General features: G+C 65.9%; 62 protein-coding genes and 1 tRNA gene (1 of these 63 cut by a window edge). 47 read left to right on the forward strand and 16 right to left on the reverse strand.

Features of this window, described 5'->3' with window-relative positions:
- The first annotated feature begins 69 nt into the window (after positions 1-69).
- The 6 genes from L0963_RS16140 to trhO all read left to right on the forward strand — a co-directional run bounded on the left by L0963_RS16140 (position 70) and on the right by trhO (position 7379).
- Positions 70-2163, forward strand: a complete 2094-nt coding sequence (locus tag L0963_RS16140) for a malate synthase G (protein ID WP_062900882.1) — start codon at positions 70-72, stop codon at positions 2161-2163.
- Positions 2164-2246: 83 nt separating this feature from the next.
- The gene (locus tag L0963_RS16145) at positions 2247-3068 is read left to right on the forward strand and encodes a hypothetical protein (RefSeq protein ID WP_062900881.1); all 822 of its coding nucleotides are present in this window, start codon (positions 2247-2249) and stop codon (positions 3066-3068) included.
- 147 nt (positions 3069-3215) lie between these two features.
- Entirely contained in the window at positions 3216-3569 is a 354-nt protein-coding gene (locus L0963_RS16150) for a Rap1a/Tai family immunity protein (protein WP_234180515.1), read from the forward strand.
- A 14-nt stretch (positions 3570-3583) separates the two neighbouring features.
- Positions 3584-4498 carry a CDF family Co(II)/Ni(II) efflux transporter DmeF gene (gene dmeF, locus L0963_RS16155; protein WP_234180517.1) on the forward strand — a complete coding sequence of 305 codons (915 nt, stop codon included), beginning with the start codon at positions 3584-3586 and terminating at the stop codon, positions 4496-4498.
- A 95-nt stretch (positions 4499-4593) separates the two neighbouring features.
- Complete coding sequence (locus L0963_RS16160; RefSeq protein ID WP_234180518.1) at positions 4594-6606, forward strand: GMC family oxidoreductase N-terminal domain-containing protein; 2013 nt, start codon at positions 4594-4596, stop codon at positions 6604-6606.
- 44 nt (positions 6607-6650) lie between these two features.
- Positions 6651-7379 (forward strand): oxygen-dependent tRNA uridine(34) hydroxylase TrhO, encoded by a 729-nt coding sequence (trhO, locus tag L0963_RS16165; RefSeq protein WP_326490195.1) that lies wholly within the window; start codon positions 6651-6653, stop codon positions 7377-7379.
- Positions 7380-7416: 37 nt separating this feature from the next.
- Here trhO and L0963_RS16170 read toward each other — a convergent pair whose 3' ends face one another.
- Positions 7417-8664: an aspartate kinase gene (locus L0963_RS16170; RefSeq protein WP_003038658.1), complete on the reverse strand. Its 1248-nt coding sequence runs from the start codon at positions 8662-8664 to the stop codon at positions 7417-7419.
- A gap of 222 nt (positions 8665-8886) precedes the next feature.
- On the opposite strand from L0963_RS16170, the gene ubiG reads away from it, so the two are divergent.
- Together ubiG and L0963_RS16180 are read left to right on the forward strand one after the other, a co-directional pair.
- Entirely contained in the window at positions 8887-9612 is a 726-nt protein-coding gene (gene ubiG / locus L0963_RS16175; protein WP_062900878.1) for a bifunctional 2-polyprenyl-6-hydroxyphenol methylase/3-demethylubiquinol 3-O-methyltransferase UbiG, read from the forward strand.
- 215 nt (positions 9613-9827) lie between these two features.
- On the forward strand, positions 9828-10340 hold the full coding sequence (locus tag L0963_RS16180) for a GNAT family N-acetyltransferase (RefSeq protein ID WP_062900877.1): 513 nt from the start codon (positions 9828-9830) through the stop codon (positions 10338-10340).
- Positions 10341-10370: 30 nt separating this feature from the next.
- Here the strand turns inward: L0963_RS16180 and L0963_RS16185 are convergent, their stop codons facing one another.
- The 5 genes from L0963_RS16185 to L0963_RS16205 all read right to left on the reverse strand — a co-directional run bounded on the left by L0963_RS16185 (position 10371) and on the right by L0963_RS16205 (position 13619).
- Positions 10371-10676, reverse strand: coding sequence for a hypothetical protein (locus tag L0963_RS16185; protein WP_062900876.1), 306 nt, complete (start codon positions 10674-10676; stop codon positions 10371-10373).
- A gap of 43 nt (positions 10677-10719) precedes the next feature.
- A complete protein-coding gene (locus L0963_RS16190; RefSeq protein WP_234180520.1) occupies positions 10720-11415 on the reverse strand; it encodes an esterase/lipase family protein in 696 nt (231 codons plus the stop codon).
- Positions 11416-11474: 59 nt separating this feature from the next.
- Complete coding sequence (locus tag L0963_RS16195) at positions 11475-12647, reverse strand: PQQ-dependent sugar dehydrogenase (protein ID WP_234180522.1); 1173 nt, start codon at positions 12645-12647, stop codon at positions 11475-11477.
- Between the two features lie 79 nt (positions 12648-12726).
- A complete protein-coding gene (locus tag L0963_RS16200) occupies positions 12727-13362 on the reverse strand; it encodes a sigma-70 family RNA polymerase sigma factor (protein WP_062900873.1) in 636 nt (211 codons plus the stop codon).
- Positions 13362-13619, reverse strand: a complete 258-nt coding sequence (locus tag L0963_RS16205; RefSeq protein WP_058812440.1) for a NepR family anti-sigma factor — start codon at positions 13617-13619, stop codon at positions 13362-13364. Before L0963_RS16205 ends, L0963_RS16200 begins: the two co-directional genes overlap by 1 nt.
- A gap of 165 nt (positions 13620-13784) precedes the next feature.
- Here L0963_RS16205 and L0963_RS16210 point away from each other — a divergent pair, with 165 nt between their 5' ends.
- On the forward strand, positions 13785-14201 hold the full coding sequence (locus tag L0963_RS16210; protein ID WP_003038631.1) for a BLUF domain-containing protein: 417 nt from the start codon (positions 13785-13787) through the stop codon (positions 14199-14201).
- Positions 14202-14297: 96 nt separating this feature from the next.
- Positions 14298-14912, forward strand: a complete 615-nt coding sequence (locus L0963_RS16215) for a sigma-70 family RNA polymerase sigma factor (RefSeq protein WP_412072836.1) — start codon at positions 14298-14300, stop codon at positions 14910-14912.
- Positions 14913-14967: 55 nt separating this feature from the next.
- Here the strand turns inward: L0963_RS16215 and L0963_RS16220 are convergent, their stop codons facing one another.
- Together L0963_RS16220 and L0963_RS16225 are read right to left on the reverse strand one after the other, a co-directional pair.
- Entirely contained in the window at positions 14968-15489 is a 522-nt protein-coding gene (locus L0963_RS16220) for a GNAT family N-acetyltransferase (protein WP_082819813.1), read from the reverse strand.
- Between the two features lie 160 nt (positions 15490-15649).
- The gene (locus L0963_RS16225; RefSeq protein WP_003052571.1) at positions 15650-16444 is read right to left on the reverse strand and encodes a response regulator; all 795 of its coding nucleotides are present in this window, start codon (positions 16442-16444) and stop codon (positions 15650-15652) included.
- Between the two features lie 335 nt (positions 16445-16779).
- Here L0963_RS16225 and L0963_RS16230 point away from each other — a divergent pair, with 335 nt between their 5' ends.
- From L0963_RS16230 to fghA, 14 genes are all read left to right on the forward strand, one after another.
- Positions 16780-18231, forward strand: coding sequence for a GAF domain-containing protein (locus tag L0963_RS16230; RefSeq protein ID WP_062902990.1), 1452 nt, complete (start codon positions 16780-16782; stop codon positions 18229-18231).
- A gap of 51 nt (positions 18232-18282) precedes the next feature.
- Complete coding sequence (locus tag L0963_RS16235) at positions 18283-19533, forward strand: putative DNA modification/repair radical SAM protein (RefSeq protein WP_062900870.1); 1251 nt, start codon at positions 18283-18285, stop codon at positions 19531-19533.
- The gene (locus tag L0963_RS16240; protein WP_062900869.1) at positions 19530-20960 is read left to right on the forward strand and encodes a UdgX family uracil-DNA binding protein; all 1431 of its coding nucleotides are present in this window, start codon (positions 19530-19532) and stop codon (positions 20958-20960) included. The genes L0963_RS16235 and L0963_RS16240 overlap by 4 nt, the downstream gene beginning before the upstream one ends.
- Positions 20960-21970, forward strand: a complete 1011-nt coding sequence (locus L0963_RS16245; RefSeq protein ID WP_062900868.1) for a ligase-associated DNA damage response exonuclease — start codon at positions 20960-20962, stop codon at positions 21968-21970. The genes L0963_RS16240 and L0963_RS16245 overlap by 1 nt, the downstream gene beginning before the upstream one ends.
- Entirely contained in the window at positions 21967-23550 is a 1584-nt protein-coding gene (locus L0963_RS16250) for a cisplatin damage response ATP-dependent DNA ligase (protein WP_062900867.1), read from the forward strand. Before L0963_RS16245 ends, L0963_RS16250 begins: the two co-directional genes overlap by 4 nt.
- A gap of 88 nt (positions 23551-23638) precedes the next feature.
- The gene (locus L0963_RS16255) at positions 23639-24253 is read left to right on the forward strand and encodes a superoxide dismutase (protein ID WP_234180524.1); all 615 of its coding nucleotides are present in this window, start codon (positions 23639-23641) and stop codon (positions 24251-24253) included.
- 171 nt (positions 24254-24424) lie between these two features.
- Complete coding sequence (locus L0963_RS16260) at positions 24425-25804, forward strand: L-serine ammonia-lyase (protein WP_234180527.1); 1380 nt, start codon at positions 24425-24427, stop codon at positions 25802-25804.
- A gap of 81 nt (positions 25805-25885) precedes the next feature.
- Positions 25886-26275 (forward strand): hypothetical protein, encoded by a 390-nt coding sequence (locus tag L0963_RS16265; RefSeq protein ID WP_234180529.1) that lies wholly within the window; start codon positions 25886-25888, stop codon positions 26273-26275.
- 106 nt (positions 26276-26381) lie between these two features.
- On the forward strand, positions 26382-27494 hold the full coding sequence (locus L0963_RS16270) for an S-(hydroxymethyl)glutathione dehydrogenase/class III alcohol dehydrogenase (protein WP_062900863.1): 1113 nt from the start codon (positions 26382-26384) through the stop codon (positions 27492-27494).
- A gap of 18 nt (positions 27495-27512) precedes the next feature.
- Positions 27513-27899 (forward strand): VOC family protein, encoded by a 387-nt coding sequence (locus tag L0963_RS16275; RefSeq protein ID WP_003052594.1) that lies wholly within the window; start codon positions 27513-27515, stop codon positions 27897-27899.
- A 1-nt stretch (position 27900) separates the two neighbouring features.
- On the forward strand, positions 27901-28773 hold the full coding sequence (gene purU / locus L0963_RS16280; RefSeq protein ID WP_062900861.1) for a formyltetrahydrofolate deformylase: 873 nt from the start codon (positions 27901-27903) through the stop codon (positions 28771-28773).
- Positions 28774-28828: 55 nt separating this feature from the next.
- A complete protein-coding gene (locus tag L0963_RS16285; RefSeq protein ID WP_003052600.1) occupies positions 28829-29209 on the forward strand; it encodes a VOC family protein in 381 nt (126 codons plus the stop codon).
- Between the two features lie 14 nt (positions 29210-29223).
- On the forward strand, positions 29224-29727 hold the full coding sequence (locus tag L0963_RS16290) for a prolyl-tRNA synthetase associated domain-containing protein (RefSeq protein WP_062900860.1): 504 nt from the start codon (positions 29224-29226) through the stop codon (positions 29725-29727).
- The gene (gene fghA / locus L0963_RS16295) at positions 29724-30572 is read left to right on the forward strand and encodes an S-formylglutathione hydrolase (RefSeq protein ID WP_234180530.1); all 849 of its coding nucleotides are present in this window, start codon (positions 29724-29726) and stop codon (positions 30570-30572) included. Before L0963_RS16290 ends, fghA begins: the two co-directional genes overlap by 4 nt.
- Before the next feature lie 31 nt (positions 30573-30603).
- Here fghA and L0963_RS16300 read toward each other — a convergent pair whose 3' ends face one another.
- The 5 genes from L0963_RS16300 to L0963_RS16320 all read right to left on the reverse strand — a co-directional run bounded on the left by L0963_RS16300 (position 30604) and on the right by L0963_RS16320 (position 35458).
- Positions 30604-31581: a quinone oxidoreductase family protein gene (locus tag L0963_RS16300; protein WP_234180532.1), complete on the reverse strand. Its 978-nt coding sequence runs from the start codon at positions 31579-31581 to the stop codon at positions 30604-30606.
- A gap of 64 nt (positions 31582-31645) precedes the next feature.
- Positions 31646-33475: a DEAD/DEAH box helicase gene (locus tag L0963_RS16305; protein WP_003052614.1), complete on the reverse strand. Its 1830-nt coding sequence runs from the start codon at positions 33473-33475 to the stop codon at positions 31646-31648.
- Positions 33476-33623: 148 nt separating this feature from the next.
- Positions 33624-34796, reverse strand: a complete 1173-nt coding sequence (locus tag L0963_RS16310; RefSeq protein WP_234180533.1) for an NAD(P)/FAD-dependent oxidoreductase — start codon at positions 34794-34796, stop codon at positions 33624-33626.
- A gap of 9 nt (positions 34797-34805) precedes the next feature.
- Entirely contained in the window at positions 34806-34985 is a 180-nt protein-coding gene (locus tag L0963_RS16315; protein WP_003052619.1) for a hypothetical protein, read from the reverse strand.
- On the reverse strand, positions 34982-35458 hold the full coding sequence (locus tag L0963_RS16320) for a GreA/GreB family elongation factor (RefSeq protein WP_062900855.1): 477 nt from the start codon (positions 35456-35458) through the stop codon (positions 34982-34984). The genes L0963_RS16315 and L0963_RS16320 overlap by 4 nt, the downstream gene beginning before the upstream one ends.
- A gap of 150 nt (positions 35459-35608) precedes the next feature.
- Between L0963_RS16320 and L0963_RS16325 the strand changes: the two genes are divergently transcribed.
- Genes L0963_RS16325 through L0963_RS16365 form a run of 9 tightly spaced genes read left to right on the forward strand, consistent with a single transcriptional unit; the run spans position 35609 to position 41044 of the window.
- The gene (locus L0963_RS16325; RefSeq protein ID WP_234180534.1) at positions 35609-35905 is read left to right on the forward strand and encodes a BufA1 family periplasmic bufferin-type metallophore; all 297 of its coding nucleotides are present in this window, start codon (positions 35609-35611) and stop codon (positions 35903-35905) included.
- A 9-nt stretch (positions 35906-35914) separates the two neighbouring features.
- Positions 35915-36790 (forward strand): MNIO family bufferin maturase, encoded by an 876-nt coding sequence (gene bufB, locus L0963_RS16330; RefSeq protein ID WP_260833921.1) that lies wholly within the window; start codon positions 35915-35917, stop codon positions 36788-36790.
- The gene (locus tag L0963_RS16335; RefSeq protein WP_234180537.1) at positions 36783-37499 is read left to right on the forward strand and encodes an HvfC/BufC N-terminal domain-containing protein; all 717 of its coding nucleotides are present in this window, start codon (positions 36783-36785) and stop codon (positions 37497-37499) included. The genes bufB and L0963_RS16335 overlap by 8 nt, the downstream gene beginning before the upstream one ends.
- Position 37500: 1 nt before the next feature.
- Complete coding sequence (locus tag L0963_RS16340) at positions 37501-37959, forward strand: DoxX family protein (protein ID WP_234180540.1); 459 nt, start codon at positions 37501-37503, stop codon at positions 37957-37959.
- On the forward strand, positions 37956-38477 hold the full coding sequence (locus L0963_RS16345) for a sigma-70 family RNA polymerase sigma factor (protein WP_003052645.1): 522 nt from the start codon (positions 37956-37958) through the stop codon (positions 38475-38477). The genes L0963_RS16340 and L0963_RS16345 overlap by 4 nt, the downstream gene beginning before the upstream one ends.
- Position 38478: 1 nt before the next feature.
- Positions 38479-39129, forward strand: a complete 651-nt coding sequence (locus tag L0963_RS16350; RefSeq protein WP_058812418.1) for an NrsF family protein — start codon at positions 38479-38481, stop codon at positions 39127-39129.
- A gap of 58 nt (positions 39130-39187) precedes the next feature.
- On the forward strand, positions 39188-39946 hold the full coding sequence (locus L0963_RS16355; RefSeq protein ID WP_234180542.1) for a head GIN domain-containing protein: 759 nt from the start codon (positions 39188-39190) through the stop codon (positions 39944-39946).
- Positions 39947-39989: 43 nt separating this feature from the next.
- Entirely contained in the window at positions 39990-40700 is a 711-nt protein-coding gene (locus L0963_RS16360) for a head GIN domain-containing protein (RefSeq protein ID WP_234180544.1), read from the forward strand.
- Between the two features lie 32 nt (positions 40701-40732).
- Positions 40733-41044 carry a YdeI/OmpD-associated family protein gene (locus L0963_RS16365; protein ID WP_234180546.1) on the forward strand — a complete coding sequence of 104 codons (312 nt, stop codon included), beginning with the start codon at positions 40733-40735 and terminating at the stop codon, positions 41042-41044.
- Between the two features lie 14 nt (positions 41045-41058).
- Here the strand turns inward: L0963_RS16365 and L0963_RS16370 are convergent, their stop codons facing one another.
- A complete protein-coding gene (locus L0963_RS16370; RefSeq protein ID WP_234180547.1) occupies positions 41059-41907 on the reverse strand; it encodes a class I SAM-dependent methyltransferase in 849 nt (282 codons plus the stop codon).
- Between L0963_RS16370 and L0963_RS16375 the strand changes: the two genes are divergently transcribed.
- The 6 genes from L0963_RS16375 to L0963_RS16400 all read left to right on the forward strand — a co-directional run bounded on the left by L0963_RS16375 (position 41906) and on the right by L0963_RS16400 (position 44639).
- Positions 41906-42736 (forward strand): ComF family protein, encoded by an 831-nt coding sequence (locus L0963_RS16375; RefSeq protein ID WP_234180549.1) that lies wholly within the window; start codon positions 41906-41908, stop codon positions 42734-42736. The two genes, L0963_RS16370 and L0963_RS16375, sit on opposite strands and share 2 nt — an antisense overlap.
- Positions 42737-42788: 52 nt before the next feature.
- Positions 42789-43049, forward strand: a complete 261-nt coding sequence (grxC, locus tag L0963_RS16380; protein WP_062767121.1) for a glutaredoxin 3 — start codon at positions 42789-42791, stop codon at positions 43047-43049.
- 3 nt (positions 43050-43052) lie between these two features.
- Positions 43053-43520, forward strand: coding sequence for a DUF1178 family protein (locus L0963_RS16385; RefSeq protein ID WP_234180551.1), 468 nt, complete (start codon positions 43053-43055; stop codon positions 43518-43520).
- A gap of 48 nt (positions 43521-43568) precedes the next feature.
- Positions 43569-43645: transfer RNA gene (locus L0963_RS16390), tRNA-Arg, on the forward strand.
- Between the two features lie 75 nt (positions 43646-43720).
- Entirely contained in the window at positions 43721-43936 is a 216-nt protein-coding gene (locus L0963_RS16395; RefSeq protein ID WP_234180553.1) for a hypothetical protein, read from the forward strand.
- Positions 43937-43955: 19 nt separating this feature from the next.
- Entirely contained in the window at positions 43956-44639 is a 684-nt protein-coding gene (locus tag L0963_RS16400) for a fumarylacetoacetate hydrolase family protein (RefSeq protein WP_234180555.1), read from the forward strand.
- Positions 44640-44673: 34 nt separating this feature from the next.
- On the opposite strand, the gene L0963_RS16405 is transcribed toward L0963_RS16400, so the two are convergent.
- Positions 44674-45480 (reverse strand): SDR family oxidoreductase, encoded by an 807-nt coding sequence (locus L0963_RS16405; RefSeq protein ID WP_234180557.1) that lies wholly within the window; start codon positions 45478-45480, stop codon positions 44674-44676.
- 147 nt (positions 45481-45627) lie between these two features.
- Here L0963_RS16405 and L0963_RS16410 point away from each other — a divergent pair, with 147 nt between their 5' ends.
- The 7 genes from L0963_RS16410 to L0963_RS16440 all read left to right on the forward strand — a co-directional run bounded on the left by L0963_RS16410 (position 45628) and on the right by L0963_RS16440 (position 53367).
- A complete protein-coding gene (locus L0963_RS16410; RefSeq protein WP_234180559.1) occupies positions 45628-46011 on the forward strand; it encodes a hypothetical protein in 384 nt (127 codons plus the stop codon).
- Between the two features lie 116 nt (positions 46012-46127).
- Positions 46128-46388, forward strand: coding sequence for a hypothetical protein (locus L0963_RS16415; protein ID WP_234180561.1), 261 nt, complete (start codon positions 46128-46130; stop codon positions 46386-46388).
- Positions 46389-46494: 106 nt separating this feature from the next.
- Entirely contained in the window at positions 46495-49230 is a 2736-nt protein-coding gene (secA, locus tag L0963_RS16420; RefSeq protein WP_003052744.1) for a preprotein translocase subunit SecA, read from the forward strand.
- Between the two features lie 222 nt (positions 49231-49452).
- A complete protein-coding gene (locus L0963_RS16425) occupies positions 49453-50850 on the forward strand; it encodes a circularly permuted type 2 ATP-grasp protein (RefSeq protein ID WP_234180563.1) in 1398 nt (465 codons plus the stop codon).
- Positions 50851-50855: 5 nt separating this feature from the next.
- On the forward strand, positions 50856-51797 hold the full coding sequence (locus L0963_RS16430) for an alpha-E domain-containing protein (protein WP_058813208.1): 942 nt from the start codon (positions 50856-50858) through the stop codon (positions 51795-51797).
- Between the two features lie 2 nt (positions 51798-51799).
- A complete protein-coding gene (locus L0963_RS16435; RefSeq protein WP_234180630.1) occupies positions 51800-52603 on the forward strand; it encodes a transglutaminase family protein in 804 nt (267 codons plus the stop codon).
- Between the two features lie 32 nt (positions 52604-52635).
- Positions 52636-53367: a proteasome-type protease gene (locus tag L0963_RS16440; protein ID WP_003052754.1), complete on the forward strand. Its 732-nt coding sequence runs from the start codon at positions 52636-52638 to the stop codon at positions 53365-53367.
- 31 nt (positions 53368-53398) lie between these two features.
- Here the strand turns inward: L0963_RS16440 and acs are convergent, their stop codons facing one another.
- Entirely contained in the window at positions 53399-55363 is a 1965-nt protein-coding gene (gene acs, locus L0963_RS16445; protein WP_234180565.1) for an acetate--CoA ligase, read from the reverse strand.
- Positions 55364-55542: 179 nt separating this feature from the next.
- On the opposite strand from acs, the gene amaB reads away from it, so the two are divergent.
- Positions 55543-55678, forward strand: the start of a protein-coding gene (amaB, locus tag L0963_RS16450; protein WP_234180567.1) for an L-piperidine-6-carboxylate dehydrogenase. 1349 nt of this gene lie beyond the right edge of the window; only the first 136 of its 1485 coding nucleotides appear in the window; it begins with the start codon at positions 55543-55545; its stop codon lies off the right edge, out of view.

The following is a 55678-nucleotide window of genomic DNA, read 5'->3' on the forward strand; positions in this document are numbered from 1 at the left end:
CGCCATAGGGCGGCGGCCCTTTCCTCCCCGGGTCCATCCGCGCAATCGCGCTGACCAAAGGGTGCTTGAATGATTGATTTCCTCGACCGCAGCGGCCTGTCCGTCGATTCGCGTCTCGTCTCCTTCCTCGAGGAAAAGGCGATTCCGGGAACCGGCGTCGATACCGCCAAATTCTGGTCGGATTTAGCAACGTTGCTCGGCACCTTCGCGCCCGAAAATGCCGCGCTGCTCGCGAAGCGTGAGGATTTGCAGGCACAGATCGACGCTTGGCATCGGGCTCGCGAGGGGCAGGCGCATGACGCCGCAGCCTATCAGGATTTTCTGCGCGAAATCGGCTATCTCGTCCCCGAACCCGCGCCGTTCGCGGTCGGCACTGTCAATGTCGATCCCGAAATCGCGACGATGGCGGGGCCGCAGCTCGTCGTGCCGGCGCTCAATGCGCGCTTCGCATTGAACGCCGCCAACGCGCGCTGGGGCAGCCTTTACGATGCGCTGTACGGCACCGACGCGCTCGATGCGCCGCCGGCCAAGCCCGGCGGCTACGACCCTGAACGCGGCGCGGCGGTGATCGCGCGGGCAAAGGCGTTTCTCGACGAAGCCGCGCCCCTGGCGTCGGGAAGCTGGGCCGACTGGCAGGGCGGCGATCCGGTGCTGGGCGATCCGTCGCAGCTTGTCGGGCGCCGGCCGGGCGGGCTGCTGCTCCGCCACAACGGGCTGCACATCGAACTCGTGATCGATTCGAAGAGTCCGATCGGCGGCGGCGACCCCGCCGGCATCGCCGACGTCGTGCTCGAGGCCGCGCTGACGACGATCATCGATCTTGAAGACAGCGTCGCGGCGGTCGATGGCGAGGACAAGACGCTGGGCTACACCAACTGGCTCGGCCTGATGCGCGGCGACCTCACCGAAAGCTTCGACAAGGGCGGCAAGACGATGACGCGCCGCATGGCGGACGACCGCGAATGGACCGCGCCCGACGGCACGCCCTTCACGCTGCACGGGCGCAGCGTGATGTTCGTGCGCAATGTCGGCCATCTGATGACGACGCCGATGATCCGTCTCCCCGATGGATCGGAAGCGCCCGAGGGGCTGTGCGACGCGGTCATCACGAGCCTGTGCTCGCTGCACGATCTGAAGGGGCTCGGCAGCCGGACCAACAGCCGGGCGGGCAGCATCTATATCGTCAAGCCCAAGCAGCATGGGCCAGAGGAATGCGGCTTCACCGACCGGCTGTTCGACGCGGTCGAGGATATGCTCGGCCTCGCGCGTCACACGATCAAGGTCGGCGTGATGGACGAGGAGCGCCGCACCAGCGCGAACCTTGCCGCCTGCATCGCGGCGGTGAAGGACCGGATCGTCTTCATCAACACCGGCTTCCTCGACCGCACCGGCGACGAGATCCATACCAGCATGCGCGCGGGGCCGATGATCCCGAAGGGCGAGATGAAGGCCTCGGACTGGATCGCCGCTTATGAGGACCGCAACGTCCGCATCGGGCTGGCCTGTGGGCTTTCGGGCAAGGCGCAGATCGGCAAGGGCATGTGGGCGATGCCCGACCTGATGCGCGGCATGCTCGACGCGAAGATCGGCCATCCGAAATCGGGCGCGAACACCGCCTGGGTGCCGTCGCCGACCGCCGCGACGCTGCATGCGCTGCATTATCATATGGTCGACGTGTTCGCGCGGCAGAAGGACATTGCGGGCGAGGCCGTGCCGTCGCTCGACCGGCTGCTGGCGATCCCGGTCGCGACCGGGCGCAACTGGAGCGAGGCCGAGGTCGCGCGCGAACTCGACAATAATTGCCAAGGCATTCTGGGCTATGTCGTGCGCTGGATCGACCAGGGCGTCGGCTGTTCGAAGGTGCCCGACATCGACGACGTCGGCCTGATGGAAGACCGCGCGACCTTGCGCATTTCGAGCCAGGCGCTCGCCAACTGGCTGCTCCACGGTGTCTGCACCGCCGAACAGGTCGATGCGGCGCTCGCGCGGATGGCGGCGAAGGTCGATGCGCAGAATGCGGGTGATCCGCTGTACGAAAAGCTGACGCCAGAGGGCATCGCCTATCAGGCCGCGCGGGCGCTGATCTTCGAAGGCGTGACGCAGCCGTCGGGCTATACCGAGCCGCTGCTGCACAAATACCGGCTGGCGAAAAAGGCTGCGTAACGGCAGCGCCGCACCGAAAAGCCGCAGCGGTTGAATTGCCTGGCGAGTCCCCTATGCTTGGCGTGGGTCGAGAAGGGGGAATCATGTTTCGATCCATTCTGTCGCTGTGCGCAGCGGCGGGTCTGGCGTCCGCAGCGACGTCGGCCGAGAGCGTGCCGGTCGCCAAGCGCAGTGTTCAAGCGCTCGAAGGCGAATGTTCGGGCGGCGCGGTGCCGAGCTGCGAAGAACTGTATTGGCGGTACTATTTCGGGCGCGTGGTTGCCGCCGATCCGGTGAAGGCGGCGTCCTATCATCTGCGAATGTGCGATCTGGGCGATGCCGCGCAATGCGGGCGCTATGCAGGCAAGGTGTGGCTGAGCAAGCCGGGCTATCCGAAAAATGATACCGCGACGGTCGCTCGTTATGCGAAACGCGGCTGTATGGGCGGCGACAGCATGAGTTGCGGCCTTGCCTACACGATGTCGAAGAAACCCAATTCCTATGGCGCGGCGGAACGCGCGACCGTCTATCGCAAGCTGTGCCAAGTCGGAAAGCCGGCGGATTGTTCGCTTGCCGCCGATTTCGAGGGCGAGGCGGGGAACAATGCGTTCGCGATGGAATTGGCGCGCAAGGCCTGCGGCCGGGGCGATTCGCGCGCCTGCATCAATGCCGATGTCTATGCCGTGCGGTTGGGCAACAGCCAGCGCCGCTCGGCTGCGGCCGCCAGGCCGACGCCGCCCGTTGCGAACCGGCAGGCACCGCCGAGCGATGCCGGCATGTATCAGCCGAGCAGCGGACGGCGAAGCAACGCACGCGACACCAGCCGTTCGGGCACTGATTCCTGTACCAAGAGCAATGGTACCGCGGGCAAGCGTTATTGGTACTATGGCTTCGACAACCAGAGGAAATACGGCCCCTGTCTCTGATTCACGGGCAGCGCCGGCGCGGTTGCTGCTGCGCAACGAAAAAAGGCGCCGCCTGAGATTGGCAACCCCCGATCCGCGGGTTAAGTAGCCCGCGGGTCGCGATTTTTTCGGGGGAAAATTGCCATGCGTCATTCCGTTTTTTCTGCCTTGCTGGCGTCCGCAGCACTGGCACTAGCAGGGCCGGCTACCGCCGCGCCCGACAGCACGCCGTCGAGCGGCGTGTTCAAGACCGGGCAGGAGGTCCACGATCTGTGCGTGTCGAAGGATGACGCCGATGTGTCCGCGTGCGACTATTTCATCATGGCAGTTCACGACGCGATCAAATTGTACGGCGACACGAAGATGGCCGACAGCAATCTGTGCCCGCCTGAAGGCGTGACCGCCCTCGAACTGCGCAACACTGTTCTCGCGTACTGGAACGGCCGGACGACCAGCCTCAAATATTCGGCGGTCAGTTCGATCCGCAATGCGTTGTTCCAGAAATATGCTTGCAGCGAATAGGAGCCGCCGCGACCGTGGGTGAGGGCGAACACCGGCACGATTTCCTGGGCGCGTCGCATGACGCCAATGCCCGGCGCACGCTGTGGGTGGTGTTGCTGACCGCGGTGATGATGGTCGGCGAGATCGTCGCCGGTTATCTGACCGGATCGATGGCGCTGCTCGCCGATGGCTTTCACATGGCGACGCACGCGGGCGCGCTGGGGTTGGCGGCGATCGCCTATCGCTATGCGCGGACGCACCGGCACGACCCGCGCTTCAGCTTCGGGACGGGCAAGGTCGGCGATCTGACGGGCTTTGCCTCGGCGCTGATCCTCGGCATCTTCGCGCTGGGCATCGCGGTCGAATCGACGATGCGGCTGATCGATCCAGTGGCGGTCGATTTTTCGGCCGCCGCGCTCGTCGCGGTGATCGGGCTGATCGTCAATATCGTCAGCGCGCTGCTTCTGATGGGCGGGCATCACCATCATCACGATCATCATCATGGCCATGACGACCATGCGCACGGCCATCATGCGCACCATGGCGCCGACAATAATCTGAAGTCGGCCTATTTCCATGTGCTCGCCGATGCGCTGACCTCGGTACTGGCGATTGCGGCGCTGCTGGCCGGGCGCTATCTGGGGCTGGGGTGGATGGACCCGATGATGGGGATCGTCGGCGCGCTGGTGATCGCGCGCTGGTCCTGGTCGCTGATGCGCGATACCGCCGAGGTGCTGCTCGATACGACCGATGCGACGATTGCGGCCACGCTGCGCAGCCGGATCGACACAGCCGCGGGCGTGCGGCTGACCGACCTGCACGTCTGGCGCGTCGGCCCCGATGCCTGCGCGGCGATCGTCGAGGTCGAAGGGGCGATGAGCGCGGCGGACCTGCGCGCGCGGCTGGCCGATATCCGCCAGCTCGCCCATCTGACCGTGGCGGTGCGCTGACGGGGGTGTGGCAGGGTTAATGCGGCGGCAATTCGGCGCTTGCCATCGCCGGGTTTTGGCGGATGATCCGGGGCGGCTGAAGCGGGGGACGGGCGATGTCGGCACCTTTCAATTTCGGGCAACTCAAATTTCTGAAGGCGCTGACCGAGGCGCTGTTCCACGGCGCGCCGATGGTCATCTCCGCCGATCAGGTGGTGGCGAACATTACCGAATTGTTCGCGAAGGTCGGCGGCACCAAGCTCGACGAAATTCGCCTGTCGCTGACCGCGACCGAACTGGTGCTCGGCCCGCTGTTCGCGGCGGTCGATGTCGAGACGCGCGCCCACCGCATCCGCAACCGGCTGCAGAACAGTCAGATCGACCTGTTTCAGGACATGGCCCGGCTGCGCGGTATCGTTTACGCCTGCTATTACGGGCATTGGCAGCCGGGGGTCGAGGCAGGCGACCAGCAGGCGAACGCCGCCAATCCGGTGCACCAGCAGATCGGCTTCACGCTGCCCAAATTCCGCGTGCGCGGCCCCGCCGACATGGCGATCACTCGCGTCGAGGGGCGCGAGATCGATCCCGCGCATATATTGGATGCGGATACGCTGGGCGACGAATATGACGTCGTCGTCGTCGGATCGGGCGCAGGCGGCGGGGTCGCTGCGCACAATGTCGCCGCGCGCGGCTACAAGGTGCTGATCGTCGAGGCGGGGCCCTTCTATCCCTCGCCGCGCATCACGCACCACGAACTCGACATGGTGGCGCAGCTTTACAAGCATGGCGCGCTGCAAACCTCGACCAACCGCGACTTCATCGTCTTTCAGGGGCGCTGCGTCGGCGGATCGTCGACGATCAACAACGGCATCTGCCTGCGCGTCAACGAGGCGGGGCGGACACACCCCGATGCGGTTGATGTGCTGGCCCGATGGGCGAGCATCGGCGCGCCGATTGATGCCGACGCCTTTCACGCGAGCTATGACGCGATCCGCGACCGGCTGCATATCGGGACAATCGAGGCGCGCGCCGGGCGGCATAATGGCCCCCATCTGATAAACGGCTGGCACGCCTATGCCGCCGGATCGTCGGACCCCAATGAACAGCGCGCGGTCGCCGACTGGTTCGCGAAGAATTTCGGGCCGCCGCACACGCCGGAAGCCTGCGCCTATTGCGGCTATTGCAATTCGGGCTGCGCCTATGGCCGGCGGCTCGGCATGGCGCAGACCTATCTGCCCGATGCGTGCCGCGACCATGGCGCGCGCATCGTGCCGGAAACGAAGGTCGACCGGATCGTCTGGCAGACGAGCATCGACGGACGGCGCGAGGCCGAGGGGGTGAAGCTGATCCTGCCCGACGGCAGCCGCCGCACGGTGCGCGCGCGGGTCGGCGTCGTCGTCGCGGCGGGCACCATCGCCTCGTCGAAGCTGCTCGACCGCAGCGACATCGACGGCACCGGGCATAATGTGTCGCTCAACATCGCCTCGCCGGTCGTGGCGCTGATGCCCGAGGGCGTCGGCTGCAATGCCTGGGACGAGGACCAGATGTCGAGCTACGTCGATTGCGGCGATTTCCTGCTCGAAAGCCATTTCCAGCCGCCGATGGCGATGGCGTCGCTGATGCCGGGCTGGTTCACCGACCATAGCGAGCGGATGCGCAACTATGGCCGCGCCCATTCGGCGGGCATCCTGTTCCCCGCCGACCGGCGCGGACGGGTCAAGGACGGCAAGCTGAAATTCGAGCTCGACCGCGATACCGACCTGCCGCTGCTGCGCCGCGCGATGGCGACGCTGACCAAGGTGCATTTCGCCGCCGGAGCGATCGAATGCTATCCGGCGCTGACCAAGGGGCAGCGGCTGACCCCCGACATGGACATCGACGGCTTCTTCGAAACGGCGATCCGCGAATCGGACGATGTGACGCTGTCGAGCAGCCACCCGCACGGTGGCAATGCGATCAACGTCGATCCCGACGCAGGCGTGGTCGATCCCGATTGCCGCGTCCACGGCACGACCAATGTCATCGTCACCGACGCCAGCGTCTTTCCGACCTGCATCCGCGTCAATGCGCAGTGGACGACGATGGCGATGGCGCATTACGCGACCGCGCGGCACGATCCGTTCGGTTAAGGTCTCCTCGCAATGACGGCGGCTTTTGTTTATGGGGCGCGCCGATGACCTTCACTGTTGCCGCTCTCTATCGTTTCGCGCCGTTCGACGACCCCGCCGCGCTGCGCGCGCCCTTACTTGATCTCTGCGCGGCCCAGGGGGTGAAGGGCACGCTGCTGCTCGCGCGGGAAGGGGTGAACGGGACGATCGCGGGGAGCGCCGAAGGTATCGCTGCAGTCATCGCGCATATCCGCGCGCTGCCCGGCTGCGCCGAGCTCGACGTCAAATATTCATCCGCCGCAGCCATGCCCTTTCAGCGGCTGAAGGTGCGGCTGAAAAAGGAAATCGTGACGATGAAGGTGCCGGGGGTCGACCCGGCGCGCGAGGTGGGTGCCTATGTCGCGCCGGCCGACTGGAATGCGGTGATCGACGATCCCGACACGATCGTCATCGACACGCGCAACGATTTCGAGGTCGGCTATAGCAGCTTCGCGGGCGCGGTGAACCCGCAGACGAAAAGCTTCGGCGATTTTCCCGGCTGGTGGCGCGACCATGCCGCCGATTTCGCCGGGAAGCGCGTCGCGATGTTCTGCACCGGCGGCATTCGCTGCGAAAAATCGACCGCCTTCCTGAAAAGCGAAGGCGTCGCCGATGTCGTTCACCTGAAAGGCGGCATCCTCGCCTATCTGGAGCAGATACCGGAGGCCGACAGCCGCTGGCAGGGCAGCTGTTTCGTCTTCGACGAACGCGTCAGCGTCGGCCACGGCTTGGTCGAGGTCGGCGACAAGGACTGACCGGCCCGGCCGCCGAAGCCTCCCCTGCGGGCCGCAATCAGTCGGCGTCGAGGCCGTAGGCGGTGTGGAGCACGCGCACCGCGAGTTCGGTTTCATCCTCGTCGATCAGCACGCTGACCTTGATCTCGCTGGTCGAGATCGCCTGGATGTTGATGCCGCGATCGGCGAGCGCGCGGAACATCGTGCTGGCGACGCCCGCGTGGCTCTTCATGCCGACGCCGACGACGCTGATCTTTGCGACCTTGTCGTCCGACAGGATGCGGTTGAAGCCGATCTTGTCCTTCGCGGCTTCGAGCAGGTCGATCGACCGCAAGAGGTCGGCGGCGGGAACGGTGAAGGTCACGTCGGTCTCGCCCTTGTCGCGGCCGACGTTCTGGATGATCATGTCGACGTTGATCCCCGCGGCGGCGAGCGGGCCGAAGATGTTGGCGACGCCGCCCGGACGGTCGGGGACGCGCGTCACGATGATCTTCGCTTCATTCTTGTCGTGGGCGATGCCGGTGATCAGCTGCCGTTCCATCTGATGTTCCTCTATTTCCTCGTCGCTGACGATCATCGTGCCTCTTTTGGGTGCCTCGTCGCCCTCGACGAAGCTGGAAAGCACCTGCACGCGCACGCCCATCTTCATCGCGAGGCCGACCGAGCGCGTCTGGAGCACCTTGGCGCCGACGCTCGCGAGTTCGAGCATTTCTTCATAGGTGACATAATCGAGCTTCCGGGCGCGCGCGACGATGCGCGGGTCGGTGGTATAGACGCCGTCGACATCGGTGTAGATGTCACAGCGATCGGCCTCGACCGCCGCGGCGACCGCGACAGCGCTGGTGTCCGATCCGCCGCGCCCCAGGGTCGAGATGCGACCATCGTCCATCATCCCCTGAAAGCCCGGGATCACCGCGACTTCGCCGCGGCCCATCGCGGCGAGCAGCGCGCCCGTTTCGATATCGAGGATGCGGGCGCGGGCATGCGCCTCTTCGGTGCGGATGGGGAGCTGCCAGCCGAGCCAGCTGCGCGCGGGAACGCCCATCGCCTGCAGCGTGAGCGCGAGCAGACCCGACGTGATCTGTTCGCCCGCCGCTACCACGACATCATATTCCGCCGGGTCGTAACGCGGGTTCGCCTCGCGGCAGAAATTGACGAGCCGGTCGGTCTCGCCAGCCATCGCCGAGACGACGACGGCCACCTCGTTGCCCTGTGCCACTTCGCGCGCGACCAGTTTCGCGACGGTGCGAATCCGCTCGGTGCCCGCCATCGACGTGCCTCCGAATTTCATCACGATCCGTGCCATCTCGTCCCGCCTTTTCGCAAACTGGTTTCGGCCGCAACTTCCAAGGATTTCCGCGGCGACCGCGCTGTTAGGGAAGGGGGAGCGCGATGGCAAGGCCGACAGATTATACCATCAGGATATTTTTTCTTGTCCGTTCGCAACAGGAGCGCCGGTATCCGCCGAACGATTATTCTATCCCGATAAGTCTTGTGCCGCGCCGGACGGGGTGCCAAATCGCGCTCTATGAGCGCTACGACAATCAATCCGCACGAAGCCGCCCATTTCGGCGCGCTCGCCGCCGACTGGTGGGATCCGCACGGCTCGTCCGCCATGCTGCACAAGCTCAACCCGGTGCGCCTGTCCTATATTCGCGACCGGATCGACGCGCATTGGCTGACCGACAGCCGCGATCTGAAGCCGCTCGCCGGCAAGCGCGCGCTCGACGTCGGATGCGGTGCGGGCCTGCTTGCAGAACCGCTTGCGCGGATGGGGGCGGCGGTGACGGGGGTTGATGCCGCACCCGAAAATATCGCCGCGGCGCGCGCGCATGCGGCCGGGCAGGGGCTGGGAATCGACTATCATGCGGGCGAACTGGCGGCACTGCCGCCCGCGACCTTCGACCTCGTCACCTCGATGGAGGTGGTCGAGCATGTGGCCGATCCGGCGGCCTTCATCGCCGAACTTGCCGCGCGCCTGGCGCCCGGCGGACTGATGATCCTGTCGACCCCCAATCGCACCGCCCTGTCGAAGCTGCTGCTCGTCGAGGCGGCCGAGCGGATCGGCGCCGTGCCGCGCGGCACGCACGACTGGGACCAGTTTCTGAAGCCCGAAGAATTGACCGCGCTCCTCGCGGCGGCGGGGCTTGAAGTCGTCGATCGCACCGGCCTCGCGCCATCGGCAGCGCGCGGGTTCAAGCTCGGCGGCAGCGAAGCGCTGAACTATCTGCTCGCGGCGCAGCGCGCGGGCTGATCGCGCGCTTGATCGCGGCGCCGGCGCCTGATAGGCACCGCTGCGATGACCAACGACCGATCCCTTCGATTCAAGGCGTATTGGCGCTCCTTTACCTAAGGAGCGGCATGGCATCATTCATCATGACCATGGCCGCCGTGTCGGAAGGCGAATGGTCATCATCATGAAACCGCACCCCCTCTGTCACGGCGCGCCTTTTAGAAGAGACGCTTGCGATGACAGAGACTTTGATCCGCCTCACCACCCCGCGATGCCGCATCGACCGGCTGGTCGCCGATGATGCCGCCGACCTCTGGGCGATCACCGATGCGTCGGTGACGTCGCAGGTCCATTTCCTGCCCGAACCCTTCACCAAGGACGAAGCCGCCGCGCTGATCGCGCGGTCGCGCGGCGACGATGTCTTCCACGCCGTGCGCGACGCGGCGGGGCTCGCCGGGGTCATCGGCGTCCACCGCCGCGGCGCGGGCGAATATGAGGTCGGATACTGGTTTGCGGCGCGCGCGCGCGGGCAAGGGCTGGCGCGCGAAGCGGTCGGTGCGACGGTGCGCGAGATTGCGGCGGCACGGCGCGGCGCGACGGTCGTCGCCGAATGCCGGCCGGGCAATGCGCGGTCCGAAGCTTTGCTGCGCGCGGTCGGCTTCGTACCGACGGGGACCGCGGGACGGCGCCCCGGGCGCGCGCTGTTCGTGTGGCGCGCGGCGCCGGGCGAGCGGATCGATGTTTGCTGAGGGTGCTGAGGGTGCTGAGGGCCGGTTCGATCAGGATCCGAGCGCGGCAAGGCGGCGGCGGTCGACCCAGCCGGTAGCGCAGGTCGCCCCGCGCGCGGGAACGCAACTGTTGCGGCGGCTGGCATAGGCGACCCACGCCCAGCCGCCCTGTTCGCCGCACACCATGACGCGCGTTCCCGCGCGCAGCCGGTCGGTCTTGCGCGCGGCCAGGCTGGGCGAGCGATAAACGGCGACGCGGGCGCTCTGCGCGTTGCCCGTGACGACCGCGGGCGGACAGGCGGCGGGCGCGGCGGCGCCCTGCATCGCGAGCGCGAGTGTTGCAAAGATCGTCAGCATCGGTGCATTCCTTTGGCTAGCTCTGTCGCCGGCCTATCACACATCAGCCTATCTCTTCGGTTAACGCCTTGGCAATTGCGGCGACCGAGGTCGGGGCATAGGCAAAGCCCATATGTGCGCATTCGACCTCGATCTGCCGGTCGCTTTCGTGCGGCAGGCCGCGCGCGCTGTTCACCGCGACGACGCCGTCATGCTTGGACCATAAGGCAAAGGTCGGCATTTCCGGGCGCGGCGCCGGGTGGAAGTCGATGGGGGGATTGTCGACCGGGTGGCGCGCGATCAGATGATAGAGCCGCCAGGCGCGATTGGCGCGGCGGCTGCCTGAAAAGGGCGAACCGAGCGTGACGACGCGCGCGACCTTGTGTGGGTGATGCTTGGCATATTCGCGCGCATAGATGCCGCCGAGGCTCCAGCCGACGAGTGCGGGCGGCCGCCCGGTGCGCGCGATGATCCATTCGACGCGCGCATCGATACGGTCGACGATGTCGGCGGTCGCGCCGCGGTTGAAGCCGAGGCCCCAGGCATAGCAGCGAAAGCCCGCGCGGCGCAGGTCGGCGCGCAGCGCCTTCGTCGACCAGTCGCCCGACAGAAAGCCCGGCAGCACCATCACCGGCGGGTGGGCACTGTCGGGATTGGGTTCGGGCGGCATCGGCCGGACGCGTCCGCCGAGCGCGCGCAGCAGCGATCCCGCCTCACGCCAGAGCAGCGCCAGCCGCGGCGGGGCGTCGGGGTCGGGCACGCGCGCCGGCCAAAGGGCGCGCCTCGAGAGATAGCTGCGGATCATCGTCGGCGCGGCAGTCAGGCCTTCGGGACCAGCTTCAGCAGCTTGCCGTCCTTGCCGTCGGTCAGCAGCCAGACGCTGCCGTCGTCGCGCACCTCGACCTCGCGGATACGGGCGCCGAAGTCCCAGCGATCGGACTTGTGCAGCGTGTCGCCGTCGATCGCCATACGGATCAGCCCCTCGCCCGACAGTGCGCCCATCAGCAGGCTGTTCTTCCAGCCGGGATAGGCGTCGCCGCCGTACCAGACGAGCCCCGCGGGCGACACCGAGGGGTTCCACCACAGCTTCGGCGCGGCAAATTCGGGGCGGGTCGGATGATCGGGAATGTCGCGGCCGTCATAATGATCGCCGTTCGACACGATCGGATAGCCGTAATTGGCCTTTGCCGCGACCAGATTGACCTCGTCGCCGCCCTTCGGCCCCATTTCCTGGTTCCAGAGCCGGCCTGTCCCATCGAACGCGAGGCCCAGGATATTGCGATGACCAAGCGACCAGATTTGCGCGGTCACGCCGCCTGCGGAAGCAAAGGGGTTGTCGGCGGGGACGCTGCCGTCTGGGTTCAGGCGCAGGATCTTGCCGAGATTGGCCTGCATGTCCTGCGCCGGATCGAACTTCTGCCGCTCGCCCGAACCGATGAACAAATATCGGCCATCGGGCGAGAAGGCGAGGCGGTGCGAATAATGGCCGCGGCCGGGCACTTTGGGGTCCTGTTTCCAGATCACTTCCAGCCCGTCGAGGCGCGGCGCGGCGCCCTGGACCAGCTTCGCCCGGCCGACCACCGCGCCGGCGGTGTCGCCGGGGCCGGCTTCGGCCCAGCTCAAGTAAATGGTACCGCTCTGCGCGAAATCGGGGGCGACGATTACATCGCCGAGCCCGCCCTGACCGGCGTAGAGAACCGGGGGTGTCCCCGCGACATCGCGCGCGGCGCCGCCTTCTTCCCAGAGTTTGAGTTTGCCCGACTTTTCGGTGACGAGCGCGAGGCGCGTTCCGGGCAGGAAGGTCATCGCCCAGGGCTCGTTAAAGGCCGCTGCCTCCTGCACCGTGAAGGGCGCATCGGCGAGCGCGGTCGCGGGCTGCGCGCCCGAGGTGTCGAGCGCGGCGCTGTCGGTGGCCGCGTTGCTGGGCGTTCCGGTCGAACAGGCGGCGACGGCCAGTGCGGCCGATAGCGCAAGGGCGGGGATTTTCTGCATGAAAAGGCTCGCTTTGCTGGGGAGGTGGGCGGCCAGTCTGGCGCGCCCGCCCGGAAAAGTCGAGAGGATGCGTGGCGCGCTAGCGGTTCGCGGCTTCGCGGCGCGCGGTGATTTCCTCGACGCTGTCCATGATTGCATCCATCGCCTCGCTCGCCGGTACCGCGTCGGATCGGCGCTGCGAGAATTGACCGCGATCCATGATTTCTTCGAGCGCGGTGCGCGCGCGCGAGACGCGGCTTTTCATCGTGCCGAGCGCGCAGTCGCAAATCTGCGCCGCTTCCTCATAGGACAGACCGCCGGCACCGACGAGGATCAGCGCCTCGCGCTGGTCCTGCGGCAATTCCATCAGCGCGCGCTGGAGATCCGCCATCTCGCCCGAATCTTCCTGCGACGCCGGGGTCGACAGCGTGCGTTCGACGGTTGTTTCGTCATATTCGCCGTGAAATTTGTTGCGGCGCATCTGCGAAAGGAAGGTGTTGCGCAGGATGACGAAGGTCCACGCCTTGATCGAAGTGCCGCGTTCGAAGCGCGCACGCGACGCCCACGCCTTGACCATCGTGTCTTGCGTCAGATCGTCGGCCAAATCGGGATTGCCCGACAGGCTGCGCCCATAAGCGCGCAGATGCGGGATGACGCCAGCGAGAAGCGCCTTGAATTCGCCGTCCGACAGGCTGTGATTTTCCTGCGAACGCGGCGCAGCAGCAGGGCGGGTCATCAGAGTTTAGGGCTTTTCTGATCGAGTTGGGCCAAAAGATCGAGCATCTGGTCGGGAAGCTTTTCGGCGACGACGCTGCCATAGATCATGCGCAGCTTCGCACTCACCGGCTCGGGCGACTGCCGACCGGTCAGCGTGCGATGCCACTGGTCGCTGTCCGTCCCCGGAAAGCTGCCATTCGTGCGGCGCACGACTTCGGCTTCCTCCGCCGGGTGGGGCGGCTTGCCGTTGATCCTGTTGTCACCATGCGTAGCCATGCCGAAGCAACGAGGAAGATCGCCGCTGGTTCCCGGCAATTTCGATTTTGCGACGAATGCGTTGCCAAGGTGCCACACGCGCCCTAAGCAGGCAGGGCAGGCCCGCAGGGGTTTGCGGATGGGGTCACAACGCTCCTTGAATGGGGAAGCCGGGAGTCACGTGACTTGCGATCGATTATTTATGTCAGCGTTGCGGACCCGCTGATAACGCCCGACGACATTGCCGATATTCTGGGTACGGCACGCCGCAACAATGCTCGCGACGCGCTGACCGGCGCCCTGATCTTCAACGGGCATAATTTCATGCAATTGCTGGAAGGTCCGGGCGACAAGGTCGAGGCGTGCCTCGCCGCGATCCGCGACGACCGCCGTCACAGCGGCATGGTCGAGGTGCGGCGGCGCGACATCGACCACCGCGAATTCGGCGACTGGTCGATGCTCTACGAACCCAATTTCGACGGGCATGAGGACAGTCTGAGGCGGCTGGCCGCCAACGGCCGGCTCGACCCCGTCGACGAACAGATGATGGCCAATTTCATCGCGCTTGGACGTCGCCGGCCGGCGGCCGCGGTTCCCGCCTGAGCCATTGCGGCGGGGATCGCCGCTTTCCATCGACGTTTCAACGCGCTAAGCCCGGTGTCATACGCATCGAGAGATTGCCCAGATAAAGGCCCGATTATCAGCGACGACACGCCCCGACCGCTCGACGACGCCAGCTTCAAGCAGGAGCTGGCGGCGATGCTGCCGCATCTGCGCGCCTTCGGCCGCAGCCTGACCGGCAACGCCGACCTGGCCGACGATCTGGTGCAGGAGACGATGCTGAAGGCATGGAAGGCGCGCGCAAGCTATATTCCGGGGCCGTCGAGCATGAAGAGCTGGGCCTTCGTCATCCTGCGCAACTGTTTCCTGTCGCAGATGCGGCGCAAGAAATTCACCGCCGAATATGACGAACTCGCCGCCGAGCGCCTGCTCGTCGCGCCCGACGATCAGGACGACAGCCTGCACCTGTCGGACGTGCAGCGCGCGCTGATGATGCTGCCCGTCGACCAGCGCGAGGCGCTGATCCTTATCGGCGCAGGGCAATTATCCTATGAGGAAGGCGCCGACATCTGCGGCGTCGCGGTCGGCACGATGAAAAGCCGCGTCTCGCGCGCCCGGGCCGCCTTGCAGGCGATCCTCGACGGCGGCGAGATGCCGCTGCGCAGCGAAGACCCGCTGCCCCCGAGCGAAGCCTTCGCGACGATCATGGGCAGCGTCGACCAACTGACAGGCGGGGGACCCTCGCCGGATTGACGGCGCCTGCGTGGCGGTTTGGGAGTGGACGACGCACTTTACTCGCGAATTGCCCTCAATGTGGACGCGGTAGACCGAAAATGTCTCGTTCCAGTCCGTCGGGAAACTTTTCGCGCAAGATTTTTGTGCCACCAAGTTTTTGGACAAGCGCTCGCGCCGCGACGTTATCATCATTCATGTGGGTCTCGACCAAGTCCCAACCCAGCATATCATATCCAAATGCAATGGCTGCACGCGAAGCCTCCAGCGCATAGCCGTTTCGGCGGGCCGATGGAACAATCCACCACGTCAGCTCCGATCTCGGATAGCCTTCAGGCCACCAAAGTCCGCACCCGCCGATCATTAATCCACTCGCGCGCTCTACAACCGACCAGCGGCCATATCCACGCAGTGACCAATGGCCCAAGTCCGTTGCAAGCACACGCCAGGCGCGGTCCGCTTCCATCGGCCCCCCGTAGAAGTGCGATGCCGCGGCATCTGCAAAGAAATCACGATAAACCGGGAAATCCTCGCTTCTCGGACCTCGCAGATCGAGATGTTCTGTTTTCAGGGTGGGGATATGCTCGTGGATTGTCATAACGAGCTGCAGCTTATGACGAACCTCAACTTGCGGGTAAACTTCCGAGAATGGTCGTTTGCCGGATTGCCGGCACATCGGAAGCGAAGGGCTTAGAGGGCGGTTCGGTCTGGAGCGCCGCCCCTCGAGCCGTTCCTCCGACCCAGAGGCCAACGAAGCCTTATGCCGCGAGTTGGGGGGTGAAGAGCAGGCTCTGGCTGATCGCGGCGCGGACCATGTTCTGGCGGAAGGGCTTGGAGATCAGGAAGGTCGGCTCGACGCGGTTGCCGGTGAGCAGGCGTTCGGGAAAGGCGGTGATGAAGATCGCCGGGACGGGGGCGATCGCCAAAATGTCCTGTACCGCGTCGATCCCCGACGATCCGTCGGCAAGCTGGATGTCGGCGAGGACTAGGCCAGCCTCGGTGCGTTCGAACGCCGCGACCGCATCGTCGTGCGTTGTCGCGATTCCGGCGACCTCGTGGCCGAGTTCGCGGACGATCTGTTCAAGCTCCATCGCGATCAGCGGCTCGTCCTCGATAATCAGGACCGAGGTGCGCGATTCGCGGTCGAGGTCGCCGACCGCTTCGGCGAGCAGCGTTTCCACGGTGGGGATGTCGGTGCCGGTGATCGCCGCGGCCTCGTCGGCCGAGAAGCCTTCGAGCGCGGTAAGGAGGAGGATCTGACGGCCGAGAGGGGTGATCCGGCGCAGCCGGTCGTTCGCGGCGCGTAGCACCGGGTCGAGTTCGGCGTCGCTGCCTTCGCCATCGTCGATATAGGCGCTTTCCCAGATGCGGTGAAAGCTGCGGTAGAGGTCGATACGCGTATCGGGACAGGTGCGAAACTCCTGGGGCGCCGCGACGATGACTTCCAGCGTGGTGTGGACGAAATTGTCGCCATGTTGCTGACTGCCCGTGAGCGCGCGCGCATAGCGGCGCAGGAACGGCAGATGGCCACGGATTTCTTCGCCCAAGCTCATGCAGGAACCTCCCTCTTTGAACCGATCATACGCGCCCCGCGGAGGCAGGTTCCCGCATTGAGGCAAAAAAGCACCCCCATTTTCTGCAACCACCACGCGCCTGATGCGTAGAGTCTGCCGGGACGCTACCGGATCGCCGCGTAAGTAGCAGAAAGATGGTCTTTTTCTTGCGCGCTCATTCACAAGCTTTTGCAGGGACCAGATTCATGGCACAGCGCCCCACCACGGCAATCGATGCGACGGCATCGAGCGAGGGCGCTTCGGAGAAGAGCGCGGCGGGAAAAGACGGAGGGCGGGCTTTGGCCGACGGGGGCGACGAAGGGGGTTCGAGGGACATGCGCGAGCGCGAACGCCGCCGACTCGAAACGCTTCGCGAATACCGGATATTGGACACCGCGCCCGAACCGGCGTTCGACCGCGTCACCAAACTTGCCGCCGACTTGTTCGACACCCCGATCGCGCTCGTGTCGCTGGTCGACGATTGCCGGCAATGGTTCAAATCCTCCTATGGCCTCGACGTCCCCGAAACGCCGCGCGAGATCAGCTTTTGCGAAAAGGTGGTGAAGAGCGAGCGGCCGATGATTATCGCCGACACGCTGGAGGACACCCGATTTCGCAGCAATCCGCTCGTCACCGGCGAGCCGCTGATCCGGTTTTATGCCGGTGTGCCGCTGCGCGCCTATAATGGCGCGGTACTGGGGACTTTGTGCATCATCGACCGGCGGCCGCGCGTCGATTTTGCGGACCGCGAGCGCGAACGGCTCGAGGATCTGGCGGCGATCATCATGGCCGAGGCAGACCTGCGGCGCACCGTGATGGAGCGCGACGAGGCACGGCACATGCTGGAACGCGCGCTCGACTTTTCGTGCATTGCGACCTGGCAGTTCGACCCGCGCACCGACGAGCTCAAATGGCGCGGGGCCACCGCCGAGCTATGGGGCGCCGATTTCGAAACCGCATTGAGGAACGGCGAGGGGTTTTTCGCGCGCGTCCATCCCGAGGATCGCGACGCGGTGCGCCGCGTGCTCTATGCCTCTGTCGACAGCGGCGCGCCCTATTCGATGGAGTACCGCATCGACCATCCCGAACGCGGTGTGCGTTGGATCGCGGCGCGCGGGGACTGGGATGTGCGCCGCGACGATGCCATTCTGACCGGGATCAGCGCCGACATTACCGAACAGAAGAGCCGCCAGGAAAATGCGACGCTGCTGATGCGCGAGCTGCACCACCGGATGCGCAACCTGTTCGCGACGGTCGGCGCAATCATTTCGCTCACCAAAAATTCGGCGCGCGATGTTGACGATTATGTCGAGCGGATCAGCAGCCGGCTCGACGCGCTTAACCGTGCGCAGAACGTCCTGCTCGGCGCAAATTTCATGACCGGATCGATACACGCGCTGATGCGCGAGGTCGAAGCTGCCTTTCCGCGCGTGCGCTGGTCGGGCCCCGACCTGCTGCTTCCCGAAAATGCGTTGGTGGCGATGGCGCTGCTGTTCAACGAGCTGGCAACCAATGCGGTCAAGCATGGCGCGTTGACCGGCGCGCGCGGGCAGGTCGATGTCAGCTGGAGCCAGGACCCCGAAGGCAGCGAGCCGCGCCTGTTCCGGCTCGACTGGACCGAAAGCGGCGGCGATGCGCCGATCGGTCCGCCCGATCGCACCAGCTTTGGCACGCTGCTGATGGAACGCAGCGTCCGGAACAATTTGGGGGGCACGATTACGCGGCACTGGAACCCCGAGGGCCTGCGGGTCGAAATCGCGCTGCCCGCCAAATGGCGCGAAGCCTGAAACGCGACGAGGTGATTTGTTCCTTAAATGTTCTCGTGTTAAACGGGTGGCATGTCGGGAAAATCGATTCTGCAAAAGCTCGCGATCCTCGCCGATGCGGCGAAATATGATGCCTCCTGCGCCTCCTCGGGAACGGTGCGGCGCGATTCGACCGCGACCAAGGGCATCGGATCGACCGAAGGCATGGGCATATGCCACAGCTATGCGCCGGACGGCCGCTGCATTTCGCTACTCAAAATCCTGCTGACCAATTTCTGCGTTTATGACTGCCGCTTCTGCATCAACCGGGCGTCGAGCAATGTCGCGCGCGCGCGTTTCGATCCGCGGGAGGTCGTGCGGCTGACGCTCGATTTCTACAAGCGCAACTATATCGAGGGGCTGTTCCTGTCGTCGGGGATCATCCGGTCCGAAGATTATACGATGGAGCAGCTGGTCGAGGTCGCGCGGCTGCTGCGCGAGGAGCATCGCTTTCAGGGCTATATCCATTTGAAGACGATCGCGGGCGCCGATCCCGCGCTGATCGCGCTTGCCGGCATCTATGCCGACCGGCTGTCGACCAATGTCGAACTGCCGACCGAGGCAGGACTGGCGAGCTTTGCGCCTGAAAAGAAGCCCGGCGTCATCCGCAAGACGATGGCATCGGTGCGCACGCGCGAGGCCGACGTCCTCGACGCCGCGAAGGGGCGGCTGATCGGCAAGGCACCGCCGCCGCGCTTTGCGCCTGCCGGGCAGTCGACGCAGATGATCGTCGGCGCCGACGGCGCGCGCGACGACGACATTCTGCACGCGGCGACGAACCTCTATTCGGGCTATCGGCTGCGCCGCGTCTATTATTCGGCCTATAGCCCCATTCCCGACGCGAGCAGCGACCTGCCCCCCGTGCGCCCGCCGCTGCTGCGTGAGCACCGCCTGTATCAGGCGGACTGGCTGCTGCGCTTCTATGGCTTCGAGCGCGCCGAAATCATGGCGGGCGGGCGCTGCGGCATGCTCGACCTGGCGATCGATCCCAAGCTTGCGTGGGCGCTTCAGCAGCGCGAGAGCTTTCCCGTCGACATCAACCGGGCGCCGCGCGAACTGCTGCTCCGCGTGCCCGGTCTTGGCACGCGCGCGGTCGACCGCATCGTGGCGGCGCGGCGGCTGGGCAAGGTGCGGCTCGGCGACCTCGCCAAGCTGACGGCGTCGGTCAAAAAGCTGCTGCCCTTCATCGTCACGCCCGACTGGCGGCCGGGCAAGCTCACCGACAGCGCCGACCTGCGCGCCCGCTTCGCGCCGCCCGCGGAACAACTGACGCTGGCGCTGTGAGGGAGGTCGTCCTCGAAACGCCCGGCGATTTCGGCGAATGGCGCCGCGCCGCGCGCAGCCTGCTGGCGGACGGGATTGCGCCCGAGGACATCAGCTGGCGCGGCGGCGGCGAGGGCGCATCGCTGTTCGGCGAGGCCGCAGCGGTACCACCGCCGTCCGGCGCGCTCAGCCTGCCGCGCGAACTGGTTGCGATCGCCGAGCGGGTGATCTGTTACCGCGATGCTGCGGTGCCCGCACGTCTTTACCGTGTGCTTTGGCGCGCGTTGCAAGACCGTCGGCTGCTTGAACGGCGCACCGACGCCGATGTCGACTGGCTGATGAAGGCCGACAAGGCGATCCGCCGCGATGTTCACAAGATGCACGCCTTCGTGCGGTTCCGGCGGCTGGGCGAGGATGGCGAGCGCGAGCGCTTCGCCGCGTGGTTCGAGCCCGCGCACCGCATCCTGCGGCTGACCGCCCCCTTTTTCCAGCGCCGCTTCACCGGCATGGACTGGGCGATCGTAACCCCCGACGCGCGTGCGATCTGGGAGGACGAGGCGCTGCGTTACGGTCCCGGCGGGACGCGGGACGAAGTGCCGGAGAGCGATGTGGTCGAGGATCAGTGGCGCACCTATTATGGCGCGATCTTCAACCCCGCGCGCGTCAAGATCGCCGCGATGCGCGCCGAAATGCCGAAAAAATACTGGCACAACCTGCCCGAGGCGCAGGATATCGCGCCGTTGCTGGCAGGCGCCGAGGCGCGCGTGGAACGGATGCGCGCGGTGGCCGTTTCGGCTGCGAATGCGCGAACGGAGAAATGGCGCAAACGCGTGACCGACGACGACGCCTCGACCGAAGCCCTTGATACGCTCGACACGATCGCGCGTGCGCTCGATCGCTGCACGCGCTGTCCGCTCTATTGCGACGCGACGCAGGCGGTCGCGGGCGAGGGACCGGCGACGGCGCGGATCATGCTGGTCGGCGAACAGCCCGGCGATCAGGAGGATTTGCAGGGACGGCCCTTCGTCGGCCCGGCAGGGCAGGTGCTGAACGAAGCGCTCGACGAAGCGGGCATGGACCGGCGGCGGCTGTTTCTGACCAACGCGGTCAAACATTTCAAATTCGAACCGCGCGGCAAGCGAAGGCTGCACCAGAATCCGACGGCTGCCGAGATCGATATCTGCCGCTGGTGGCTCGACAAGGAGCGCGCGCTGGTCCGGCCCGACGTGATCGTGACGCTGGGCGGCAGCGCGCTGCGAGGGGTGACGGGGCGAAGCGCGACGATCGCGTCGATGCGCGGGTCGGTGCATGACCTGGAGGACGGCACGAAGCTGATCGCGACGGTCCATCCGTCGTTCCTGCTCCGCCTGCCCGACCGCGAACGCGCGGCGAAGGAGCGCGACATGTTCGTCGCCGACCTGATCCGCGCGCGAAAGCTGGCTGCCTGATGCCCGGCGCTAGCTGGATCGAGCCGCACCCGAGCGGTATCTATGTGAAGCCCGCTGACTTGTGGATCGATCCGTCGCGCCCCGTTGCGCGCGCAGCGGTCACCCACGGCCACGCCGATCATGCGCGCAGCGGGCATGGCGCGGTCTTCGCGACGCCGGAGACGCTCGCGATCATGGCGCTGCGCTATGGCGTCGATGCCGAGGCGAGCCACAATCAGGCCTTTGCCTATGGCGACGGGTTCGAGCGCGGCGGGGTGCGGTTCAGCTTCCATCCCGCCGGCCATGTGCTCGGCAGCGCGCAGATATTGATGGAGTATCGCGGCGAGCGGATCGTCGTCACCGGCGATTACAAGCGCCGCGCCGACCCGACCTGCGCACCGTTCGAGGTGGTTCCGTGCGATATCTTCGTGACCGAGGCGACGTTTGGCCTGCCGGTGTTCCGGCACCCGCCGACTGGGGACGAGATCGCCAAGCTGATCGGCGCGGTGCGTGCCGAGCCCGACCGCGCGATACTCGTCGGCGCCTATGCGCTCGGCAAGGCGCAGCGGGTGATCGCCGAACTGCGCGGCGCGGGCTGGGATGCGCCGATCTATATTCACGGCGCGCTCGAACGGATGTGCGCGCTCTATGCTGCGCACGGCGTCGATCTGGGCGAATTGCGGCTGGTATCCGAAACCGACAAGGCGGCGATGGCGGGGCAGATCGTCATTGCCCCGCCGTCTGCGCTCAACGACCGCTGGTCGCGGCGGCTCCCCGATCCCGTCACCGCGATGGCGTCGGGCTGGATGCGGGTGCGCCAGCGCGCGCGGCAACGGATGGTCGAACTGCCGCTCGTCATCTCCGACCATGCCGACTGGGACGAACTGACGGCCACGATCGCCGAAGTGAACCCCAAGGAGAGCTGGATCACCCACGGCAGCGAGGACGGCCTCTTGCGCTGGTGCGAACTCACCCAGCGCAAGGCGCGCGCGCTGCACCTCGTCGGCCGCGACCTGGAGGAGGAGGTGTGAAGCGCTTCGCCGCCCTGATCGACCGGCTGATCTACACGCGCTCGCGCAACAGCAAGCTGGCGTTGATCGTCGATTATCTGAAGCATACGCCCGATCCCGATCGCGGCTGGGCGCTCGCGGCGTTGACCGAGGCGCTCGACTTTTCGGCGGTGAAGGCGGGGACGGTGCGGACGCTGCTCGCGACGCGCGTGGATGAAGAGCTGTTCCGGCTGTCGCGACATTTTGTTGGCGATACGGCGGAGACGGCGGCGCTGTTGTGGCCCGATGCGCCCGGCAAGAGTGCGGATCTCAGCATATCCGAAGCCGTCGATGCGCTGGCCGCCGCAAGCCGCAGCGATGCGCCCGCGGTCGTCGCCGCACTGCTCGACCGGCTCGACGCCGACGGGCGTTATGCGCTGCTCAAACTGGCCTTGGGCGGAATGCGCGTCGGGGTGTCGGCGCGGCTCGCGAAGCAGGCGTTCGCGCAGGCGTTCGGGGTGCCGGTCGACGATGTCGAGGAGCTATGGCACGCGATCCCGCCGCCCTATGCGCCGCTGTTCGCCTGGGGTGAGGGACGGGCGCCGCGTCCCGACCTTGCCGACGTCGCCTTTTTCCGGCCCTTCATGCTCGCGCACCCGCTCGAGGAAGAGGTTGTCGACCTCGCCGACTTCGCCGCCGAATGGAAGTGGGACGGCATCCGCGTCCAGATCGTCCATGCCGCCGGCGCGACGCGTATTTACAGCCGCGGCGGCGAGGAGATCAGCAGTGCTTTCCCCGAACTGGTCGCGGCCTTCGATCGGGAGGCGGTGATCGACGGCGAGTTGCTGGTGCGGGGCGAGGTTCAGGGCGGCCCAGAAACACAGGGTGGGGCGGCGAGTTTCAATGCGCTGCAACAGCGGCTCGGGCGCAAGACCGTCTCGAAAAAGATGCTTGCCGATTATCCGGCTTTCGTGCGCGTCTATGACCTGCTGGCCGTTGCCGGCGACGATCTGCGCGGGCTGCCGTGGTCCGAACGGCGGCGCCAACTGGAGGCCTTCGTGCCGCGGCTGGCCGCCAGCCATTTCGACCTGTCGCCGCTGATCGCGGCGGCGGATTTCAATGCGCTCGCCGATCTGCGCGCCGGCGCGCGCGACGCCGCGATCGAAGGCGTGATGCTCAAGCGGCGCGATGCCCCCTATGTCGCCGGGCGGCGGGCGGGGCTGTGGTATAAATGGAAGCGCGATCCGCTGAGCGCCGATTGCGTGATGATGTATGCGCAGCGCGGCAACGGGCGCCGCGCCAGCTTCTATTCGGATTATACCTTCGGCTGCTGGACCGAGACGGGCGAATTGCTGCCGGTGGGCAAGGCCTATTCGGGCTTCACCGACGAGGAGCTGAAGTGGCTCGACAAGTTCGTGCGCGACAACACGGTCGATCGCTTCGGCCCGGTCCGCGAGGTCGAAAAGACGCTGGTGCTCGAGGTCGCCTTCGATTCGATCCACGCATCGAAGCGCCACAAATCGGGGCTGGCGATGCGTTTCCCGCGCATCGCGCGCATCCGGCGCGACAAGCCGGCGGAGGAAGCCGACCGGATCGCGACGCTGCGCGGCATGGTGACGTAAAAATAACGCCAGAATTCGTCGTCACGGGGTTGCAACTCGCGTCAAACATACCGAGTTACACCCCCGAACACCAAAAAAGGAGACTGCCATGACAATCGCTTTTCCGCCGCTGCCCTATGCCGAGGACGCGCTGGCGCCGCATATTTCGGCCGACACGCTCGCGACGCATCATGGCAAGCATCACAAGGCCTATGTCGACAAGACCAATGCCGCGATCGAAGGCACCGACCTCGCCGGCAAGAGCCTGGAAGAAATCATCCACCATGCCGAAGGGTCGGGCAACAAGGGGCTGTTCAACAACAGCGCCCAGTCGTGGAACCACGCTTTCTACTGGAACTGCCTGTTACCGACCAAGACCGCCCCGTCGGGCGATCTCGCCGCGGCGATCGACCGCGACTTTGGGTCGCTCGACGATCTCAAGAAGAAGCTGAAGGACACGGCGGTCAACCATTTCGCCTCGGGCTGGGCGTGGCTGGTCGCCAAGGACGGCAAGCTGTCGGTCACCGACACGCATGACGCCGGCACCGAAGTGACCGCGGGTATCAAGCCGCTGCTCGTCATCGACGTGTGGGAACATGCCTATTACATCGACCGCAAGAATCTGCGTCCGGCCTACGTCGACGCGGTGGTCGACGAGCTGCTCAACTGGGATTTCGCCGCTGAGAATCTGGCGCGCGACGGTGCTTGGACTTATCCGGCGTAATTTCCCGTCAAAGAAAAGGCCGTGCGTCCCCGCGAATGCGGGGACCCATCTCCGGTCGGTGCTATTTTTCGCCCACGGATGATGGACCCCCGCCTTCGCGGGGGGACACGGCTTTAGACGTCAAGGCATTGGCTTCTGTCATAAGGCTATTTCCTCGCCTATAGGCGCGGCATGACGATCAGCCTCTTCGAACTTTTCAAAATCGGTGTCGGGCCATCGAGCTCGCATACTGTCGGACCGATGGTTGCGGCGCGGCGCTTCACCGTCTGGCTCGACGAACGCGGCCTGCTCGGCAAGGCGGCGCATGTCGAGGCCGATCTCTATGGCTCGCTTGCGCTGACGGGGAAGGGGCACGCGGCCGATACCGCAGTGGTCGCCGGGCTGGCGGGCGAAATCCCGGCCGAAACCAGCCTCGCCGCGATCAAGGCGCATTGGGACCGCGCCGAGAATGAGGGCTTTCTTTATCTACTCGGCCGCCAGCGCGTCCGCTTTCAGCCGGCGCGCGACCTGCATTTCCAGATGAAGCAGCGCCAGCCTTTTCATAGCAACGCCTTGAGCTTCACCGCGCGCGATGGTGACGGAGAGACACTGGCCAAGCGCATGTATTTCTCGATCGGCGGCGGTTTCGTCGTCGACGAGGAGGAGGCGGGGCGCAACAGCCGCGGGGCCGAGGACGAAGTGGCGCTGCCTTTCGCCTTCACCTCGGGCGCCGACCTCCTCAACATGGGCGCGGCGTCGGGCAAGAGTTTCGCCGAAATGATGCTCGACAACGAGCTGGTGCACCGCAGCCCCGAACAGGTCGAGGCGGGGCTCGACCAGATCGCCGCGGCGATGGACGCCTCGATCGATGCGGGCTGTTGCAGCACCGGCACGCTGCCCGGCGGCCTCAAGGTCAAGCGCCGCGCGCCGCAGATCGCCGCCGACATCCGCGAACGGCACGAAGCCAATTTGTCGGACCCGATGGCGATGATGGACTGGATCAACCTGTGGGCGATGGCGGTGAACGAGGAAAATGCCGCGGGCGGCAAGGTCGTCACCGCGCCCACCAATGGCGCGGCGGGGATCATCCCGGCGGTGATCCGCTATTACCGGCGCAGCTATCGCGGCGACGCGGCGGGGGTGCGCACCTTCCTGCTCGCCGCGGGCGCGGTCGGCGCGCTCTACAAGCGCAACGCCAGCATCTCGGGCGCCGAGGTCGGCTGCCAAGGCGAGGTCGGCGTCGCCTGCTCGATGGCCGCCGCGGGGCTGACCGCGGCGCTCGGCGGCACCAACGCGCAGGTCGAAAATGCCGCGGAGATCGGCATGGAGCACAACCTCGGCCTCACCTGCGATCCGATAGGCGGGCTGGTCCAGATCCCGTGCATCGAGCGCAACGCGATGGGCGCGATCAAGGCGATCGACGCGAGCCGCATCGCGATGATCGGCGACGGCACCCATGTCGTCAGCCTCGATACGGTGATCGCGACGATGCTGCAGACCGGCCGCGACATGCGCGATAAATATAAGGAAACGTCGAAGGGCGGGCTGGCGGTCAGTGTGGTGGAGTGTTGAGCTTCAACTGTTGGCTGCTAGCGCACTGAACCTTTTTTGCTAAAAGGCGAGATGCTCGAAAGGTCAGACTGCCCATTCCTATTGGACGTGCTTGATTGCCTTAAACGCCGTGGAAAAGCGCTCAAGCATCGTAACGCAACTCCGATAATTGAGCGCTTCATCGAGCTTCGCGATGGAAAGACCGAAGAGCGGGTGGAAGTTACATTCAAGGTGCGCAAACGGCAGATCGTGGCTCTGACGGTCTGGGGTGATCGGTGGATTTCGATCCGCGCCGCAGAGTCAATTCCGCAAGCTGGGTGGAAGTTTCAGTATACGCACTCCGGACGCTTTCTCGGCACCGAGGGCGGTCGCGATCTGGTCAAAGCGACGGAGGCTTCGCTTTCCGAGATGTACGAATTGACCGATACGACCGTCGAACGGCTCGACCTCATCTGGAGACCATTGTTGGCCAACGGCCCGCAAGTCGCTTGATGGCGGCGGGCTGCCACCTCCCCACGGCTTCGCAGCAGGGAGGATCTGCAGTATCTTGCATTGCCGGGCGCTTTGCCTGATTGGAGCGGCGAGAAGGAGACCTGCCATGAAGACCCGCGCCGCCGTCGCATTCGAAGCGAAGAAGCCGCTCGAAATCGTCGAACTCGATTTGGAAGGCCCGAAGGCGGGCGAGGTGCTGGTCGAGATCATGGCGACGGGCATCTGCCACACCGATGCCTATACGCTCGACGGCTTCGACAGCGAGGGCATCTTCCCGAGCGTACTGGGACATGAGGGTGCGGGCGTGGTGCGTGAGGTCGGCGCGGGCGTGACGAGCGTGAAGCCCGGCGACCATGTCATCCCGCTCTACACCCCCGAATGCCGCCAGTGCAAAAGCTGCCTTTCGGGCAAGACCAACCTCTGCACCGCGATCCGCGCCACGCAGGGCAAGGGGCTGATGCCCGACGGCACGACGCGGTTCTCGTACAAGGGCCAGCCGATCTTCCATTATATGGGCTGCTCGACCTTCTCGAACTTCACCGTGCTGCCCGAGATCGCGGTTGCGAAGATCCGCGAGGACGCGCCGTTCCAGTCGAGCTGCTACATCGGCTGCGGCGTGACCACCGGCGTCGGCGCGGTGATCAACACCGCGAAGGTGCAGGTCGGCGACAATGTCGTCGTCTTCGGGCTCGGCGGCATCGGCCTCAACGTCATCCAGGGCGCGCGGCTGGCCGGTGCGAACAAGATCATCGGTGTCGACATCAACCCCGATCGCGAAGAATGGGGCCGCAAGTTCGGCATGACCGATTTCCTCAATTCGAAGGGCATGAGCCGCGAGGATGTCGTCGCGGCGATCGTCGCGATGACCGACGGCGGCGCCGATTACACCTTCGATGCCACCGGCAATACCGAGGTGATGCGCATCGCCTTGGAAGCCTGCCACCGCGGCTGGGGTACCTCGATCATCATCGGCGTCGCCGAGGCGGGCAAGGAGATTTCCACGCGGCCGTTCCAGCTCGTCACCGGCCGCAACTGGCGCGGCACGGCCTTCGGCGGCGCCAAGGGCCGCACCGACGTGCCCAAGATCGTCGACATGTATATGCAGGGCAAGATTGAGATCGACCCGATGATCACCCACGTCATGGGGCTGGAAGAGATCAACAAGGGCTTCGACCTGATGCATGCGGGGGAAAGCATCCGCAGCGTTGTCGTGTATTGACGCGGAAGGACGCGCAGCATGTTCAGCCATGTCACGCTCGGCGCCAACGATATTGCGGCGACCAAGCGCTTTTACGATGCGGCGCTTGGTGCGCTCGGCATCCCCGTCGGCCGCGTCGATGAGCGTGGCCGGTTGATCTACGCGCATGACGGCGGACGGCTCGTCATCACCAAGCCGGTGAATGGCGAAGCGGCGGCGTGCGGAAACGGCCATACGCTCGGCCTGCTCGCGGCCTCGCCCGAGGCGGTCGATGCGTGGCACGCCGCGGGCCTTGCCAATGGCGGGACGAGCGCCGAGGACCCGCCGGGCATTCGCAACGCGACCGAAGGCCGGGTGCTGTATCTGGCCTATCTGCGCGATCCGGCGGGCAACAAGCTGTGCGCATTCCACAAGATTTCGGGCTGACATGACGACCGAACGTCCGGCCGCTTTCGTCCTGACCTTCAGCTGCGTCGATGCGGTGGGCATCGTCGCGGCGGTGACGGGGCTGCTTGCCGAAACCGACGGCTTCATCCTCGACAGCCAGCAATATGCCGACCTCGATTCGGGGCGCTTTTTCATGCGCGTCGAATTTCGCGGCGCAGGTCCGCGCTTTCCGCAGACGCTGGACGCGGTGCGCGCGGCCTTCGCGCCGATCGTCGAGCGGTTCGCTTTGGAAGCGCGGATCAGCGACGCGGGGGCCAAGCCGCGCTTCGTGATTGCCGTGTCGCAGGGCAGCCATTGCCTCAACGACCTGTTGCACCGCTGGTCGACGGGCAATCTGGCGATCGACATCGTCGGCGTGGTGTCGAACCACGACCATTTGCGCCGCCTGACCGAATGGCACGGGGTGCCGTTCCACTACCTGCCCGTCAGCGCCGCGAACCGCGCCGAACAGGAAGCCGCGATGCTGGACGTCATGGCACGCGGCGGCGCCGATTATCTGGTGCTCGCACGCTATATGCAGGTGCTTTCGGCCGATCTGTCGGCGAAGCTCGTGGGGCGCTGCATCAACATCCATCACAGTTTCCTGCCCGGCTTCAAGGGCGCCAAGCCCTATCATCGCGCGCACGAACGCGGGGTGAAGCTGATCGGCGCGACGGCGCATTTCGTGACGAGCGACCTCGACGAAGGCCCGATCATCGAGCAGGCGGTCGAGCGTGTCGACCACCGCGACGGGATCGACGACCTGATCCGTATCGGCCGCGATGTCGAGGCGCAGGTGCTCGCGCGCGCGGTGCGCTGGGTCGCCGAACAGCGGGTGTTGATCGACGGACGCAAGACGGTGGTCTTCCGTTAGTCACGCGAACAGGATAAGTCCCGATTCGCAACCAAATCAGGAGGAGCCAAGGGCGATGTACAGTCACAATATGGTCGGATCGAACGACCTCGACGCATCGAAGAAATTCTACGACGCGACCTTTCAGGCGATCGGCGGCAAGCCGGGCATCGTCGATGACAAGGGGCGCCTTATCTACATGCACAATGGCGGACTGTTCCTGGTGACGGCACCGATCGACGGCCAGCCAGCGACTGCGGGCAATGGCTGCACCATCGGTTTCGCGATGGAAGGGCCCGAGCAGGCGAAGGCGTGGCATGACGCCGGCGTCGCCGCGGGCGGCACTTCGATCGAAGACCCGCCGGGCGTGCGCGAAGGCGGCTTCGGCAGCCTGTACCTCGCCTATCTGCGCGATCCGTCGGGCAACAAGCTGTGCGCGCTGCACCGCGTCGTCTGACTTTCTGAGGGCTTATGCGCGGTGAGGCGGGATTGCTGGCGGATCTGGATGCGCTCGCCATCCCCTTCACCGCGCACGAGCATGTCGCGGTGTTCACTGTCGCCGAAAGCGACACGGTGAATGCTGCGATTCCCGGCGCGCACACCAAAAATCTGTTTCTGAAGGACACGGGCGGGGCCTTCTGGCTCGTCACCGTGCCGGGCGAAGCGCGCGTCGACCTGAAAGCGCTGCCCGCCGCGATCGGATGCAAGCGCGTGAGCTTCGGCAAGGCCGACGACATGCAGCGGCTGCTCGGCATCGCCCCGGGATCGGTGACGCCGCTTGCCGCGATCAACGCCGCACCGGGAACCATCACGGTGGTACTCGATGCCGGGCTTGCGGCTGCGGAGCGCGTCAACGTCCATCCGCTGCGCAACACGGGAACCATCGGCCTTGCGGGCGCAACCATCCTCGACCTCTTGCGTCATTGGGGGCATGAGCCGTTGATCGCTTCCATACCCGTGCAGGACAATCCATGACCCTCGAAACGCTATCGACCAATCGCAGCCATGGCGGCACGCAGGGCGTCTATCGCCATGCCAGCGACACCACCGGCACCGACATGACCTTTGCGCTGTTCGTTCCCGATCATGCGCCGGGCGCGAAGCTGCCGGTGCTGTGGTATCTGTCGGGGCTGACCTGCACCCATGCCAATGTGATGGAAAAGGGCGAATATCGCGCCGCCTGCGCGCAGCATGACATCATCTTCATAGCTCCCGACACGAGTCCGCGCGGTGAGGGCGTGCCCGACGATCCGGAGGGCGCATGGGATTTCGGACTCGGCGCCGGCTTCTATGTGGATGCGACCGAGGCGCCATGGGCAAAGAATTACCGCATGCGCTCCTATATCGAGGATGAGCTCCCGTCGGTGGTGCTGCGCAATTTCCCGATGGCCGACATGACGCGGCAGGGGATCAGCGGTCATTCGATGGGTGGCCATGGCGCGCTGACGGTGGCGCTGCGCACGCCCGACCGCTTCCGCTCGGTCTCGGCCTTTTCGCCGATCGTCGCGCCGCTGCAATGCCCGTGGGGCGAAAAGGCGCTGTCGAACTATCTCGGTGCCGACCGCGAGCCGTGGAGTCACTATGACGCCTGCGCGCTGATCGAAGGCGGCGCGCGCGTTGCCGACTTGCTCGTCGATCAGGGAGAGGCGGACAGCTTCCTGGAAGATCAGCTCAAGACGCATCTGCTGGTCGAGGCGTGCGAGAAGGCGGGGCAGAAAGCCGAAATCCGCATGCAGCCGGGCTATGACCACAGCTATTATTTCATCTCGACCTTCATGGCCGAGCATATCGGCTGGCACGCCGAACGGTTGAAGGTTTAGTCGCTCCCCTCCCGCCCGCAAGCGGCAAAGATCAGGGCATCAACAGCGTCGACCCCGTGGTCCGGCCCGCTTCCAGATCTTCGTGTGCGCGAGCCGCGTCGCGGAGCGGGTAGCGCTGACCGATGGTGACCGCGACCGCGCCGCTTTCGAGCATCTCGAACACGCGCGCGGCGCCGGCGGCGCGTTCGCCGGGATCGAGATAATAGTCGAACAAGGTCGGGCGCGTGACGAACTGCGACCCATGCTGCGCCAGGATGCCGAGATTGACGCCGGTCACCGGCCCGCCGGCATTGCCGTAGCTGACGATCAGCCCGCGGCGCGCTGTGGCCTCGAGCGAGGTCGCCCAGGTCGCCATGCCGATGCCGTCGAAAGTGACGGGAACGCCTTGGCCGTCGGTGATTTCGCGGACGTGCGCGGCGACATCTTCGTCCCGGTAGCGGATAACATGGTCGGCGCCGGCGTGGCGCGCGGCCTGTTCCTTGGCTGCGGTGCTGACGGTGCCGATCACGGTGGCGCCGACGGCTTTCAGCCATTGGACGAGGATCAGACCGACACCGCCGGCGGCGGCGTGGACGAGCACCGGCCAGCCTGCCTCGACCCTGGCGCAGCGTTCGACGAGCGCCTCGACCGTGCAGGCCTTGAGCAGCGCGGCGGCGGCGGTCTCGTCGTCGACCGCCGCGGGCAGCTTGAACAGCGCGGCTGCGGGGACGAGCCGCGCGGTCGCATAGGCCGTGCGGCGGGGGCCGAAGGTCGCGACGCGGTCGCCGGGCTTCAGCCCGTGGACGTCGGCACCGATCGCCACGATCTCGCCCGCCGCCTCGAGCCCCAGACCGCCAGGAAGGTCGACCGGGTAGGTGCCGTCGCGATGATAGGCGTCGATATAATTGAGCCCGACAGCGGTCTGGCGGACCAGCACCTCGCCCGACCCGGGGGCGCCGAGCGTGACGCTGCGCCACTGGATGACGTCGGGACCGCCCTGCTTCTCGATAAAGGCTTCAACCGCTTCCATGCGTCCTCTCCTGCTGTTCGCCCGATTTGGGACGGCGGCGGAGAGGGCGCAAGGGCTCTACGCCTTAATATTTCCCGGTCTTGCGCGGGTTGCGCTGGCCGTAGGGTTTGGGCTTGTAACGGTCGGTGCCGCCGCCGGGGGCGCCGGGGCCGCGCGGTTTGCGCGGACCGTCGCCGCGAGGGCCGTCGTGGCGCGGGCCAGCGTCGCGGCGCCCGCCCTTATGGGGGCGCGTGTCGCGGCGCGGCGGATAGGTGCTGCCTTCGGGCGCCGGGGTGATGGCGACGCCGCTATCGTCTTCGCCATCCTTGTTCGCGGTGCGCGACACGGCTTCGGCGAAGCGATCGGCGATCGCGAGCGGGATGTTGAACAGCGTTTCGTTGGGGCCGATGCGGATCGCGCCGATTTCGTGCTTGGTCACATGGCCGCGGCGACAGAGCAGCGGCAGGATCCAGCGCGGATCGGCGTTCTGGCGGCGGCCGATGTTGAGCCGGAACCAGACGCTGTCGTCGAACTGTTCGCGGTCCGCCCCACGATCGGCGCGCTCGAGACGCTCACCGCGTTCGGGGCGCTCGCCGCGCGGGCGCGGGCCGTTATCGATCAGATCTTCGGGCGGCGGCATCGTCGCGCGGTGCGCGCGGACGAGCGCGGCGGCGATGTCTTCTGCGCTGCGCTCCGCGAGCAGGCGCTGGCCGAGTTCGATGTCATCAGCCTCATGTTCGACCGGCGCGAGCAGCGCCTCGATCAGCCGTTCCTTGTCGCGCGCGCGCACGTCGGTCGCCGTCGGCGCGTTCATCCACTGCGCGTCGATCTTCGCACCGCGCAGCATACCGTCGACGCGGCGGCGGCGCGGATAGGGGACGATGAGCACGGCGGTGCCCTTTTTCCCCGCGCGACCGGTGCGGCCCGAGCGGTGCTGAAGCGTTTCGGCATCGCGCGGGATTTCAACGTGAATGACGAGGCTGAGGCTCGGCAGGTCGATACCGCGCGCGGCGACGTCGGTCGCGACGCAGACGCGTGCGCGGCGGTCGCGCAGCGCCTGCAGCGCGTGGTTGCGTTCGGACTGGCTGTGCTCGCCCGACAGCGCCACCGCCGCGAAGCCGCGTTCGAGGAGGCTGGCGTGGAGGCGGCGGACATTGTCGCGCGTGGCGCAGAACAGCATTGCCGTGTCGGCCTCGTGCAACCGCAGCAAATTGACGACCGCGCCCTCGATATCGGCGGGGGCGACGGTGACGACCTGATAGGCGATGTCGCCGTGGCCGCGATCTTCGCCGACGGTCGAGATGCGCAGCGCGTCGCGTTGATAATGTTTGGCAAGCTGGGCGATCGGCTTGGGGATCGTCGCCGAAAAGAGCAAAGTGCGGCGCGTTTCGGGGGTCGCGTCGAGGATTTCCTCAAGGTCTTCGCGAAAGCCCATGTCGAGCATTTCGTCGGCCTCGTCAAGCACGGCGACGCGCAGCGATTCGAGGTCGAGCGCGCCGCGTTCGAGATGGTCGCGCAGGCGGCCGGGGGTACCGACGACGATGTGCACGCCCTGGCTGAGCATCCGGCGCTCGCGGCTTGCATCCATGCCGCCGACACAGGTCGCGATGCGCGCGCCGGCCTTCGCGTAGAGCCAGCTCAGTTCGCGGCTGACCTGCAGCGCGAGTTCGCGTGTCGGGGCGATGATCAGCGCCAGCGGCGCGGCCGCGAACGGCAGGCGCCCATCCTCCAGCAATTCGCCCGCCATGGCGAGGCCGAAGGCGACGGTCTTGCCCGATCCGGTCTGCGCCGAGACGAGCAGGTCGCGGCCGACAGCTTCGGCTTCGACGACGTGGGTCTGGACGGGGGTTAGTCCTTCATAGCCGCGCGCGGCAAGGGCGTCCGCAAGGACGGGCGAGAGATTTTCAAAAGGCATTTTATTCTTCTATCCTGTGCAGCAAAGGCGCCGCTGTTTGGTCCTCGCTGCCCAGTCTGCGTCCCGGGGTCTGTCGCCCGCGATCGAAACACTGGTCATGGATGCCGAACCCCGTTCGGCATGACGAAGAAATATCTGGGTTTTTTTCCTAAAGGGCCTGACCCGCCGCGTATCCGCTGGCCCAGGCCCATTGAAAATTGTAGCCGCCCAGCCACCCGGTGACGTCCACGGCTTCGCCGACCGCATACAGTCCCGGCACGCTTTTGGCCATCATTGATTGCGACGAAAGATTCGCGGTCGAAATGCCGCCCACCGTCACCTCGGCCTTGGCAAAGCCTTCGGTGCCGTTCGGATGGAAGGTCCAGCGCGCGAGCCGCGCCTCCGCATCGGCAAGCCTGCGGTCGGTTTGCGCGCCGAGCTCGCCGGCCAACTCCAGCCGCTCGGCGAGCGTCTGCGCCAGCCGATCGGGCAGGGGCAGCGTTGCGGCGAGCGTGGCGCGTGGACGCGCGCGCTTTGCGTCGATCAGCCATCCGGGCGTGGCGGCGGGCAGGAAGTCGATCGTCACCGGATCGCCGGGACGCCAATAGCTGCTGATCTGGAGGATTGCCGGACCCGACAGACCCTTGTGGGTGAACAGCGCCGCTTCACGGAACGCCGCCTTGCCCGCGCGCGCCTCGACCGGGGTTGCGACGCCCGACAGTTCGCGGAACAACACATCGTCACCGCCGAGCGTCAGCGGGACGAGCGCGGGGCGCGGCTCGACGATTTTCAGGCCGAACTGGCGCGCCAGATCGTAAGCAAAGCCGGTCGCACCCATCTTCGGGATCGATGGGCCGCCGGTAGCGATGACGAGGTTGGGCGCGCGGACATGCCGGTCGCCGAAGTCGACGGAGAAGATGCCATCCGCATGCTTGACGGCGCGCACCGGCTGGCCGCAGCGGACTTCGACGCCGCCCTTTGCACATTCCTCGAGCAGCATCGCGACGATCTGTTTCGCCGACCCATCGCAGAACAGTTGGCCGAGCGTTTTTTCGTGATGCGCAATGCCATAGGCATCGACCAGCGCGATAAAATCGGCGGGCGTGTAGCGCGCGAGCGCCGATTTGGCGAAATGCGGATTCGCTGAAATATAGCGGTCGGGCGCTGTATGGATATTGGTGAAATTGCAGCGGCCGCCGCCCGAGATCAGGATTTTCTTGCCCACCTGCTCGGCATGGTCGAGCAAGAGAACGCGGCGACCCCTTTGCCCCGCGACCGCGGCGCACATCAGCCCGGCCGCGCCGGCACCCAGCACGATGGCATCATAATCGGTGGCGGTCATGCGGGGTGGTCAGCGCAGCTTTGCGATCGACAGGCCGTCGGCCTTGGCCCGGATTTTTACCGACTCTTCGCTCCGCGTCAGGGCCTTGGCGATGGCTTTGAGCGCCATGCCCTTTTTCGCCAGCGTGTGGAGCTTGTCGATTTCGGCGGCGGTCCACGGCTGCTTGTGGCGTTCGAACTTGTCCTTCATGCCATTTCCTCCGCATCGGGCGCGGCGGCAAGGACGGTGATGGCATCCTCGCGGCCCTGGAATTCGACGTTCTCGCCGACCTCGGCGCCCATCAGGGCGCGGCCGAGCGGCGCGGTGAAGGCGATCCGCCCTGCCGCCGGATCGGCTTCGTCATGCCCGACGATCGTCACGGCGCGCTCGGTACCTGCGAGCCGATAGCGTACCGCGCTGCCGACCCCGACGATCCCGTCCGCGGGCGCGGCCTGCACCTCCGCGGTCGCGTGGCGCGTGGCGACATAGCGCTGGCGGCGCTGCAATTTCTTGCGCGCATCGTCGGTTTCCGCCGCCGCGATGGCGGCTTCGATCTGCGCGAATTCTTCGCCGAGCAGACGGTGTCCGCGCGGGGTTACCAGATTGGCGCCCGGCGGGATCGGCCATTCGAAGACCGGTTCCATATGTTCGTCATCGCTTTCGCGGCGGAACGCTACGCTCACGTTTCTCTCTCGGTATCGGGGAGGGGAAAGGCTCCTTTGCCGTGCGAAGGTGGCGACAAGATGGCGCGCTGTAACCTTGCCGGGCGGCGCGGCGAATTTCCCTTCGATGCCATCCCCCCGCATCCCCCTTTGTTGTGAATGGAGTGAAGAATGAGCAATGTCGTGAAACTGTCGCTGGCCGCTTCGGCCGTTCTGGCCATGGCCGCCGGCGCGATGGCGCCGGGAACCGCTGCTGCGGCCGGAGCGACCGAAAAATGCTTCGGCGTCGCGCTGAAGGGCAAGAATGATTGCGCCGCCGGCCCGGGCACGAGCTGCGCCGGTACCTCGACCGTCAATTATCAGGGCAATGCCTGGAAGTCGGTTCCGGCGGGCACCTGCGTCAAGATGGGCGGCACGCTGACCGCGCATGAGGGCGATGCCAAGCCGGTGCCGCAAAAGAAGAGCTGAGCCCCCGCCGTGTCCGCCTCCACTACCCCCCGGCTACCCCGACGCGCCGGCATAGGACTGAAATCTCAGCATTATGCCGCGCTTCTTGCCGCGGTGGAGGCGGGCACGGCACCCGCCTGGGCCGAAATCCACCCCCAGAATTATTTCGGCCCGGGCGGGCCCCCGCATCGCTGGCTGACCGCGGTCGCCGAGCATATGCCGCTCAGCTTTCATTCGGTCGGCCTGTCGCTGGGGTCGTCGGGGGGCGTCGATCGCGGCGAGATCGATGCGCTGGCGGCGCTGTGCGCGCGCTATGTGCCTGCCATGGTGTCGGACCATCTGAGCTGGAGCAACGGCCCCGGTGACAAATTTCCCGACCTGTTGCCGATGCCCTATACCAGCGCCGCGCTCGCGCATTTAGCGGGCGAAGTGGCGCGCGTGCAGGACCGGCTCGGCCGCACGATCCTGATCGAAAATCCGTCGTGCTATCTTGCCTTTGCGGCAAGCAATTGGTGCGAGGTCGATTTCCTGCACGAACTGTGCCGCCGGACCGGCTGCGGCCTGTTGCTCGACATCAATAACATTCTCGTTTCCGCCCATAATCTGGATCGCGACCCCGAAGCCTGGCTTGACGCATTCGACCCGCGGCTGGTCGGCGAAATTCATGTGGCGGGCCATGCGGTAAAGCCCGATGGCGACGGCGGCACGATCGCCATCGACGATCATGGATCGCCGGTCGGCGCGGCCTGCTGGACTTTGCTCGACCGCTTTCTGCACCGGGCAGGGCCGACGCCGGTGCTCGTCGAATGGGACAGCGACGTTCCGGATTATGCGGTGCTACACGCCGAAGCCGTGCGCGCCGACACGCTCATCGCGGCCTGTTCACCCGTCACCGCCGATGCTTGAGCGCGATCAGGCCGCCATCACCGCGGCGATCAACGGCGGGCCCGACCATTTGCCCGACTGGCTGTTCGCGGGCGATCCGGCGCAGATCCTGCGCGGGCTGCGCGTCCATGCCAATACGATCTCGCACGCGCGGCTCGTCGCGCTGGAGGAGACGTTTCCGCTATGCCGCGATCTGCTGGGCGCCGAAACATTCAACCGGCTGTCGCGGTATTATGTCGAAACAAACGGCGCGCGGCGTCGGGCGTTGGCCGATATCGGCGCCGGCTTTGCCGACTGGCTGCGCGTAAAAGCACCGCCGCCCGCGCAGGACCTCGCCCGGATCGAATGGGCGTGGCTCGAATGTTATCACGCCGCGGACGCGCCCGCGCTGACCTTGGCCGAACTGGCGGGGCAGAGCGAGGCGGCGCTGCTGTCGCTGGCGGTCCGGCGGCATCCCGCCGCGCGGATCGTCCGCCTGTCGAGCGATGCAGCGGCGGCGCTCGACCCCGCGCTCGCGGCGGCACGGCTCGTGCTCCTCGCCCGGCCCGATGCGGAGGTGCGCGTTCACGCGCTTGCCCCTGCCGAAGCCGCGGCGCTGGCGCTGGCCGATGATTTCGGCCCGCTGCGTAACCTGATCGCGCTTCTTGCCGAAAAGCATCCGGGCGGCGGCGCGGCGATCGCGTCGCTGATTGCCGCCGGGGCGCTCGAAACGGCGCAGGAAGAAGGATAGCATGAAGCAGATTGTCGCATTTTACGATCGCGGCGTGGCGATCGTTTCGGGCCGGCTCGCCGAAAGTGTCGCCCTGCTGTTGCTGCGCGTCGCGCTGGGCGGCGTCTTCTGGCGATCGGGGCAGACGAAGGTGATCGAAGGGAGCTTCCTTACCATCGATCCCAACACTTATGATCTGTTCCGCAACGAATTTTCCGGCCTGCCGCTCGACGCATCGATCGCGGTGCCGCTGACGACCTGGGCCGAGCATATCTTCCCTGCGCTGTTGATCATCGGCCTTGCCACCCGCTTTTCGGCGGGCGCGCTGCTGGTGATGACGCTCGTCATCCAGATATTCGTCTTTCCAGACGCGTGGTGGCCGGTCCATTCGCTGTGGACCGCGATGGCCGCGATCCTGATCGTGCGCGGCGGCGGCCTGTTTTCCCTCGACGCCTTGCTTGTTAGGATGCGCGGGAAATGAGCCTCGACGAACCTTCGCTCGCGCGCCTGATGGCCGCTTCGCAGCGGGGGGATCGTGCGGCCTATCGCGCGCTGCTCGGCGATTGCCGGACATGGCTCGCGCGCTATTTCGCGCGGCGGATCGCGCCGCATCAGGTCGACGATCTGATTCAGGAAACTTTGGTGTCGATGCATCGCAAGCTGGCGACCTGGGACAGCGATCGCGCCTTTCTGCCGTGGCTCGCCGCCATCGCGCGCTATCGCTGGATCGACATGCTGCGCCGCCAGCGTGACGAGGCCGAGCTCGGCGACAATGACGCCGCCGTGGGCGCCGAGGACGAAGCGGTGCATGCGCGGCTCAGCCTCGATCATCTGCTCGCGCTGTTGCCGCCGAAACAGGCGCAGGCGATCACGCTGGTCAAGATCGAGGGCGCGTCGATCGCCGAGGCATCGCGGATTTGCGGGCAGAGCGAATCGCTGGTGAAGGTGAATATTCATCGCGGCTTGAAAAAGCTCAGCCAATATATTGAAAGCGAATGACATGACGGACGTATCGATCGACGATCTGATCGACGGCCTGGCCGATGATCTGAAGCCGATCCGGCCGCGCCGGCTGCTGCGCGGCGGGGCCTGGACCGCGGCGGCGTGGCTGATCGGCGGCGGCACCCTGCTGTGGCTGCTGGGGATGCGGCACGATCTGGCTCATGGTGCCTCTATGGCGCCGATGCCGATGTTCGCCTTCTGGCTGATCGTCGCGCTGGGACTGGCCGCAACCTGGAGCGCCTTGCGCATGGGGCTGCCCGGAGTCGGGCGCGACTATAGCGGGTGGCGCTGGGCCGGGCTCGCGGCGCTCGCGCTGCCGCTGACGGCGCTCGTCGTCGGGCTGGGCGATACCCATGCGGCGATGCACGGGATGGACCCGCACGGCGGGATGCGCTGCACGCTCGACGGACTGGTTGCCGGGCTCGGGGTCGGAGCCGCGCTGTTCGCGTGGTTGAAGGGCGGTGCCCCGACCTCGCTCGAACGCGCCGGCTGGGTTGTCGGGGTCGCGGCAGGTGCGGCGGGTGCGGCGGTGCTCGCGCTTCATTGTTCGTCGGACAATATGGTCCATATCGCGCTGTGGCACGGGCTTGTCGTCATCCTGTCGGCGATTGCCGGGCGCCTGATCCTGCCGCCGCTGCTGCGCTGGTAGGACGGACTGGACAGTGTGTCCCCTCTGTGTTAGGCGACTAATACAGAGGAGATTGATGATGCGAAACCGGTTGATTGGCGTTTTGCCGCTGGCGCTTGTGATGGCGACCGCGGCCTGTGGCGGATCTTTCACGATCGACAGCGACAAGGACAGCAAGTCGGGTGCCCGCGATGCGGGACCGGTTACCACCCGCGGCTTCGCGCTGAACGGCTTCACCGGCGTCAAGGTCACCGGCCCCGACGATGTCACGATTCGCCAGGGCGACGCCTTCGCCATCACGGCCAAGGGGCCGCAAGGCGAGCTCGACCAGCTCGAGATCGTGACCGACGGCTCGACATTGTCGATCGGCCGCAAGCGCGACGGCTTCAGCTTCGGCGGGCGCGACCATGAGGGTGTCGAGATCAGCATCACCATGCCGAAACTGTCGATGCTGCGCCTGACCGGATCGGGTTCGATCGACGCCGACAGCGTCGATGGCGACGCGCTGGAGGCGACGGTGACCGGATCGGGCGACCTCAAGGTCGCGAAGATGACCGGACAGAGCGCTAAAATCGCGATCTCGGGGTCTGGCGACGTCGATATCGGCGGCGGTACGGTCAATTCGGGCGCGATCAGCGTGACCGGATCGGGCGACGTCGATGCCAAGGGGCTTGCGGCGCAGACGCTCGACGTGTCGGTCGCGGGATCGGGCAATGTCGAAGGACAGGCGAGCGGCACCGCGTCGATCAATATCCTGGGGTCGGGCGATGTGACGCTGACCGGTGGCGCGACCTGCACCTCGCGCGAAATGGGATCGGGAACCGCAACCTGCAAATGATCGCGCGCTGGTGCCGCCGCCGCGAACCGGTTAAGGCAGCGGCATGACCAGCATCATGCGATGGGCCGCGATCGCGGCGACCGCCCTCTTGTCCGCTGCGTCGGCGCACGCCGCCGAAAAGCGCTTCGGCCTCACCAGTTTCGCGGCGATCGAAGTCGGCGCCGATGTCGATGTCGAGGTGGTGGCACGCGCGCCGGTGAGCGCCGTGGCAACGGGATCGCAGGATGCGCTCGACCGGCTGACCGTCGAAAATCGCGACGGACGGCTGGTGATCGGGATGCGCCAGTTCGCGGGTGACGACCGCCGCGGCAGTTCGCCGGGCGCGGTGCTGCTCCGCATCAACGCCGCGACGCTGCAATCGGCAACGCTGGTCGGTGCGGGGTCGCTTCACATCGACGGGATGAAGGGCCAGCGCGTCGCACTCGGACTGCGCGGTCCGGGCAAGCTGAGCGTCGACGCGGTCGATACCGACCGGTTGGCGGTCGCGATGATCGGCAACGGCACGCTGACGCTCGCCGGCAAGGCGAAGCAGGCGCAGATGACGCTATCGGGTTCGGGAGTCGTCGATGCCGGCAAGCTGGCGGTCGACGGACTGATTTCGGACAGCGAAGGGACGGGCGACCATATCTTCAACGCGGTCAAATCGGCCGCGATCACCACGCGCGGCAGCGGCAAGACCGTGGTGCTGGGGCGCCCCGTCTGCACCGTGCGCAACGTCGGCACCGGCACGGTGGCGTGCGGCAGGGCGCGCTAGGGCGCGCGGCGGGACACGGAAGGGACGCTGGCGTGAGCGATGATTTTCTTCAGGGCACCGTGCATCAGGCGGCCGACGATATGCAGGCCGCGATATGCGCCGATCCGGCGGTCTTCGCGCTGTGGCAAGGGCTGACGCCGCTCGGGCGCAATGAATTCATCTGCTGGGTGGAAGATGCGAAGCAGGCGCCGACGCGCGCCCGGCGCATCGGCCGGACCGTCGAGGAGTTGCAGGAAGGCAAGAAGCGCCCCTGCTGCTGGGCGGGGTGCATCCACCGCACCGACAAGGCGCCAAGCCGGTGGCAACAGGCGGTGCTGATCGACGGCAAGGCGAAGGCGCGCTAGGCTGAGCGGCCGACCTAGGGCCGGGGAGACAGCGCGTCGATCAGCGACGCCGTGCCGCTGCCGCGGCGGGCGGGACGGGGCTGGTCGGGGTGCGGCGCCCAGCCGCTGAAATGGATGATACGGAATTGCTCGGCGATGCGGCCGTCGGGGTCGGCGCCTTCGGAAAAGGCGGCCGCGATGCGCGCAGCTTCGGCGCGTGTCAGCGGCAGCGGCGTCGGCGTGAGGCGGCTCGTGAGGCCCGCCGCGCGCAGATCGCGCACAAGCCCCGGCAGCGCCGCATAGCGCACGGTCAGCGCCTCGACATCGACGACGGGCAACGCAAAGCCGGTGCGCTGGAGCAGATTGCCCATCGCCGCAAGGTCGATCTGCGGATGCATCCGCGCGATGGTGCGCACGCCCTCTGCCATCGTCGCACGGCGCAGGCGCGGCAGGCTGCCGTCGCCGACAAAGGCGCCGAGCAGCAGGCCATCGGGCGCCAGCAGCGCGCGCAGCCGTACAAGCGCACCCGGAACGTCGTTCACGGCGTCGAGACCGCCGGGCCAGACGATCAGATCATATTGGCCGAGCGGCAGGTCGATCGCATCGACCTCACCCACCATCGCGCCGGTCGCCGCGGCGAGCCGCGGTCCGGCCTCGAAGAGGTCGAGCGCCCGCCCGCGCGCGCGCAGCGCATCGGCAAGCGCCGCATCGTGGGCGCCGATCAGCAAGATGCGGTCGAAGTCGCGCGTGACCATGTCCAGCCGGTCGAGAAGCGTTTCAGCCAAGATTGGAGCAAGGAAATTGGCGTCGGGGGGCAGGCGCGCCAGCCGGTCGCGCTGGGCGCGGTGGCGGGCGGCGGAAAAGAGCGACGGCGGCTGCGACATGGGCGCGCTTGTGCCGCCGGGCGCGATGTTTCACAAGAGGCCGATGGCGACGATGGCCGAAGACAGCGAGGATGATGCGCCGGCGCCGGCGGCACCTGCTCTGTCGCGCGGCATTCGCCGACTGGGCACGGCGCTGCTCGATTATGCGCTGCCGCCGCGTTGTCCGGGGTGCGGCCTGGTAGTGGGTGAGGTCGGGCAGTTCTGCCTCGATTGCTGGAATTCGCTGCATTTTCTGGATGGCCCTTCGTGCGCCCGCTGTTCGGTGCCGCTGCCGACGGCGCTCCCCGGCGTCGCGAGCGAATGCGGGGCGTGCCTGGCCGATCCGCCCCCGTTCGACGGCGCGCCAGCGGCTTTGGCCTATGGGCCCGTCGCACGGACGGTGGCGCTACGGCTCAAATATGGACGGCGCCTTGGCCATGCCCGGCTGATGGCGCGCCTTATGGCGCGGCCTTTCGAGGCGCTGGCGGGCGAAGCCGAACCGCTGCTCGTGCCCGTTCCGTTGCACCGCTGGCGGCTCTGGTCGCGCGGCTTCAATCAGGCGGCGCTGATCGCCGACGAGTTGGCGCGGCTCACCGGCGCGGCGCATGATCCGCATCTGCTCGTCCGGCGCAAGGCGACCGCGGCACTGCGCGGCAAGGGGCGCCGCGAGCGCGAGAAGATCGTTGCGGGGGCCTTTGCGCTGGCGCCCGATGCCAAGACGCGCGCCGCGGGCCGGCATCTCATTCTCATCGATGATGTGCATGCGAGCGGGGCGACGCTGCGCGCGCGTGTCGGCGCTCTGCTGGGCGCGCGTCGTCCACGACGTGCCGGTCAATGCCGCGCCATTTGACTTTGCGGCGCTCGATTCCGATATGCAGCGGTGAAAGGATGAAATCAGTCCCATGGCCAGGATCGAAGTCTATACCAAATTCCTCTGCCCCTATTGCACGCGGGCGAAGGCGCTGCTCGAGAACAAGGGCGCCGCGTTCGAGGAGATCGACGTGACGATGGACCGCGCCGGGTTCGACGCGATGGTCGCACGGGCTGGCGGTCGCCGCACGGTGCCGCAGGTGTTCATCGATGGCCAGCATATCGGCGGCAGCGACGATCTGGCGGCGCTCGATGCGCGGGGTGGGCTCGACCCGCTGCTCGGCGCGGGCTGACCCTTGATTGTCTTCGATCTCTGCTGCGACGCCGGGGATCACCGGTTCGAGGCCTGGTTCGCGAGCAGCGACAGCTTCGCCGACCAGCAGGCCCGCGGCCTGATCGCCTGTCCGGTGTGCGGCGATAGCCGGGTGAAGAAGGCGGTGATGGCGCCGCGCATCGGCGCCAAGTCGAACCAGCAGGCGGTCGCCGCGCCGACACCCGCACCGGCACCCGATGCGCCGCCGTCCGCCGAAATGGTCCGCACCGTCCTGGCGGCGATTGCCGCGAAGCAGGCCGAGATGTTGCCGCAGTCGCGCTGGGTCGGACGCGATTTTGCCGATGCCGCGCGTGCGATGCACGAAGGCCGCGCGCCCGAAAACCTGATCCACGGACAAACCTCGCCCGAAGAGGCGCAGGCGCTGCATGACGACGGGATCGCCGCCATGCCACTCCTCGTCCCGATCGCGCCGCCCGGCGCGATCAACTGACCGCGCCGATTGACGCTGCGCGCCTTGCCCCGCTAAACGAGCGCCGACGCGCCCGTAGCTCAGCAGGATAGAGCATCAGATTCCTAATCTGGGGGCCACAGGTTCGAATCCTGTCGGGCGCACCACATGCGATATGAGATTGATATAATCATTTAGATTATGAGAACGGTCGGGACGATCGACGCCGTTCTGCGCGCTTCGTGCAGACGATTGCCACCGGGCGGCTGGAAGAGGGCGCGGCGGGTGACTTTGTAGTCGCCGGCGCGGCGACGCTGGTCGCGGCGAACGGCAAGCTCTATGGCTTCTGGTATCGCCCCGAAGACAAGATGGGCAGCCCGTGGAATGCGGTGAGGGAAGGCGGCCTTGCGGGCGCCGACCTCGGCAAGTGTCGCGCGGCGCTCTATCCGTCTTCCTGATATCGAGGACGCCCTTTTCATGACCCTGCCATTTGCCGTTGCAGCACCTACTGCCGAGATTGCCGGCAGCGCCGATCGCTTTCCGGTTCGCCGTATTTTTTGCGTCGGCAAGAATTACGCCGATCATGCGCGCGAAATGGGCGGCGATCCGACGCGTGAGCCGCCCTTCTTCTTTTCGAAGCCCGCCGACGCGCTGGTCGGAGCGACCGCCGACATCGCGATGCCGCCGCGCACCGACAATCTGCATCACGAGATCGAGCTGGTGGTGGCGCTGGGCAAAGGCGGTGCGAATATCGCGGCGGCCGACGCTCTGTCGCACGTCTTCGGCTATGCCGTCGGCAACGACCTGACGCGCCGCGATCTTCAGGCCGAGGCCAAGGCGGGCGGGCGGCCCTGGGACATGGCGAAGGGTTTCGACCACAGCGCCGTGCTGTCGCCGATCGTCCCCGTGGTCGCGGTCGGTCATCCGGCAAGCGCGCGGATCTGGCTGTCGGTCAATGGCGAGGCGCGGCAGGAGGGCGACATCGCCGACATGATCTGGCCGGTAGCCGACATCATTGCCGAGCTGTCGGCCTATGTCGAACTGCGGCCCGGCGACCTGATCTACACCGGCACGCCCGCGGGGGTGGGCCGTATCGTCCGGGGCGATGTCGTCGAAGGCGGTGTCGATGGCGTCGGGACCATCGCCAACCGCTTTCTATAAAGGTTTCGGCACAGCCGGAAAGCCGACCAGCGCGTCAGTGCGCCGCGGCGCCGCCGAGGCCGTCGATCTTTTTCGATTGCTTGGCGATCAGGCCGGGGAAGAAGCGCGCGAGGGGGCCGAGGCGGCGCGCCATCTTGCCGACGGGGACATGCACGCGGTCGCCGTGAACGGCATCCCACGCTGCCTTTGCGACATCTTGCACCGGCGAGATTTCGAAACCGCTCGCCGACAGGCGGTCGCGGGCCGGCTCGTTGCTGTCGGCGCTGACCTGATCGAGCAAAGGCGTGTCGATGAAGCCGGGCATCAGCGAGCGAACCTTGATCCCGTATTTGGCGAACTCGATCTCCAGCCCCTCGGTCAGCCCGCGCACCGCGAACTTCGTCGCCGAATAGACGGCAAGCCCGGCGACGCCATAGAAGCCCGACGCCGATCCGGTGTTGAGGATCGCCGATCCGGGGGTCGCGCGCAGCAACGGCATCGCCATGTAGATGCCGTTGACGACGCCGCCGAAATTGATCGCAATCAGCCGGTCCGCCTCTTCGGGCGGCATGTCGAGGAACTGGCCGCCCGATCCGATACCGGCGTTGTTGAACAGGACGTCGAGGCGACCGCCGCTCGCGGCTGCGAATTCGGCAAGGGCAGCTTTCCATTGGTCGCGGTCGCGTACGTCCATGACATGGCGCGACGAGGCGCCTTCGGGAAGCAGCGCGGCGGTTTCGTCGATGCCCTGTTTGTTGACGTCGGCGATCCCGACGAACCAACCCTGCGCCGCGAAATATTGCGCGGTGGCACGGCCGATGCCCGATCCGCCGCCGGTGATGAATATCGCCTTCCGTGCCATCCCGTCCTCCCTGACATGTTTGTCAGTAGAGAACAGGCGAAGTTGACGCGCCCGTCAAGCGCAATCGCGGCGCCCGGCGCAAACGGGCTTTGACAGCGATGCGCGCGGCGATATGGAGCAAGTGGGGTCGCAGGGGAGTGTCAGACGATGAACAGGCTGTTTTTGGCCGCCGCACTGGCGGTCGTTTCGATCCCAACGGCTGCAACCGCACAGGCTCCGAATGCCGCGCCGACGATCGGCGACTATGTCGCGGCCATGCGCACGACAATCGGGACGGTATTCGAGGGCGGTATCCAGATTCAAGCCGTGGACGCCGAAGACAATACGCTGGTGATTACGGTCACCGGACCCGACGGATGGCGGGCCGACGCAACGCCGCAACAGGTTTCCGACGCCCTCGTCACGGGCTTCTGCGAAACCTCGCCCGAATTCTTCCGGTCCAGCCACATCACGATGCGCGTCGATTCGATCGATATGAAGGCCAAGACGAAGGGGCCGGTGGTCACGGATTGCCCATCGGGCGGCGCGTGAGGGCGTCGCACGTCGTTGCGCCGCCTCTGGACGTCCGCCTCCTTTCACCCTATGTTCATGCACCAGCGCGCTATATGCGGCGCGTTGGATTGGAATAGGGGCGATTCTTGCGGTTATTGCTGACCCTTTTGGCGCTGCTCACCGGCTTCGCGACTGCGGACCGGGCGATGGCGGCGCCTGCCACGCCCGTGGCAATGGGGTCGCTGGTCCTGCTCGCCGAAAGCGCGAACAAGGCCGAGGCGACCGATAGCGAACGCCGACCGACCACGACGGCCCCGACCCGCCGCACGACGAGCGGCGGTAGCGGCAAGCCGCGCAAGGCGGCTCCGCCGCATCTTCCCGGCCTCCTCACCGGCAGCGACCGCGCGCTCGAATAGCCTTTCGGCATTGCCCTGACGGGCCAGGCTCCGATGATCGGGGCCTTTTTCTGCATATTCGTGCGGCGCGTCCGCCACCCTTTTCGATAATCCAAGGAAATCCGCCATGTTCGGCAGCATTGCCAAGAGCCTGTTCGGCTCGTCCAACGACCGCTACGTCAATTCGATCCGCAAGACCGTCGCCAAGATCAACGCCTTCGAGCCCGAAATGGAAGCGAAGAGCGACGAGGAATTGAAGGCGCAGACCCCGAAGTTCCGCGCCCGGCTCGATGCCGGCGAAACGCTCGACGACATCCTGCCCGAAGCCTTTGCGACGGTTCGCGAAGCGGCAAAGCGCACGCTCGGCATGCGCCATTTCGACGTGCAGATGATTGGCGGCATCGTCCTCCACCGCGGCGAAATCGCCGAAATGGCGACGGGCGAAGGCAAGACGCTGATGGCCACTTTGCCCTGCTATCTGAATGCGCTCGAGAGCAAGGGCGTTCACGTCGTCACCGTGAACGATTATCTGGCCCGCCGCGACGCCGAGTGGATGGGCACCGTTTATGGCTTTCTGGGGCTGACGACCGGGATCATCGTTCCCAACCTCAACGAAACCGAACGCCGCGCCGCCTATAACAGCGACATCACCTATGCGACGAACAACGAGCTGGGTTTCGATTATCTGCGCGACAACATGAAATATGACCGCGGCCAGATGGTCCACCGCCCGTTCAATTTCGGCATCGTCGACGAAGTCGATTCGATCCTGATCGACGAAGCGCGTACGCCGCTGATCATCTCCGGCCCGACCGACGACAAATCCGAACTCTATATCCGCGTCAACGAAGTGGTCCTTCAGCTCGGCGAAGAGGATTATGAGAAGGACGAAAAGGCGAAGTCGATCAGCCTGACCGAAGAAGGCACCGAGCATGTCGAGCGATTGCTCGAAAACGCCGGGCTGCTCCAGGGCAGCAACCTCTACGATATCGAGAACACGCAGGTCGTCCATCACGTCAACCAGGCGCTGAAAGCCATCGTGATGTTCCGCCGCGACACCGACTATATCGTCAAGGACGGCAAGGTCGTTATCATCGACGAATTCACCGGCCGCATGATGGATGGCCGCCGCTGGTCCGACGGCCTGCACCAGGCGGTCGAGGCGAAGGAGGGCGTGAATATCGAGCCCGAAAACCAGACGCTCGCCTCGATCACCTTCCAGAATTATTTCCGCATGTATCCCAAGCTGAGCGGGATGACCGGCACCGCGGCGACCGAGGCGGCCGAATTCTTCGAAATCTACAAGATGAACGTCGTCACCATCCCGACGAACCGCCCGATCGCGCGCATCGATGAGGAAGATGAATTCTACAAGAATATCACCGACAAGTTCGGCGCGATCGCACGCACGATCCGCGATGCGAACGAGCGCGGCCAGCCGGTGCTGGTCGGCACGGTGTCGATCGAGAAGTCCGAGCTTCTGTCCTCCTATCTCGAAAAGGAAGGCGTGCCGCACAGCGTCCTCAACGCGCGCTTCCATGAAAGCGAAGCGCATATCGTCGCGCAGGCCGGCCGCGCCGGCGCGGTGACGATCGCGACGAACATGGCGGGCCGCGGCACCGACATCAAACTCGGCGGCAGCGAAGAATTCCGCATTGAGGACGAGCTGAAGGACATGCCCGAAGGCGCCGAACGCGACGCCGCCGAGGCGCGAATCCGCGAGGAAGTCGCCGCCGAGCGAGAGGCGGTGAAGGCCGCCGGCGGGTTGTTCGTGCTCGCCACCGAGCGCCACGAAAGCCGCCGCATCGACAACCAGCTGCGTGGCCGTTCCGGCCGTCAGGGCGACCCCGGCCTGTCGAAATTCTACCTCTGCCTCGACGACGATCTGCTTCGCATCTTCGGTCCCGACACGCTGTTCGCCAAGATGATGAACAAGAATCTCGAGGATGGCGAAGCGATCGGATCGAAGTGGCTGTCGAAGGCGATCGAGACCGCGCAGAAGAAGGTCGAGGCGCGCAACTACGACATCCGCAAGCAGGTGGTCGAATATGACAACGTCATGAACGACCAGCGCAAGGTGATCTACGAACAGCGCGGCGAGATCATCGACAGCGAAACGGTCGATGACGCGATGACGGCGATGCGTGCCGAAACGGTCAATGCGATCGTCGCCGATGCGTGCCCGCCGGGCAGCTATCCCGAGCAATGGGACATCGAGGCGATGAAGGAGCGGGTGGCGAACATCCTCGACCTCAGCCCGCCGTTCGATGAATGGATGCAGGAAGATGCGGTCGACGCCGAAATCTTCGAGGAGCGCATCCAGCAGATGGCCGACGCGGCCGCCGCCGAAAAGGCGGCGCAAGTCGACCAGGAAAGCTGGCGCGGTATCGAAAAGTCGATCCTGCTCCAGACGCTGGACCATCATTGGAAGGACCATCTCGCGACGCTTGACGCATTGCGGCAGGCGATCTTCCTGCGCGCCTATGCGCAAAAGCAGCCGATCAACGAATATAAGGCCGAGGCTTTCGGGCTGTTCGAACGGATGCTGCAGAATATCCGCGAGGATGTGACGCGCACCGTGGCGCGGATCGATTTCCAGTTCCAGGAACCCGAACCGATGCCGTTACCCGACCTGCCGGACTTCCTGACGACGCACATCGATCCCTTCACGGGCGAGGACAACAGTGCCGATATAGACGGCGGATCGCTGGGCGTGATCGCCGACACGCTGCCGCCGATGCAGGTGCCGCGCCCCGATCTTCCCGAAGGCGAAAATCCCTATGCCGCGCTGGAGATCAGCCGCAACGCGCCGTGCCCCTGTGGTTCGGGCCGCAAGTACAAGCACTGCCACGGGCAGCTTTGACGGCATAGGACGGCGGGGCCGCGCGCCGGTGCGCGCGGCCCTTCGCGCCGTGACGAGGCCGCTTGCCATCGCGCGGCGGCGCGATTAGCATCTTTCCCATAAGCTTGGTGGCCGCGTAGCCGCCGGGCGACGTAGCAGGTCGGAACAGGGCGCCGCGTTTATCGTGCGCGGTTGGCGTAGCTGTTGCGTGGAAAGGGTCGGAGCATTTCCTTCTTCGACGAGATGATAACCGGGGATGGCGGGACCAGGCCGCCCTATCGCGAATATTGCGAATGGTTCGATGCCGAGGATGCCCAGCGCATCCAGCGCAAGACGCAGCAGGCCGAAGCCTTTTTTCGCACCACTGGCATTACCTTCAACGTCTATGGCGAGGCCGACGCCGACGAGCGGCTGATCCCGTTCGACGTCGTGCCGCGGATCATCGCTGCGGGCGAATGGCGGCGCCTGTCGCGCGGGATCGAACAGCGGGTGCGCGCGCTCAACGCCTTTCTCTACGATATTTATCACCGGCAGGAGATTTTGCGTGCCGGCCGGGTGCCGACCGCGTTGATCGCGCGCAACGATGCCTTCCTGCCGATGATGATGGGCATGGATCCGCCCGGCGGCGTCTATACCCATATCAGCGGCATCGATATCGTCCGCACCGGTGCCGACGAATTCTATGTGCTGGAGGATAATGCCCGCACCCCGTCGGGGGTGTCCTATATGCTCGAGAATCGCGAAACGATGCTCCAGATGTTTCCCGAGCTGTTCGCGAAAGTGCCGGTGCGCGAGGTCGGCGACTATCCGATCAACCTCCTGAAATCGCTGTCGGCCTGTGCGCCGCCGATGTGCGGCGGTACGCCGACTGTCGCGGTGCTGACGCCGGGCATCCACAACAGCGCCTATTTCGAGCACAGCTTCCTAGCCGATCAGATGGGCGCCGAACTGGTCGAAGGGCATGACCTGCGCGTCGTCGATGGCCGGGTCGCGATGCGCACGACGCAGGGCTATCGCGCGATCCACGTTCTTTACCGCCGCGTCGACGATGACTTTCTCGACCCGCTGAATTTCCGTCCCGATTCGATGCTGGGAGTGCCGGGGATATGGGACGTCTATCGCGCGGGCGGCATCACGATTGCCAATGCGCCGGGGACCGGGATCGCCGATGACAAGGCGCTCTATAGTTACATGCCCGACATCATCGAATTCTACACCGGCGAAAAGGCGCTGTTGCCCAACGTGCCGACGTGGCGATGCAGCGAGCCCGAACATCTGCGCGAGGTGCTCGACCGGCTTCCCGAACTGGTGGTGAAGGAAGTGCACGGGTCGGGCGGCTATGGAATGCTCGTCGGGCCGACCGCAAGCCGGAAGGAAATCGCAGCGTTCCGCGCCAAGCTGGAGGCAAACCCCGGCAATTATATCGCCCAGCCGACCCTGTCGCTTTCGACGGTGCCGATCTTCACCAAAAAGGGCCTTGCGCCGCGGCATGTCGATCTGCGCCCCTTTGTCCTGATGTCGCCGCAGGGCATCACCATCACCCCCGGCGGCCTGACGCGCGTCGCGATGACGAGGGGATCGCTGGTCGTGAACAGCAGCCAGGGCGGCGGCACCAAGGACACCTGGGTGTTGGAGGACTGACGGCGATGCTAGGCAAAACCGCAGGCAGCCTCTTCTGGATGGCGCGCTATCTTGAACGAAGCGAGAATAATGCGCGACTGATCGACGCGGGCTTTCGCATCGCGCTCACCCGGTCGCAGACGGCGCCCGCCGAATGGCGCTCGATATTGGAAACCGCGGGGGTCGATCAGGCGTTCCTGGCGACGCACGATGATTACAGCTCGGCGCGCGTGGTCGATTTCCTGCTGCGCGACCCGGCCAACCCGTCGAGCATCCTGTCGATCGTCAAGCACGCGCGCGACAATGCGCGCACCGCGCGTACCGCGCTGACGCGCGAGGTGTGGGAGGCGGTGAATACGAGCTGGATGACGTTGACCGACCTGCTCAAGCGGCCGGTGCGCGAGGACGATCTGCCCGACGTGCTCGCCGCGATCCGTCAGCAGAGTGCGCAGGTGCGCGGTGCGCTGACCGGCACGATGCTGCGCAACGATGGTTATAATTTCGCGCGGCTGGGAACCTTCCTCGAACGCGCCGACAACACGGCGCGCATCCTCGACGTCAAATATTATCTGCTGCTGCCCTCGGTCGCGCATATCGGCACCTCGATCGACAATGTGCAGTGGGAGACGATCCTGCGGTCGGTGTCGGCGCACCGCGCCTATCGCTGGCTCTACGGAGCCGAGATCAGCGCGCTCAAGATCGCCGAATTCCTGATCCTTTATGGCCAGATGCCGCGCAGCCTCGCCTTTTGCTGCGCCAAGATGCAGGACAATCTTGCCTGGCTGCAGCGCGGCTATGGCGAAGAGACCGAGGCAGGGCGGATGGCCGATGCCCTGTGCCGGCAAAAGCTCGCGGGGCCGATCCAGGCGATCTTCGATGGTGGCCTGCACGAATATCTGACCGATTTCCTGTCCGCCAATTCGGCGCTCGCGATGCAGATCGAGCGCGATTACCGTTTCGTGGAGTGACGATGTTCCTGCGTGTCGATCATACCACCCATTATCGCTATGACGCTCCCGTCGGCTATGCGCTGCAACAACTGCGCCTGACCCCCAAGGACCGGCCGGGCCAGCAGCGGATCCACGACTGGACGATCGAGGTCGAGGGCGGGGAAAAGCAGCTCCATTATGTCGATCATCACGGCAATGGCGTCGATCTGATCGCGGTGCACGGCGGCGATGCCGAACTTGTCATCCGGTGCCACGGCGCGGTCGAACTGCTCACCACCGACGGGGTGATCGGGGCGCATCGCGGGGCGATGCCGCTGTGGATCTTCCTCCGCCCGACGCCGCTTACGCGTGCGGGACGGGGCGTGCGCGCGCTGACCGCCGGATTGGGCCGCGACTTCGCGAACGATATCGAACGCGCGCATGCGCTGTCGGCGGCTATCCTCGACCGCCTGGCCTATCGCATCGGCGTCACCGATGCCGAGACAACCGCCGAACAGGCGCTGGGGGGCGAGGGCGGGGTGTGCCAGGATCACGCCCATATCTTCATCGCCGCGATGCGCCATCTGGGCCACCCCGCGCGTTATGTTTCGGGCTATCTCAGCATGGACGACCGCACCCATCAGGACGCCACCCACGCCTGGGCCGAGGCCTATTTCGACCATATCGGCTGGATCGGTTTCGACGTCAGCAATGGCCATTCGCCCGACCAGCGCTATATCCGCGTCGCGACGGGGCTCGATTATCGCGACGCCGCCCCGGTTCGAGGCATGCGCTATGGTGCGGCGCAGGAAAATCTGGTTGTCCAATTGCAGGTGCAGCAATAATCGGGACAGCACAGGGGCGGGACGGGGATTCGATGACCTATTGCGTGGGCATGCGTTTGAACAAGGGGCTGGTGTTCATGTCGGACACCCGCACCAACGCCGGCGTCGATGACATATCGCAGGTGCGCAAGATGCGCAGCTGGCACGTGCCGGGCGAGCGCGTGATCACGCTGATGTCGGCGGGCAATCTGGCGACCACGCAAGCGGTCGTCAGCCTGCTCGACGAACGCACCAAGGCGCCTGAAGAACGTCAGCCGTCGATCCTGCAGGCGCCGTCGATGTTCCAGGTCGCGACGATCGTCGGGGAAACGCTGCGCCAGATCGTGCTGCGCTACGGCGCCGAAGGGCCGGCCGCCGAATCGATCTTTCGCGCCTCGTTGATCGTCGGCGGGCAGATTGCCGGCGCCGAACCGCGCCTGTTCCTGATCTATCCCGAGGGCAATTTCATCGAAGCGGGGGAGGATAATCCCTTCTTCCAGATCGGCGAAACCAAATATGGCCGCCCGATCATCGTGCGGTCCTACGATCCCGCCATGTCGTTCGAGGATGCGGTCAAGCTGCTGTGCGTCTCGTTCGATTCGACGATCCGCGCCAACGCCGGGGTCGACCTGCCGATCGACCTGAAGGTCCACGAACGCGACGATTTCCACGGCGTCCACGAACGCCGCTTCGAACGCGACGATCCCTATTTCCACAATGTGTCGCACGGCTGGGCCGAGGCACTGGGCATTGCCCTGGCCGAACTGCCGGACTTTCATTTCTAAATCCCCCTCCCGCTTGCGGGAGGGGTTAGGGTTACCGGTTCTTCCGGCCTTCGATCAGCCCGTCGACCAAGCTCGGGTCCGCCAGCGTCGACGTGTCGCCGAGCGAGCCGAAGTCATTTTCCGCGATCTTGCGCAGAATCCGCCGCATGATCTTGCCCGACCGGGTCTTGGGAAGGGCGGGGGTCAGGTGGATATGGTCGGGCGTCGCGATCGGGCCGATTTCCGTGCGCACCTGCTGCCGTAGCGCGGCGGCAATCTCTTCGGTCGGCTCGACCCCCGCATTCAGCGTGACATAGGCGTAGATGCCTTGGCCCTTGATGTCGTGCGGAAAGCCGACGACCGCGGCTTCGGCGACCAGATCGTGCAGCACGAGCGCGCTTTCGACCTCGGCAGTGCCCATGCGGTGGCCCGAGACGTTGATGACATCGTCGACCCGCCCGGTGATCCGCCAATAGCCCTCGGCATCGCGGCGGCAGCCGTCGCCGGTGAAATATTTGCCCTTGTAGGTCGAAAAATAGGTCTGAATGAAGCGGTCATGGTCGCCATAGACCGTCCGCGCCTGCCCCGGCCAGCTGTGCGTGATGCACAGATTGCCCTCGGTCGCGCCGCCGACCTGTTCGTCGGCAAGCACCGCGCCATCCGCATCGACGAGCTGCGGCCGAACGCCGAAGAAGGGGCGCCCCGCGCTGCCCGGCTGCATCGGATGCGCGCCGGGAAGCGTCGTGATCATGATGCCGCCGGTCTCGGTCTGCCACCAGGTATCGACGACGGGGATGCGGCCCTTGCCGACGAGCTGGTGATACCAACGCCATGCCTCGGGATTGATCGGTTCGCCGACGCTCCCGAGCAGCCGGAGCGTCGACAGGTCGTGGCGCGTCACATAATCGTCGCCTTCGCGCATCAGCGCACGGATCGCGGTCGGCGCGGTGTAGAGAATGTTGACCCGGTGCTTGTCGACGACCTGCCAGAAGCGATCGTGATCGGGGTAGTTGGGGACGCCTTCGAACATCAGCGTCGTCGCGCCATTCTGAAGCGGGCCGTAGACGACATAGCTGTGCCCCGTGACCCAGCCGATGTCGGCGGTGCACCAGAAGATTTCGCCCGGCCGATAATCGAACCCGTACCAGAAGGTAGACGCGGTCCACACGCTGTAGCCGCCGACGGTGTGCAGCACGCCCTTGGGCTTACCCGTCGATCCTGAGGTGTAGAGGATGAACAGCGGGTCTTCGGCGCCCATCGGCTCGCACGGGCAGTCCGCGTCGACATCGGCCGACAGCGCGTCGTAACAATGGTCGCGGCCTTCGCGCATCGCGACGTCGCCGCCGGTGTGCGCGATGACGAGCACGCCCTTTACCTCGACGCGATCGAGTGCCTTGTCGACATTGGCCTTAAGCGGGATCGTCTTGCCGCCGCGCAGTCCTTCGTCGGCACAGATCACCCAGTCGCTGCCGCAATCCTCGATCCGCCCGTGGATCGCCTCGGGCGAAAAGCCGCCGAAGATGACGCTGTGGATCGCGCCGATGCGCGCGCAGGCGAGCATCGCCATCGCGCCTTCGGGGATCATCGGCATATAGATGGTGACGCGGTCGCCCTTGCGGACACCCATCTTCTTGAGCGTGTTGGCCATGCGGATCGTGTCGGCGAGCAGCGCGGCATAGCTGATGTGCCGCACCTCGCCATCGGGGGCGTCGGGTTCGAAGATGATCGCGGTGCGCATCCCATGGCCCGCGGCGACATGGCGGTCCAGCGCATTGTGGCAGAGGTTGAGAACGCCGTCCTCATACCATTTGATGCTGACGGGATCGTAGGACCAGCCCGCGATCTTCGTTGGCGGCGTCATCCAGTCGATGCGCTGCGCCTGATCGGCCCAGAAACCGTCGGGATCGTCGATGCTGGCGGCGTAGAGCCGGTCATAATCGGCCGCGCTGCAATGCGTGTTCGCGGCGGCATCGGCGGGCACGGGGACGAAGGGTTCGGAGGGGGGTAGTTCGGACACTGCATCTCTCCTCTATTTGCTATCCCCTTAGCCGTTCGCATCGAGCGAAGTCGAGATGCCCTATCGTCATTGCGCGCCGTCGTAGTGTCTCGACTTCGCTCGACACGAACGGGGGAGGAGTATTATGCGGCTGCCCGATGGCGTGGACGAAAGGACGAAGGATGGCCGGGATCGAGAAAATGACAGCAGGCCTGCTCGATACGCTCGGCGTGGAGCACGCGCTGTACACCCAGGGTTCGATGCCGTCCCATTCGCCGCTGACCGGTGAGCAGATCGCGGCGGTGCGGATCGCCGATGCCGCCGACACCGATGCCG

This window comes from Sphingopyxis sp. NFH-91 (genome assembly GCF_021401285.1).
GTDB lineage: Bacteria > Pseudomonadota > Alphaproteobacteria > Sphingomonadales > Sphingomonadaceae > Sphingopyxis > Sphingopyxis terrae_A.

Coding starts and splice junctions, on each gene's coding strand:
- L0963_RS16230 (WP_062902990.1), top strand. CDS start 16,780: ATGCGCGAGCGCGAACGCCGCCGACTCGAAACGCTTCGCGAATACCGG.
- L0963_RS16435 (WP_234180630.1), top strand. CDS start 51,800: ATGTTCCTGCGTGTCGATCATACCACCCATTATCGCTATGACGCTCCC.
- L0963_RS16260 (WP_234180527.1), top strand. CDS start 24,425: ATGACGATCAGCCTCTTCGAACTTTTCAAAATCGGTGTCGGGCCATCG.
- secA (WP_003052744.1), top strand. CDS start 46,495: ATGTTCGGCAGCATTGCCAAGAGCCTGTTCGGCTCGTCCAACGACCGC.
- L0963_RS16145 (WP_062900881.1), top strand. CDS start 2,247: ATGTTTCGATCCATTCTGTCGCTGTGCGCAGCGGCGGGTCTGGCGTCC.
- L0963_RS16270 (WP_062900863.1), top strand. CDS start 26,382: ATGAAGACCCGCGCCGCCGTCGCATTCGAAGCGAAGAAGCCGCTCGAA.
- L0963_RS16300 (WP_234180532.1), bottom strand. CDS start 31,581: ATGGAAGCGGTTGAAGCCTTTATCGAGAAGCAGGGCGGTCCCGACGTC.
- L0963_RS16425 (WP_234180563.1), top strand. CDS start 49,453: ATGATAACCGGGGATGGCGGGACCAGGCCGCCCTATCGCGAATATTGC.
- L0963_RS16355 (WP_234180542.1), top strand. CDS start 39,188: ATGCGAAACCGGTTGATTGGCGTTTTGCCGCTGGCGCTTGTGATGGCG.
- L0963_RS16400 (WP_234180555.1), top strand. CDS start 43,956: ATGACCCTGCCATTTGCCGTTGCAGCACCTACTGCCGAGATTGCCGGC.
- L0963_RS16315 (WP_003052619.1), bottom strand. CDS start 34,985: ATGAAGGACAAGTTCGAACGCCACAAGCAGCCGTGGACCGCCGCCGAA.
- L0963_RS16305 (WP_003052614.1), bottom strand. CDS start 33,475: ATGCCTTTTGAAAATCTCTCGCCCGTCCTTGCGGACGCCCTTGCCGCG.
- L0963_RS16195 (WP_234180522.1), bottom strand. CDS start 12,647: ATGCAGAAAATCCCCGCCCTTGCGCTATCGGCCGCACTGGCCGTCGCC.
- L0963_RS16200 (WP_062900873.1), bottom strand. CDS start 13,362: ATGACCCGCCCTGCTGCTGCGCCGCGTTCGCAGGAAAATCACAGCCTG.
- L0963_RS16360 (WP_234180544.1), top strand. CDS start 39,990: ATGACCAGCATCATGCGATGGGCCGCGATCGCGGCGACCGCCCTCTTG.
- L0963_RS16375 (WP_234180549.1), top strand. CDS start 41,906: ATGGGCGCGCTTGTGCCGCCGGGCGCGATGTTTCACAAGAGGCCGATG.
- L0963_RS16225 (WP_003052571.1), bottom strand. CDS start 16,444: ATGAGCTTGGGCGAAGAAATCCGTGGCCATCTGCCGTTCCTGCGCCGC.
- L0963_RS16410 (WP_234180559.1), top strand. CDS start 45,628: ATGAACAGGCTGTTTTTGGCCGCCGCACTGGCGGTCGTTTCGATCCCA.
- L0963_RS16340 (WP_234180540.1), top strand. CDS start 37,501: ATGAAGCAGATTGTCGCATTTTACGATCGCGGCGTGGCGATCGTTTCG.
- L0963_RS16275 (WP_003052594.1), top strand. CDS start 27,513: ATGTTCAGCCATGTCACGCTCGGCGCCAACGATATTGCGGCGACCAAG.
- L0963_RS16350 (WP_058812418.1), top strand. CDS start 38,479: ATGACGGACGTATCGATCGACGATCTGATCGACGGCCTGGCCGATGAT.
- L0963_RS16255 (WP_234180524.1), top strand. CDS start 23,639: ATGACAATCGCTTTTCCGCCGCTGCCCTATGCCGAGGACGCGCTGGCG.
- L0963_RS16160 (WP_234180518.1), top strand. CDS start 4,594: ATGTCGGCACCTTTCAATTTCGGGCAACTCAAATTTCTGAAGGCGCTG.
- L0963_RS16405 (WP_234180557.1), bottom strand. CDS start 45,480: ATGGCACGGAAGGCGATATTCATCACCGGCGGCGGATCGGGCATCGGC.
- L0963_RS16440 (WP_003052754.1), top strand. CDS start 52,636: ATGACCTATTGCGTGGGCATGCGTTTGAACAAGGGGCTGGTGTTCATG.
- fghA (WP_234180530.1), top strand. CDS start 29,724: ATGACCCTCGAAACGCTATCGACCAATCGCAGCCATGGCGGCACGCAG.
- grxC (WP_062767121.1), top strand. CDS start 42,789: ATGGCCAGGATCGAAGTCTATACCAAATTCCTCTGCCCCTATTGCACG.
- L0963_RS16345 (WP_003052645.1), top strand. CDS start 37,956: ATGAGCCTCGACGAACCTTCGCTCGCGCGCCTGATGGCCGCTTCGCAG.
- L0963_RS16220 (WP_082819813.1), bottom strand. CDS start 15,489: ATGACAATCCACGAGCATATCCCCACCCTGAAAACAGAACATCTCGAT.
- L0963_RS16170 (WP_003038658.1), bottom strand. CDS start 8,664: ATGGCACGGATCGTGATGAAATTCGGAGGCACGTCGATGGCGGGCACC.
- L0963_RS16235 (WP_062900870.1), top strand. CDS start 18,283: ATGTCGGGAAAATCGATTCTGCAAAAGCTCGCGATCCTCGCCGATGCG.
- L0963_RS16290 (WP_062900860.1), top strand. CDS start 29,224: ATGCGCGGTGAGGCGGGATTGCTGGCGGATCTGGATGCGCTCGCCATC.
- trhO (WP_326490195.1), top strand. CDS start 6,651: ATGACCTTCACTGTTGCCGCTCTCTATCGTTTCGCGCCGTTCGACGAC.
- L0963_RS16185 (WP_062900876.1), bottom strand. CDS start 10,676: ATGCTGACGATCTTTGCAACACTCGCGCTCGCGATGCAGGGCGCCGCC.
- L0963_RS16140 (WP_062900882.1), top strand. CDS start 70: ATGATTGATTTCCTCGACCGCAGCGGCCTGTCCGTCGATTCGCGTCTC.
- L0963_RS16285 (WP_003052600.1), top strand. CDS start 28,829: ATGTACAGTCACAATATGGTCGGATCGAACGACCTCGACGCATCGAAG.
- purU (WP_062900861.1), top strand. CDS start 27,901: ATGACGACCGAACGTCCGGCCGCTTTCGTCCTGACCTTCAGCTGCGTC.
- L0963_RS16245 (WP_062900868.1), top strand. CDS start 20,960: ATGCCCGGCGCTAGCTGGATCGAGCCGCACCCGAGCGGTATCTATGTG.
- L0963_RS16370 (WP_234180547.1), bottom strand. CDS start 41,907: ATGTCGCAGCCGCCGTCGCTCTTTTCCGCCGCCCGCCACCGCGCCCAG.
- L0963_RS16325 (WP_234180534.1), top strand. CDS start 35,609: ATGAGCAATGTCGTGAAACTGTCGCTGGCCGCTTCGGCCGTTCTGGCC.
- L0963_RS16205 (WP_058812440.1), bottom strand. CDS start 13,619: ATGGCTACGCATGGTGACAACAGGATCAACGGCAAGCCGCCCCACCCG.
- L0963_RS16335 (WP_234180537.1), top strand. CDS start 36,783: ATGCTTGAGCGCGATCAGGCCGCCATCACCGCGGCGATCAACGGCGGG.
- ubiG (WP_062900878.1), top strand. CDS start 8,887: ATGAGCGCTACGACAATCAATCCGCACGAAGCCGCCCATTTCGGCGCG.
- L0963_RS16310 (WP_234180533.1), bottom strand. CDS start 34,796: ATGACCGCCACCGATTATGATGCCATCGTGCTGGGTGCCGGCGCGGCC.
- L0963_RS16430 (WP_058813208.1), top strand. CDS start 50,856: ATGCTAGGCAAAACCGCAGGCAGCCTCTTCTGGATGGCGCGCTATCTT.
- L0963_RS16180 (WP_062900877.1), top strand. CDS start 9,828: ATGACAGAGACTTTGATCCGCCTCACCACCCCGCGATGCCGCATCGAC.